At 51.7% G+C, this 57,671-nt stretch carries 55 protein-coding genes, 1 pseudogene and 1 other annotated feature (2 of these 57 cut by a window edge); of the genes and pseudogenes, 30 read left to right on the forward strand and 26 right to left on the reverse strand.

Annotation, left to right across the window (positions count from 1 at the left end):
- The 3 genes from SGBXF1_RS13320 to SGBXF1_RS13330 form a co-directional block, all read left to right on the forward strand.
- Positions 1–1,357: the 3' portion of an exoribonuclease II gene (locus SGBXF1_RS13320; protein ID WP_061806375.1), read on the forward strand. Its footprint begins 578 nt before the window's first position; 1,357 of the gene's 1,935 nt are visible here — the last part of the coding sequence; its start codon lies beyond the left edge, outside the window; the stop codon is at positions 1,355–1,357.
- A 162-nt stretch (positions 1,358–1,519) separates the two neighbouring features.
- Positions 1,520–2,191, forward strand: a complete 672-nt coding sequence (locus tag SGBXF1_RS13325) for a CPBP family intramembrane glutamic endopeptidase (RefSeq protein WP_186426978.1) — start codon at positions 1,520–1,522, stop codon at positions 2,189–2,191.
- A gap of 210 nt (positions 2,192–2,401) precedes the next feature.
- Positions 2,402–4,459 (forward strand): carbon starvation CstA family protein, encoded by a 2,058-nt coding sequence (locus SGBXF1_RS13330; RefSeq protein ID WP_037415765.1) that lies wholly within the window; start codon positions 2,402–2,404, stop codon positions 4,457–4,459.
- Positions 4,460–4,518: 59 nt separating this feature from the next.
- Here SGBXF1_RS13330 and fsa read toward each other — a convergent pair whose 3' ends face one another.
- Entirely contained in the window at positions 4,519–5,184 is a 666-nt protein-coding gene (fsa, locus tag SGBXF1_RS13335; RefSeq protein WP_037415767.1) for a fructose-6-phosphate aldolase, read from the reverse strand.
- A 146-nt stretch (positions 5,185–5,330) separates the two neighbouring features.
- On the opposite strand from fsa, the gene SGBXF1_RS13340 reads away from it, so the two are divergent.
- From SGBXF1_RS13340 to SGBXF1_RS13350, 3 genes are read left to right on the forward strand one after another with little or no spacing between them, the layout of a single operon-like run.
- Positions 5,331–6,230 (forward strand): glycyl-radical enzyme activating protein, encoded by a 900-nt coding sequence (locus tag SGBXF1_RS13340; RefSeq protein ID WP_186426979.1) that lies wholly within the window; start codon positions 5,331–5,333, stop codon positions 6,228–6,230.
- Between the two features lie 4 nt (positions 6,231–6,234).
- Positions 6,235–8,667 carry a formate C-acetyltransferase/glycerol dehydratase family glycyl radical enzyme gene (locus SGBXF1_RS13345; RefSeq protein WP_186426980.1) on the forward strand — a complete coding sequence of 811 codons (2,433 nt, stop codon included), beginning with the start codon at positions 6,235–6,237 and terminating at the stop codon, positions 8,665–8,667.
- 48 nt (positions 8,668–8,715) lie between these two features.
- Positions 8,716–9,462 (forward strand): DeoR/GlpR family DNA-binding transcription regulator, encoded by a 747-nt coding sequence (locus SGBXF1_RS13350; RefSeq protein ID WP_037416012.1) that lies wholly within the window; start codon positions 8,716–8,718, stop codon positions 9,460–9,462.
- 47 nt (positions 9,463–9,509) lie between these two features.
- Here SGBXF1_RS13350 and araD read toward each other — a convergent pair whose 3' ends face one another.
- Entirely contained in the window at positions 9,510–10,205 is a 696-nt protein-coding gene (gene araD / locus SGBXF1_RS13355) for an L-ribulose-5-phosphate 4-epimerase (RefSeq protein WP_186426981.1), read from the reverse strand.
- A gap of 364 nt (positions 10,206–10,569) precedes the next feature.
- On the opposite strand from araD, the gene osmB reads away from it, so the two are divergent.
- Positions 10,570–10,788, forward strand: coding sequence for an osmotically-inducible lipoprotein OsmB (gene osmB, locus SGBXF1_RS13360; protein ID WP_004945176.1), 219 nt, complete (start codon positions 10,570–10,572; stop codon positions 10,786–10,788).
- Between the two features lie 204 nt (positions 10,789–10,992).
- On the opposite strand, the gene yciH is transcribed toward osmB, so the two are convergent.
- Entirely contained in the window at positions 10,993–11,319 is a 327-nt protein-coding gene (gene yciH, locus SGBXF1_RS13365) for a stress response translation initiation inhibitor YciH (protein ID WP_130380941.1), read from the reverse strand.
- A gap of 10 nt (positions 11,320–11,329) precedes the next feature.
- Complete coding sequence (gene pyrF, locus SGBXF1_RS13370; protein WP_061806381.1) at positions 11,330–12,058, reverse strand: orotidine-5'-phosphate decarboxylase; 729 nt, start codon at positions 12,056–12,058, stop codon at positions 11,330–11,332.
- A gap of 327 nt (positions 12,059–12,385) precedes the next feature.
- On the opposite strand from pyrF, the gene bhsA reads away from it, so the two are divergent.
- Both bhsA and SGBXF1_RS13380 read left to right on the forward strand, forming a co-directional pair.
- Positions 12,386–12,646: a multiple stress resistance protein BhsA gene (gene bhsA / locus SGBXF1_RS13375; RefSeq protein ID WP_130380943.1), complete on the forward strand. Its 261-nt coding sequence runs from the start codon at positions 12,386–12,388 to the stop codon at positions 12,644–12,646.
- Between the two features lie 170 nt (positions 12,647–12,816).
- Positions 12,817–13,113 carry an Arc family DNA-binding protein gene (locus tag SGBXF1_RS13380; RefSeq protein WP_130380945.1) on the forward strand — a complete coding sequence of 99 codons (297 nt, stop codon included), beginning with the start codon at positions 12,817–12,819 and terminating at the stop codon, positions 13,111–13,113.
- A gap of 55 nt (positions 13,114–13,168) precedes the next feature.
- Here SGBXF1_RS13380 and lapB read toward each other — a convergent pair whose 3' ends face one another.
- The 3 genes from lapB to pgpB form a co-directional block, all read right to left on the reverse strand.
- Positions 13,169–14,338 (reverse strand): lipopolysaccharide assembly protein LapB, encoded by a 1,170-nt coding sequence (lapB, locus tag SGBXF1_RS13385; RefSeq protein WP_037415793.1) that lies wholly within the window; start codon positions 14,336–14,338, stop codon positions 13,169–13,171.
- Positions 14,339–14,344: 6 nt separating this feature from the next.
- On the reverse strand, positions 14,345–14,647 hold the full coding sequence (locus SGBXF1_RS13390; RefSeq protein WP_037415796.1) for a LapA family protein: 303 nt from the start codon (positions 14,645–14,647) through the stop codon (positions 14,345–14,347).
- Positions 14,648–15,118: 471 nt separating this feature from the next.
- Positions 15,119–15,883 (reverse strand): phosphatidylglycerophosphatase B, encoded by a 765-nt coding sequence (gene pgpB, locus SGBXF1_RS13395; protein WP_037415800.1) that lies wholly within the window; start codon positions 15,881–15,883, stop codon positions 15,119–15,121.
- Positions 15,884–16,161: 278 nt separating this feature from the next.
- Between pgpB and ribA the strand changes: the two genes are divergently transcribed.
- Complete coding sequence (gene ribA / locus SGBXF1_RS13400; RefSeq protein ID WP_037416015.1) at positions 16,162–16,755, forward strand: GTP cyclohydrolase II; 594 nt, start codon at positions 16,162–16,164, stop codon at positions 16,753–16,755.
- A gap of 45 nt (positions 16,756–16,800) precedes the next feature.
- Here the strand turns inward: ribA and acnA are convergent, their stop codons facing one another.
- Positions 16,801–19,473 carry an aconitate hydratase AcnA gene (gene acnA, locus SGBXF1_RS13405; protein ID WP_186426982.1) on the reverse strand — a complete coding sequence of 891 codons (2,673 nt, stop codon included), beginning with the start codon at positions 19,471–19,473 and terminating at the stop codon, positions 16,801–16,803.
- A 442-nt stretch (positions 19,474–19,915) separates the two neighbouring features.
- Between acnA and SGBXF1_RS13410 the strand changes: the two genes are divergently transcribed.
- The gene (locus SGBXF1_RS13410) at positions 19,916–20,521 is read left to right on the forward strand and encodes a hypothetical protein (RefSeq protein ID WP_186426983.1); all 606 of its coding nucleotides are present in this window, start codon (positions 19,916–19,918) and stop codon (positions 20,519–20,521) included.
- Positions 20,522–20,693: 172 nt separating this feature from the next.
- Here the strand turns inward: SGBXF1_RS13410 and cysB are convergent, their stop codons facing one another.
- Both cysB and topA read right to left on the reverse strand, forming a co-directional pair.
- A complete protein-coding gene (cysB, locus tag SGBXF1_RS13415; RefSeq protein WP_186426984.1) occupies positions 20,694–21,668 on the reverse strand; it encodes an HTH-type transcriptional regulator CysB in 975 nt (324 codons plus the stop codon).
- A 360-nt stretch (positions 21,669–22,028) separates the two neighbouring features.
- A complete protein-coding gene (gene topA / locus SGBXF1_RS13420; protein WP_186426985.1) occupies positions 22,029–24,632 on the reverse strand; it encodes a type I DNA topoisomerase in 2,604 nt (867 codons plus the stop codon).
- A 426-nt stretch (positions 24,633–25,058) separates the two neighbouring features.
- Here topA and SGBXF1_RS13425 point away from each other — a divergent pair, with 426 nt between their 5' ends.
- Positions 25,059–25,310: a YciN family protein gene (locus SGBXF1_RS13425; protein WP_037415813.1), complete on the forward strand. Its 252-nt coding sequence runs from the start codon at positions 25,059–25,061 to the stop codon at positions 25,308–25,310.
- Between the two features lie 48 nt (positions 25,311–25,358).
- Here the strand turns inward: SGBXF1_RS13425 and sohB are convergent, their stop codons facing one another.
- The gene (gene sohB / locus SGBXF1_RS13430; RefSeq protein WP_186426986.1) at positions 25,359–26,405 is read right to left on the reverse strand and encodes a protease SohB; all 1,047 of its coding nucleotides are present in this window, start codon (positions 26,403–26,405) and stop codon (positions 25,359–25,361) included.
- 360 nt (positions 26,406–26,765) lie between these two features.
- Between sohB and SGBXF1_RS13435 the strand changes: the two genes are divergently transcribed.
- Positions 26,766–27,527, forward strand: a complete 762-nt coding sequence (locus SGBXF1_RS13435; RefSeq protein WP_037415819.1) for a YciK family oxidoreductase — start codon at positions 26,766–26,768, stop codon at positions 27,525–27,527.
- 12 nt (positions 27,528–27,539) lie between these two features.
- Positions 27,540–28,130, forward strand: coding sequence for a cob(I)yrinic acid a,c-diamide adenosyltransferase (gene cobO, locus SGBXF1_RS13440; protein WP_037415822.1), 591 nt, complete (start codon positions 27,540–27,542; stop codon positions 28,128–28,130).
- Between the two features lie 39 nt (positions 28,131–28,169).
- Here cobO and rluB read toward each other — a convergent pair whose 3' ends face one another.
- The 4 genes from rluB to rnm all read right to left on the reverse strand — a co-directional run bounded on the left by rluB (position 28,170) and on the right by rnm (position 31,537).
- Positions 28,170–29,066 carry a 23S rRNA pseudouridine(2605) synthase RluB gene (gene rluB, locus SGBXF1_RS13445; protein WP_037415825.1) on the reverse strand — a complete coding sequence of 299 codons (897 nt, stop codon included), beginning with the start codon at positions 29,064–29,066 and terminating at the stop codon, positions 28,170–28,172.
- Between the two features lie 440 nt (positions 29,067–29,506).
- Positions 29,507–29,866: a Rap1a/Tai family immunity protein gene (locus SGBXF1_RS13450; protein ID WP_186426987.1), complete on the reverse strand. Its 360-nt coding sequence runs from the start codon at positions 29,864–29,866 to the stop codon at positions 29,507–29,509.
- A 115-nt stretch (positions 29,867–29,981) separates the two neighbouring features.
- Positions 29,982–30,602 carry an L-threonylcarbamoyladenylate synthase gene (locus SGBXF1_RS13455; RefSeq protein ID WP_061806390.1) on the reverse strand — a complete coding sequence of 207 codons (621 nt, stop codon included), beginning with the start codon at positions 30,600–30,602 and terminating at the stop codon, positions 29,982–29,984.
- A 47-nt stretch (positions 30,603–30,649) separates the two neighbouring features.
- On the reverse strand, positions 30,650–31,537 hold the full coding sequence (gene rnm, locus SGBXF1_RS13460) for an RNase RNM (RefSeq protein ID WP_186426988.1): 888 nt from the start codon (positions 31,535–31,537) through the stop codon (positions 30,650–30,652).
- Between the two features lie 243 nt (positions 31,538–31,780).
- Positions 31,781–31,884: a sequence feature (Trp leader region), on the forward strand.
- A gap of 25 nt (positions 31,885–31,909) precedes the next feature.
- On the opposite strand from rnm, the gene SGBXF1_RS13465 reads away from it, so the two are divergent.
- The 6 genes and pseudogenes from SGBXF1_RS13465 to SGBXF1_RS13495 all read left to right on the forward strand — a co-directional run bounded on the left by SGBXF1_RS13465 (position 31,910) and on the right by SGBXF1_RS13495 (position 38,993).
- Entirely contained in the window at positions 31,910–33,472 is a 1,563-nt protein-coding gene (locus SGBXF1_RS13465) for an anthranilate synthase component 1 (protein ID WP_186426989.1), read from the forward strand.
- A pseudogene (gene trpD / locus SGBXF1_RS23865) lies at positions 33,472–35,066 on the forward strand (bifunctional anthranilate synthase glutamate amidotransferase component TrpG/anthranilate phosphoribosyltransferase TrpD). Before SGBXF1_RS13465 ends, trpD begins: the two are co-directional and overlap by 1 nt.
- A 3-nt stretch (positions 35,067–35,069) precedes the next feature.
- Entirely contained in the window at positions 35,070–36,431 is a 1,362-nt protein-coding gene (trpCF, locus tag SGBXF1_RS13480; RefSeq protein ID WP_186428512.1) for a bifunctional indole-3-glycerol-phosphate synthase TrpC/phosphoribosylanthranilate isomerase TrpF, read from the forward strand.
- A 28-nt stretch (positions 36,432–36,459) separates the two neighbouring features.
- Positions 36,460–37,653: a tryptophan synthase subunit beta gene (trpB, locus tag SGBXF1_RS13485; protein WP_172479814.1), complete on the forward strand. Its 1,194-nt coding sequence runs from the start codon at positions 36,460–36,462 to the stop codon at positions 37,651–37,653.
- A complete protein-coding gene (gene trpA, locus SGBXF1_RS13490) occupies positions 37,653–38,459 on the forward strand; it encodes a tryptophan synthase subunit alpha (RefSeq protein ID WP_037415854.1) in 807 nt (268 codons plus the stop codon). The genes trpB and trpA overlap by 1 nt, the downstream gene beginning before the upstream one ends.
- Positions 38,460–38,678: 219 nt before the next feature.
- Positions 38,679–38,993 carry a BON domain-containing protein gene (locus SGBXF1_RS13495; RefSeq protein ID WP_037415857.1) on the forward strand — a complete coding sequence of 105 codons (315 nt, stop codon included), beginning with the start codon at positions 38,679–38,681 and terminating at the stop codon, positions 38,991–38,993.
- A gap of 47 nt (positions 38,994–39,040) precedes the next feature.
- Here the strand turns inward: SGBXF1_RS13495 and ompW are convergent, their stop codons facing one another.
- Positions 39,041–39,685 (reverse strand): outer membrane protein OmpW, encoded by a 645-nt coding sequence (gene ompW, locus SGBXF1_RS13500; protein WP_115185164.1) that lies wholly within the window; start codon positions 39,683–39,685, stop codon positions 39,041–39,043.
- A gap of 283 nt (positions 39,686–39,968) precedes the next feature.
- Here ompW and SGBXF1_RS13505 point away from each other — a divergent pair, with 283 nt between their 5' ends.
- Entirely contained in the window at positions 39,969–40,409 is a 441-nt protein-coding gene (locus SGBXF1_RS13505) for a YkgJ family cysteine cluster protein (RefSeq protein WP_037415865.1), read from the forward strand.
- A gap of 165 nt (positions 40,410–40,574) precedes the next feature.
- Positions 40,575–41,327, forward strand: coding sequence for a YciC family protein (locus tag SGBXF1_RS13510; protein ID WP_061806397.1), 753 nt, complete (start codon positions 40,575–40,577; stop codon positions 41,325–41,327).
- A gap of 47 nt (positions 41,328–41,374) precedes the next feature.
- Here SGBXF1_RS13510 and SGBXF1_RS13515 read toward each other — a convergent pair whose 3' ends face one another.
- A complete protein-coding gene (locus SGBXF1_RS13515; protein WP_186426991.1) occupies positions 41,375–43,078 on the reverse strand; it encodes a SulP family inorganic anion transporter in 1,704 nt (567 codons plus the stop codon).
- Positions 43,079–43,312: 234 nt separating this feature from the next.
- Between SGBXF1_RS13515 and SGBXF1_RS13520 the strand changes: the two genes are divergently transcribed.
- Positions 43,313–43,852 (forward strand): septation protein A, encoded by a 540-nt coding sequence (locus SGBXF1_RS13520; protein WP_037415874.1) that lies wholly within the window; start codon positions 43,313–43,315, stop codon positions 43,850–43,852.
- A gap of 75 nt (positions 43,853–43,927) precedes the next feature.
- A complete protein-coding gene (gene yciA, locus SGBXF1_RS13525; RefSeq protein WP_012145405.1) occupies positions 43,928–44,356 on the forward strand; it encodes an acyl-CoA thioester hydrolase YciA in 429 nt (142 codons plus the stop codon).
- A gap of 59 nt (positions 44,357–44,415) precedes the next feature.
- Here the strand turns inward: yciA and tonB are convergent, their stop codons facing one another.
- Together tonB and SGBXF1_RS13535 are read right to left on the reverse strand one after the other, a co-directional pair.
- Complete coding sequence (gene tonB, locus SGBXF1_RS13530; RefSeq protein WP_130380964.1) at positions 44,416–45,162, reverse strand: TonB system transport protein TonB; 747 nt, start codon at positions 45,160–45,162, stop codon at positions 44,416–44,418.
- A 237-nt stretch (positions 45,163–45,399) separates the two neighbouring features.
- Positions 45,400–46,053, reverse strand: a complete 654-nt coding sequence (locus SGBXF1_RS13535) for an epoxyqueuosine reductase QueH (protein WP_130380966.1) — start codon at positions 46,051–46,053, stop codon at positions 45,400–45,402.
- 181 nt (positions 46,054–46,234) lie between these two features.
- Between SGBXF1_RS13535 and SGBXF1_RS13540 the strand changes: the two genes are divergently transcribed.
- Both SGBXF1_RS13540 and SGBXF1_RS13545 read left to right on the forward strand, forming a co-directional pair.
- Positions 46,235–46,531, forward strand: a complete 297-nt coding sequence (locus SGBXF1_RS13540; RefSeq protein WP_037425743.1) for a YciI family protein — start codon at positions 46,235–46,237, stop codon at positions 46,529–46,531.
- A 279-nt stretch (positions 46,532–46,810) separates the two neighbouring features.
- Positions 46,811–47,074: a hypothetical protein gene (locus SGBXF1_RS13545; protein ID WP_061806401.1), complete on the forward strand. Its 264-nt coding sequence runs from the start codon at positions 46,811–46,813 to the stop codon at positions 47,072–47,074.
- A 72-nt stretch (positions 47,075–47,146) separates the two neighbouring features.
- Here the strand turns inward: SGBXF1_RS13545 and SGBXF1_RS13550 are convergent, their stop codons facing one another.
- The gene (locus SGBXF1_RS13550) at positions 47,147–47,695 is read right to left on the reverse strand and encodes a TetR/AcrR family transcriptional regulator (protein WP_130380968.1); all 549 of its coding nucleotides are present in this window, start codon (positions 47,693–47,695) and stop codon (positions 47,147–47,149) included.
- A gap of 124 nt (positions 47,696–47,819) precedes the next feature.
- Between SGBXF1_RS13550 and SGBXF1_RS13555 the strand changes: the two genes are divergently transcribed.
- Positions 47,820–49,292, forward strand: coding sequence for an MFS transporter (locus SGBXF1_RS13555; protein WP_186426992.1), 1,473 nt, complete (start codon positions 47,820–47,822; stop codon positions 49,290–49,292).
- Between the two features lie 196 nt (positions 49,293–49,488).
- Entirely contained in the window at positions 49,489–49,980 is a 492-nt protein-coding gene (locus tag SGBXF1_RS13560; RefSeq protein ID WP_037425733.1) for a Dps family protein, read from the forward strand.
- A gap of 47 nt (positions 49,981–50,027) precedes the next feature.
- On the opposite strand, the gene SGBXF1_RS13565 is transcribed toward SGBXF1_RS13560, so the two are convergent.
- On the reverse strand, positions 50,028–50,204 hold the full coding sequence (locus SGBXF1_RS13565; protein WP_071593055.1) for a YciY family protein: 177 nt from the start codon (positions 50,202–50,204) through the stop codon (positions 50,028–50,030).
- 252 nt (positions 50,205–50,456) lie between these two features.
- Here SGBXF1_RS13565 and cls point away from each other — a divergent pair, with 252 nt between their 5' ends.
- A complete protein-coding gene (gene cls / locus SGBXF1_RS13570) occupies positions 50,457–51,917 on the forward strand; it encodes a cardiolipin synthase (RefSeq protein ID WP_037425732.1) in 1,461 nt (486 codons plus the stop codon).
- Positions 51,918–52,064: 147 nt separating this feature from the next.
- Positions 52,065–52,388, forward strand: a complete 324-nt coding sequence (locus tag SGBXF1_RS13575; RefSeq protein ID WP_004945300.1) for an HI1450 family dsDNA-mimic protein — start codon at positions 52,065–52,067, stop codon at positions 52,386–52,388.
- 62 nt (positions 52,389–52,450) lie between these two features.
- On the opposite strand, the gene oppF is transcribed toward SGBXF1_RS13575, so the two are convergent.
- The 5 genes from oppF to oppA all read right to left on the reverse strand — a co-directional run.
- Positions 52,451–53,452: a murein tripeptide/oligopeptide ABC transporter ATP binding protein OppF gene (gene oppF / locus SGBXF1_RS13580; protein WP_037425729.1), complete on the reverse strand. Its 1,002-nt coding sequence runs from the start codon at positions 53,450–53,452 to the stop codon at positions 52,451–52,453.
- The gene (gene oppD, locus SGBXF1_RS13585; RefSeq protein WP_037425726.1) at positions 53,449–54,465 is read right to left on the reverse strand and encodes an ABC transporter ATP-binding protein; all 1,017 of its coding nucleotides are present in this window, start codon (positions 54,463–54,465) and stop codon (positions 53,449–53,451) included. The genes oppF and oppD overlap by 4 nt, the downstream gene beginning before the upstream one ends.
- An 11-nt stretch (positions 54,466–54,476) precedes the next feature.
- Positions 54,477–55,385 (reverse strand): oligopeptide ABC transporter permease OppC, encoded by a 909-nt coding sequence (gene oppC / locus SGBXF1_RS13590; protein ID WP_037425723.1) that lies wholly within the window; start codon positions 55,383–55,385, stop codon positions 54,477–54,479.
- 14 nt (positions 55,386–55,399) lie between these two features.
- Positions 55,400–56,320 carry an oligopeptide ABC transporter permease OppB gene (gene oppB / locus SGBXF1_RS13595; protein WP_037425720.1) on the reverse strand — a complete coding sequence of 307 codons (921 nt, stop codon included), beginning with the start codon at positions 56,318–56,320 and terminating at the stop codon, positions 55,400–55,402.
- A gap of 83 nt (positions 56,321–56,403) precedes the next feature.
- Positions 56,404–57,671: the 3' portion of an oligopeptide ABC transporter substrate-binding protein OppA gene (gene oppA, locus SGBXF1_RS13600; RefSeq protein ID WP_037425717.1), read on the reverse strand. It continues 370 nt past the right edge of the window; 1,268 of the gene's 1,638 nt are visible here — the last part of the coding sequence; its start codon lies off the right edge, out of view — the gene reads right to left on this strand; the stop codon is at positions 56,404–56,406.

Raw genomic sequence — 57,671 nt, forward strand, 5'->3', positions numbered from 1 at the left:
CGCGTTGAATTTTGTCACTATTGACAGCGCCAGCACCGAAGATATGGACGATGCGTTGTTTGTGCAGGACAACGGTGACGGTACACTGCAGTTGACCATCGCCATTGCCGATCCGACGGCGTACGTCGAACAAGGCAGCGAACTGGATGAAATCGCCCGCAAGCGCGCCTTCACCAACTATCTGCCGGGCTTCAACATCCCTATGTTGCCGCGCGACCTGTCAGACAACCTGTGTTCACTGCGCCCTAACCAGCGCCGCCACGTGCTGGCTTGCCGCGTTACCATCGGTACCGACGGCGCATTGGCGGCTGACATGCGCTTCTTTGCCGCTGAGATCGAATCTAAAGCCAAGCTGGTTTATGACGAAGTCTCTGACTGGCTGGAAGGCATTGCCGGTTGGCAGCCACCGAGTGACGATATTGCACAACAAATCACTCTACTCAAGCGTGTGTGCGATGCCCGTAACGCATGGCGCCACCAGCATGCGCTGGTGTTTAAAGATCGCCCAGACTACCGCTTTGTGTTGGGCGAGAAAGGCGAAGTGTTGGAGATCATCACTGAACAACGCCGTAGCGCCAACCGTATCGTTGAAGAGTGCATGATCGCTTCCAACGTCTGTGCCGCCATCGTGCTGCGCGACCATTTGGGCTTTGGCATTTACAACGTGCATACCGGTTTCGATCCGCTGCTGGTTGAGCAAGCGGTTACCGTACTGCAGGCCAACGGGGTCGAAGCCGAAGCCGAAAAACTGCTGACGCTGGACGGGTTCTGTGAACTGCGTCGTCACCTGGATGCACAGCCGACCCAATTCCTCGACAGCCGTATCCGCCGTTCTCAGACGTATGCCGAAATCAGCACGACGCCGGGGCCGCATTTCGGCCTGGGACTGGAAGCCTACGCGACCTGGACTTCTCCGATCCGTAAATACGGCGACATGGTCAACCACCGTCTGCTCAAAGCGGTTATCACCGGCCAGGCAGCCGAAAAACCGCAAGACGAAGTGACAGTCCAATTGGCAGAACGTCGTCGTCTGAACCGCATGGCGGAACGTGACGTGGGTGACTGGCTGTATGCGCGTTACCTGAAAGACAAAGCCGGCACCGATGAGCGCTTCAATGCAGAAATCATCGACGTGACTCGCGGCGGCCTGCGGGTGCGCTTGCTGGACAATGGCGCAGTGGCCTTCATCCCAGCACCCTTTATTCACGCGGTACGTGATGAAATGGTCTGCAGCCAGGAAACCGGCACGGTCCAAATCAAAGGTGAAGTCGTCTATCGACAAGGTGACAGCCTGCAAGTCACCATCGCCGAAGTGCGTATGGAAACCCGCAGCGTGATCGCCAGACCGGCGGTATAACCTCGTGAGATGACCCTCACACAAGACAAACACCGGCGGGTAAACCTCCGGTGTTTTTTTTCACCATTTGAATACAGGCATCGAAGAGATCCGCCAGCACGGACAGTGCCTGAGATCACCTGGACAACAGCAATGATTATTTAAAATATAAGGATTATAAAAATGACCGACTGGGATAAGGAAATCGCACGTCACAAGGAGACCAAAGGGTTCTTTTCCACGTTTTTGCTGATGGTGGCGCTGACATTCCTGCCACTGCTTTTCCCCAACAGGGAAAAATTAGAGGCAGAGGGATGGCTGGTCCCTATCTTATTGGTGATTGAATTTGTCGTTATCGTTCCGCTATACCTGAAATTTTATAAAAACCGCCCTTCTTTTGGTGCCGGTAATTTTAAACCCACGACATTCTTTGGTTTCTTGTTAATCATTTTAGCATTGCAATTTATCGCCCCACCTTTACTTGGTATAACCAAAACGGAAAGCTGGGTCATCGAGCAGGTTTCGCTTCAAGGAAACGTGTTTTTCCTGGTGCAACTTACCCTGATTATCCTCGCGCCCATTTATGAAGAAATCGTCTTTAGAGGCTGCCTTTACGGCGCATTTCAAACCTGGTTTGCCGGCGGTAAAATCGGGGCAGCGATAGTGACATCGATTCTTTTTGCCATACTGCATACACAATATGCGGATGCGCGCATGTTACTCATTCTGTTTTGCATATCATTGACGCTGATAGCCGCCAGAGCCAGGTCAAACGGCCTGTTAATGCCCATCAGTCTGCATATTGCCATGAATGGCATCGTGCTGGGTGTCAGTTATTGGGTAATTCAAGCATAGCTACCAGGCGATGCTACGGCGTCGCCTTTTTTATTTCAGAGCCAATGCACGCCACAACTTCATCACATTGTTTTTACGCCATTACTCAACCTGCTTCACATTTCTCATCCGACCTGCTTCTTTTCACGCGCAAAACTCCTACTTTTAATTTGTACGCATTTTCCATAAGAACACGTCTTTTTATTTCTGCGCACCAAGGAGTTGTTGAACATGAAAAACGTCAAGTCCGGGATCATCTGGCTGGCGGTGGCGTTGGTGGGTGCATTTGCCTTCGCCATGCTGGCGCTAAGCCGTGGGGAACATGTCAATGCGGTTTGGCTCGTGGTAGCGGCGGTTGCCTGTTACAGCATCGCTTACCGCTTCTACAGCCTGTTCATTGCCAAGAAAGTATTTGAGCTCGACGATCGCCGCATGACGCCGGCGGAACGTCGTAACGACGGGTTGGACTACGTGCCCACCAACAAGTGGGTGTTATTTGGTCACCATTTTGCTGCTATCGCCGGGGCCGGACCTTTGGTGGGGCCGATTTTGGCAGCGCAAATGGGTTTTCTGCCCGGCACCATCTGGATCCTGGTTGGGGTAATGTTGGCCGGTGCCGTGCAAGACTTCCTGGTTCTGTTTATCTCTACCCGTCGCGATGGCCGTTCGTTAGGAGAAATGGCCAAACAGGAATTGGGGGCTTTCGCGGGGGTGATCACCATGCTCGGTGCACTGGGGGTAATGATTATTATCCTGTCGGCGCTGGCGCTGGTGGTGGTAAAAGCGTTGGCCGACAGCCCATGGGGCCTGTTCACTATCGCCGCCACCATTCCTATCGCGCTGTTTATGGGCGTGTATATGCGTTTTATCCGGCCGGGTAAAATCGCCGAAATTTCGGTGGTGGGCTTTGCCCTGATGCTACTGGCGATTATTTACGGTGGCAATGTGGCACAAGATCCCTACTGGGGTCCGTTCTTCACGCTGCACGGCACTACACTGACCTGGGTTCTGGTGGTCTATGGCTTTGTCGCCTCGGTACTGCCGGTATGGTTGCTGTTGGCACCGCGTGATTACTTGTCCACCTTTATGAAAATTGGCGTCATTATCGGGCTGGCGATTGGCATCGTCTTTGCCATGCCGGAAATGAAAATGCCTGCAGTATCGCGCTTTATCGACGGTAGTGGCCCTGTGTTCGCCGGTTCACTGTTCCCATTCCTGTTTATCACCATCGCCTGCGGCTCTATCTCTGGGTTCCATGCGTTGGTGTCCAGCGGCACGACACCAAAACTGGTTGAGCGTGAAAGTCATATTCGCTTTATCGGCTACGGCGCAATGCTGATGGAATCGTTCGTGGCTATCATGGCACTGATCTGTGCCTCGGTAATCGACCCGGGCGTTTACTTCGCTATGAACTCCCCAGCGGCGCTGATCGGCACCACAGTGGAGAATGCCTCACAGGTAATTAATAGCTGGGGCTTTATGATTACCCCAGAAACACTGACGCTGATTGCCAAAGACGTCGGGGAGCATTCGATCCTGTCTCGCGCCGGGGGTGCACCGACTTTTGCCGTGGGGATGGCACACATCATTACGGAAGTGTTTAACAGCCGCGCAATGATGGCGTTCTGGTACCACTTCGCCATTCTGTTCGAAGCCCTGTTTATTCTGACCGCCGTCGATGCCGGTACCCGTGCCTGCCGTTTCATGGTGCAAGATCTGGTGGGTGTTGCGATCCCAAGGCTGGCCAACAACCGTTCGTGGTTCGGCAACCTTGCCGGCACCACGGTAGCCGTCGCTGGCTGGGGGTTCTTTGTGTATCAGGGTGTGGTCGATCCACTCGGTGGCATCAACACGCTGTGGCCTTTGTTCGGCATCGGCAACCAGATGCTGGCATCAATGGCCTTGATCCTCGGTACTGTGGTGCTGTTCAAAATGAAAAAACAGCGTTACGCCTGGGTGACTATCCTGCCCACCGTCTGGTTGTTTATCACCTCAATGACCGCCGGCTGGCAGAAGATCTTCCATGAAAAACCGAGTATCGGCTTCCTGGCGCAGGCGAAGAAATTCTCTAACGGCATTGAACAAGGGACACTGATTGCACCGGCCAAGACATTAAAGGATATGGAAACCATCGTTTTCAGCAACCAGATTAACGCCGCGCTCTGTGCTTTCTTTATGCTGGTGGCGGTAACCATGCTGGTCTCCGCCTTCTTTGTGATACGCCGTGCACTGAATGCAAATCAGCCTACAGCGCAGGAGTCACCGATAGTTCTTCGTGAGAATGGTTGAAAGTATATTGTGATAATCAGGGCGCTACGGCGCCCTTTTCTTTGCTTGTTTCACACAGCTCAGTTCAACAAGTTTGTTCCAAACGCACCCTGCCAGTCTTGTTCAAATTTCTCTACTGCTGCCTGTACCGCCGGTGCAGCAAGGAACTGCTCTGCCACGTCAACCGGTAACGTGATGGCCTGACAGCCCGCCAGCAAGCACTCCAGTGCCTGACGCGGCGTTTTAAAACTGGCTGCCAGCACCCGAGCATTTGGCGCATGCAGCGTTAACAACTGTTGTAACTCGTGAACCATCTCGATACCGTCGCCGCCCTGGGCATCCAGACGGTTAACATAAGGAGCCACATATTCGGCACCAGCCAGTGCCGCCAACAGCCCCTGACCTGCGCCATAAACCGCTGTCCCAAGCGTAGGGATCGACATCGACGTCAGTTTTTTAATCGCTGCCAGCCCTTCAGAGGTCGCGGGTACCTTCACCACCAGCCCTGGCACTCGCTGATGAAGTAACGCCGCTTCTGCCACCATAAGTTCGGCATCGTTGGCCATCACCTGAGCAAACAACTTACCGGTGCCCCCCAGTGCATCACGCAGCGCCGGCAACACTTCCCAAATGGGTTTCCCTTCTTTAGCGATAATGCTCGGATTGGTGGTGACCCCATGCAATGGCAAGATGCGCGCGAGGCGTTTTACTGCATTTACATCAGCGGTATCGAGATAAAGCTCCATTACGGACTCCTGAATCTTCTGTGGGCGAATTCAAACTCTCATCATAGTAGGACATACAATTCGTTTATGTTTGATCGAAGTCAAATTAACTTTCATTCGAAACAATTTTAATGAAATAAGAAAAGCAACCGAATGACAGGTGACTCGTGATATTCAATCTGCAACGCTATTCCACCCACGATGGCCCAGGCATTCGCAGCGTGGTGTTTTTGAAGGGCTGTTCGCTGAGTTGCCGCTGGTGCCAAAACCCGGAAAGCCGTGCACGACAGGCAGACCTATTGTTCGACCCACGCCTGTGCCTTAGCGGGTGCATGCTGTGCAGCGATGATAACCCACAGGTAATCCAGCGAGTAAACGATGATTTAGTGATTCAACGCGAGCTGCTCAGTCACAAAGATTATGCCGCATTGGCTGCCCGTTGCCCAACCGGCGCACTCAGCCTGTGTGGTAGCGCGATAAATATCGACGATATCATGACCGAAGTGTTGCGCGACCGACCATTTTACCTGCGGACCGGCGGTGGCCTTACGCTGTCCGGCGGGGAACCTTTTATGCAACCGACAGTAGCGGCTGAACTACTGCGCCGCGGACGCGAAGCCGGTATCCATACCGCCGTGGAGTCCTGTCTACACACACCCTGGTCGCACATCGCCCCTTCGCTCCCCTGGCTTGACCTGATGCTTGCGGATTTGAAACATGTTGATGAACGACGCTTTAAACAGTGGACTGGCGGATCCGCCAAACGGGTGATGGACAATTTCCGCCGACTCGCCACCAGCGGTACCCGAACAACGGTGCGTGTACCGTTAATCCCGGACTTTAACGCCGATTACCGCTCGATTCGCGAGATTGTCGATTTTGCCGCCGATGAAGCCGGCGTCAAAGAAATTCATTTTTTGCCGTACCACACACTGGGCATCAACAAATACCACCTGCTCGGCGAACCCTATCACGCTGCCCGTACCCCGCTGGATGCGCCCGAACTGCTGGCCTATGCCGAGCAGTACGCCGAAGCCAAAGGGTTGACCGCTATTTTGCGAGGATAACATCATGACCACGCTGGACTTGACCACCCTGACCGAACGCACCCTGGCCCATAAGAACGCGCTGATCCATATCGTAAAGCCGCCCGTTTGTACTGAACGTGCACAGCACTACACCGAAGCCTATCAACAGCACCTGGATAAACCCTTGCCGGTACGTCGGGCTCTGGCATTAGCTAATCATCTGGCCAAACGCACCTTGCGCATTGACAATGATGAGCTGATTGTCGGCAACCAGGCCAGCGAATTACGCGCTGCGCCGATCTTCCCGGAATATACCGTCAGTTGGATCGAAGACGAGATTGACCAGTTAGCCGATCGTCCAGGTGCCGGTTTTTCCGTTAGCGAAGAGAACAAAGCCATACTGCACCAAATTTGCCCATGGTGGCGCGGCCAGACGGTACAGGACCGCTGTTATGGTATGTTCACTGATGAACAAAAAGCCTTGCTGGCCACGGGGATCATCAAAGCCGAAGGAAATATGACCTCGGGAGATGCCCATCTGGCGGTGAATTTCCCACTGCTGTTAGAGAAAGGCCTCGACGGGCTACGCGACAAGGTGGACGAACGTCGCAGCCGCCTTCATCTCACCGACTGGCAAGAGTTACAGCAGCAACAATTCCTGAAGGCTATCGACCTGACCCTGGAGGCACTGAGCGCCCATATCCTGCGCTTTGCCAAACTGGCCCGCAGCATGGCACTGGCAGAAAACCGTCACTGGCGGAGGGAGGAGCTGCTGACCATCGCGGCAAATTGCGAGTTAATCGCCCACCGCCCACCGCAGACCTTCTGGCAAGCTTTGCAGTTGTGCTACTTCATTCAGTTAACACTACAAATTGAATCCAACGGCCATTCGGTGTCCTTTGGCCGTCTCGATCAGTATCTGTACCCTTGGTATCGCCGCGATGTCGAGTTGGAGCAAACTCTGCCACGCGAGCGTGCGATTGAAATGCTGCACAGCTGCTGGCTGAAACTGCTGGAGATCAACAAGATCCGTTCTGGCTCGCACTCCAAAGCCTCGGCAGGCAGCCCGCTGTATCAGAACGTCACCATCGGTGGGCAACAACTTATCGACGGTGAGCCGTGTGATGCTGTTAATCCTTTGTCCTATACCATCCTGGAATCCTGCGGTCGGCTGCGTTCTACTCAGCCTAACCTCAGTGTGCGTTACCACGCGGGAATGAGCAGTGATTTTCTCGATGCTTGTGTGCAAGTGATTCGTTGCGGTTTCGGTATGCCGGCTTTCAACAATGATGAAATTGTTATTCCTGAATTTATCAAGTTAGGTGTAGAACCACAGGATGCCTATGACTACGCGGCGATAGGTTGCATCGAAACCGCCGTTGGCGGCAAATGGGGTTACCGCTGTACTGGGATGAGTTTTATCAACTTCGCCCGTGTGTTGCTGGCAGCGTTAGAACAGGGACGTGACGCCACCTCCGGCAAGATCTTCCTGCCGCAGGAATTGGCGTTGTCACAGGGTAACTTCAGCCATTTCGACCAGGTGCTGGGAGCCTGGGACAGCCAGATCCGCTACTACACCCGTAAGTCGATTGAAATTGAATGTGTGGTCGATAGCGTACTGGAAGAAAACGCGCACGATATCCTCTGTTCGGCACTGGTGGATGACTGTATCGAACGTGGCAAAAGCATTAAGCAAGGCGGTGCAAAATACGACTGGGTTTCAGGTTTGCAAGTCGGTATCGCTAACCTGGGCAATAGTCTGGCCGCGGTGCGCAAATTGGTGTTCGAGCAGGGCGTGATAGGTCAACAGCAATTGGCTGCGGCGCTGGAGAATGACTTTGAGGGACTTGGTGGCGAACAGCTACGTCAGCGACTGCTTAACGCCGCGCCAAAATATGGCAATGACGTGGATGAGGTTGACCAACTGTTGGTTCGTGCCTACCAGACCTACATTGACGAATTGAAGCAGTACCACAACACCCGTTTTGGTCGTGGCCCGATTGGCGGTACCTACTACGCCGGGACCTCATCCATATCGGCCAATGTGCCTTTTGGCGCAGCGACCCTGGCAACACCGGACGGACGCAAAGCACATACGCCGCTGGCGGAAGGTGCCAGTCCGGCTTCGGGTACCGATCATCTGGGCCCTACCGCCGTGTTCAATTCGCTGTCCAAATTACCCACCGCATCTATCCTTGGCGGCGTACTGCTGAACCAGAAACTCAACCCTGCGACACTGGAAAATCCACGCGATCGTGAAAAGTTGATGTTGATGCTGCGCACCTTCTTTGAGGCGTACCAAGGTTGGCACGTTCAGTACAACATCGTGTCACGGGAAACCTTGCTTGAAGCGAAGCAACATCCTGACCAGTATCGTGATTTAGTGGTCCGCGTTGCTGGATATTCCGCTTTCTTTACCGCATTATCCCCTGACGCACAGGATGATATTATTGCGCGAACAGAACATACTATTTAAACAATAAATATTAGCGGCTGCACATTGGTGGCCGCACATCAGGTTGATATGAATTCAAGACAACAGACAATATTGCAATTGGTTAACGATCGCCGACGTATCAGCGTCAGCGATTTGGCCGCTGCCACCCAGGTATCAGAAGTGACGATTCGTCAGGATCTGAATCTGCTGGAAAAGCGCAGCTATTTGAAGCGGGTACACGGCTCCGCATTGGCATTGGAAAGTGACGACGTCGACGCACGTATGATGTCCAACTTTACGCTCAAACAAAAGTTGGCGCAGTATGCTGCTTCGCTGGTGAACGACGATGAAACCATCTTTATCGAAAGCGGCAGTACCAACGCGCTGCTGGCTCGCTATATCGCCGAGCGTAAACGCATCACGCTGATCACCGTCAGTCATTATATCGCCAATCTGCTGAAAGAAACCGACTGCGAAGTGATCGTGCTGGGTGGTTTGTATCAGAAAAAGAGCGAAACTGTGGTCGGCCCATTGACCCGCCAATGCATTCAACAAGTTCATTTCAGTAAAGCGTTTATCGGCATCGACGGTTACCACGCAGAGACCGGATTTACGGGCCGCGATATGATGCGTGCCGATGTGGTCAACGCGGTGTTGGCTAAAGGCGTTGAGAATATTGTCCTGACAGACTCCTCTAAGTTTGGTCAAATCCAACCCAACCCATTGGCACAGCAGGGTACGGTTCATCGAGTGATCACCGACTCGCGGTTGGCCCTGGAGTATCAGCATCAGTTGAAACGTCAGGGAATACGCTTGGAAATGGTGAACGATTAGCCGTTTAAACAGACAGTGAGGGCCACCGTTCGGTGCCCTCCTCAATATCACTGGCCGTAGTAGGCGTTTTTACCGTGCTTGCGCAGGTAATGCTTGTCCAGCAGCGTTTGCTGCATGTTCGTCAGGCCCGGCATCAGTTGGCGTGAAAAAATCCCCATATAGGCAATCTCTTCGAGTACCACCGCGTTATGCACCGCATTTTCCGCGTCTCTCCCCCAGGTAAAAGGGCCATGCGAATGAACCAATACCGCCGGGACATTGGCCGGATCCAACTGACGATCGCCAAAAGTTTCGACAATTACCCTACCAGTCTCCCATTCATAGCGACCGTTGATCTCTGTATCCCGCATTTGTCGGGTACAGGGAATGTCACCGTAAAAATAATCCGCATGTGTAGTGCCCCAAGCAGGAATATCCAAACCAGCCTGTGCCCAAATAGTGGCATGACGCGAATGGGTGTGCACAATCCCACCAGCTGATCCAAACTCAAGGTAAAGCACGCGGTGCGTGTCGCTATCCGATGACGGTTTTTTATCTCCCTCAACCACTTTCCCGCTTTCCAGTTCTACCACCACCATGTCGTCACGGGTCATCGCCGCATATTCCACGCCAGAGGGTTTGATCACCATCAGCCCCTCCCGACGATCAACAGCACTGACATTACCCCAGGTAAATGTCACCAGATGATGGCGTGGCAGTGCCTGGTTGGCTTCTAATACCTGCTGCTTGAGTTCGTTAAGCATTGGTCTTTCCCGGTTAAACCTGTTGGGAATATTGTCGGCAGGCTGGTCTTGAGAGGGTATGGCGTAAATTGCTAAAGACCACGCAGGCTTCTGCTGGAAATTGAGATCTGCGAGAGAAAGGGTGAGTTGCCGGTACATGGCGAGAGAATGTACTTTAAGACTATTTACCTGTTTATCGCTTACCAGAAGCTTATAGTGAATATGGGCAGAGGTTGCACAGTTGGCCTTTTAATTATTCTGCCTTTAACAAAAAATGCCATTTTTTATGTCGATACTCTATGGGAGCCAATAGCAGGCCGAATCCGGGGTTAATGCCTATACTTAAACGGCACTCCCATATAGCCAATGCTAAGGAGAAGTCATTATGATGATTATCAATAAACGTTTCGCCACCGCCGCGTTGGCGCTTACGCTAGCGTTTTCACTCAGCGCTTGTTCCAACATGTCCAAACGTGACCGTAACACCGCTATTGGTGCCGGTGCGGGGGCAGTAGGTGGTGCAGTGTTGACCGATGGTAGCGCACTGGGTACGCTCGGCGGGGCCGCCGTTGGGGGGATAATTGGTCATCAGGTAGGCAAATAAACTGACTGACCGTATACAAATACCTCTGCCGACAGGCTGGCAAAAGCATTTTTGCTTTGACGTATTAGCCATAATAAAGATTATTTCAGGTCTGTTTTACCTTCAGTCGATGGCATCTTACCATCAACGGGTTAGCGCCCGGCAGCAGTACCCTAAAGCCATGCCGCAGTGTGATATCGCGGCATGGCAGTTCGCCAGATGCGATTAACCGCCTGCCAGCTTGACCTTCATCCCTTTGGCTTCCAGCAACTGCTTTAGCAAATCGCGCTTATCGCCTTGGATTTCGATGACACCATCCTTGACTGCCCCACCGCAACCGCATTTCTTCTTCAGCTCTGCTGCCAATTTATCCAAGGCTGCATCGTCCAAATCCACACCCGAGATCAGGCAAACACCTTTGCCTTTGCGCCCGCTGGTCTGACGCTGAATACGCACGATACCGTCGCCCTTATCGCGCTGCGGTTTAACTTCTTCCTGTTTGATACGTCCACTGTCGGTGGAATAGACCAACCGGCTGTTACCATCACTCATTATCTGTTCCTCAAGCCAGTGAAGCGCGAATGGCGCTCAATGTGGCGGCAGGATCGGCTGATTGGGTGATCGGGCGCCCAATCACCATGTAGTCAACACCAGCCGCCTGTGCCTGTACCGGCGTCATGATGCGACGTTGATCGCCCGCAGCACTGCCCTCCGGGCGGATACCTGGCGTCACCAATTGGAACTGTTGGCCACAGGCCGCTTTCAGGCGCTCAGCCTCATGTGCTGAACACACTACGCCATCCAATCCACAATCACGGGTCAGGCGCGCCAGTCGTTCCGCCTGCTCGGCTGGTGAGAGATCGATACCGATAGCCTGCAGATCTTCCGCTTCCATACTGGTAAGCACGGTAACTGCAATCAACAACGGAGCCTGGGCACCATAAGGTAGCAACGCTTCTTTCGCAGCAGTCATCATACGTGCACCGCCGCTGGCATGGACATTTACCATCCATACCCCCAACTCGGCGGCTGCCGCTACCGCATGGGCAGTGGTATTGGGAATATCGTGGAATTTCAAATCCAGGAATACCTCAAATCCACGGTCGTGCAAGTCGCGTACGACTCTCGGCCCAAACAGAGTGAACATTTCTTTGCCAACTTTTAACCGGCAGTCTCGTGGATCAATACGGTCGGCAAATGCCAGCGCAGCATCAATATCTGCGTAGTCCAGTGCTACGATAATCGGAGATGATTTTAAGTCATTGTTATTAATGTTATTTTCAGACTTCATTTCTTCTACCTTCTGTAAAATGGACGTAAATAGGCAACAACCTACCAAACTGACGCCGCATTCTACATGTCAGTTGACATAAATCCCAGCCGCAGTGCGCTCTGCCGTTAAGTAATGTTAGTCGTTGCTTCGTCATCAAGCGTCAATATAACCCCGCCGTCTTTAACTGAGCTGGTGTAAACCGCCGTAAAGATGCGTAAATTGTTAATCATATATTTTGAACAAGATACTCAGCATTATCAGATTTTAAATCCGCACAGATGCTTTATTATTCAACACATCGGAAGCGAAAGCCTTCCAAACTAAATAAACAGACTGGAGTCTATTATGAAAAGCATCAAATATTTTGCAGCAGCCACAGCTATCGCTATGACCTCTTTCGCCACCCTGGCAGCAGAGCCGATTGATATGCAGCAGGCAACCAGCCTGACCGCTTCCGGTGTTGTCTCTGCTGGCCATGCTACGACGCTGAGCAGCCTGGAAGCCAAGCTAGCCGCTAAAGCCGACGCGCAGGGTGCAAGCAGCTACCGCATCATTTCTGCCGGCGGTAATAACATGCTGAGTGGCACCGCAGTTATCTATAAATAAGCACTTCAGTATGGGGCCCGGTCTACCGGGCTCTACCGCTTTTCCCCTTCAATATCGCGCGTTATTTCCTCGCTGTAATGTTACAGAAATATTAAATTTTTATTACACACTAGACTCTCACTCATGACTGGCTTAGCTTGAAGGCAATCTTCCCGCATAAAGGCTTCAAAATGAGCGAGATATCTACACTAACGATTAAAATCCCTCTGGAACTCAAAGAAAAAATTCGTGCCATTGCCGCCGATAACCAACTTTCTTTGAGCGCTGAGGTTTGTCAACGCCTTGAAAACAGCTTCGACTTACCGGCTAAAACAGAAAAAGCCGCGAAGAAATCGACGGAGTTGCATCATGGTGAAATCGATAATCAGGGGATTGAAGAGGAAATCGAACAGCCTCTGAACCAGAAAGAATTGAAAAAACTGCGTCAGTTACTGAAAGGTGGCGTGAAAGCCAGCAAGAAAAAATAAAGCTGTACCAGCACAATAAAAAACGGGGCTAAATAGCCCCGTTTTTTATTGTGCGTTATTGTCCATCCAGCCCACGAATGGGCTTAACCGATGACCAGGCTCGGCATGACGGGCAATGCCAATACAGAGAATGCGCAGTAAAGCCACACTTATGGCAGCGATAACGCGGCTTGGTCCGTATTTGTTCCCCCACCATATCACGCAACAACAACAGACTCTCTTTCGCGCGGCCGTCTTCGGCATCCGCCAGGTGATAATCCATCAAACGGTAAAATACCCGCATCGTCGGATGGCGCTGTAACTGGCGGTTAATATACACCTGCACCACATCACGCCCTTCATGCTGTTCAATAATCTCTGCCAGCATTAATTCAGCAGTGGCACCGGTATTTTCTTCAACACACCGTTTGAGGAAGTCAGCCCAGTCCTGTTGTTGTTCCAGGTGCTGGTAACACTCATGCAGCATCGGTAGCGTTTCGCTCACCAGCTCTTTATCTTGATTCAACACCCGCTGTAACGACTCTACCGCTTTGGCATATTCGCCCTGCGCCATATAAATGCGGCCAACCATAATCGATACGCGAGCACACTGTTTGTCAGCCGAGGCTGCCCGCTTCAGCAAGCCCATCGCTTTATCGAGATCGTCACTTCCCATCGCTTGCAACGCCAGTTCACAATAGAAATGTGCTATTTCGATACGCTGTTTGTCTTTCCCCAACTTGACCAGCTTTTCAGCCACGTCAATGGCTTTTAACCAGTCACTGGTTGCCTGATGGATCACCAACAGTTGCTGTAACGCCGAAAGCCGGAAATCTTCTTCGCCGATTAACTGGCCAAACATGTCCTCGGCACGGTCATACATCCCGGCAGCCATATAATCGCGGCCCAGTTGCTGTACCGCTAGCAGGCGTTGTTCGAAGGTCAGGGATGCGCTTTCCATCAACGCTTGATGGATGCGGATAGCACGGTCTACTTCACCGCGTGAACGGAACAGGTTACCCAGCGTCAGGTGTGCTTCAACGGTGTTACTGTCCTCTTTCAACATATCAAGGAACAGATCAACCGCTTTATCTTGCTGGTTGGAGAGCAAGAAGTTAACCCCGGCCACATACTCACGCGACAGACGGTTGGCTTCCTGTTGTTTATCCTGTTGAGCACTTCTGCGCCCCATGTACCAACCGTACGCGGCAGCCACGGGCAGCAACAGAAACAGCAGCTCTAACATAGAAGATTATTCCTTGCTGACAACGGACTGAGCTGCCGGCTCAGCGGGTTGTTCAAGCTGCAATTCCAGCCTTTTGATTTTGCGATCGGCCCGCCCCAGTGCAATACGGGTGCGTAGATAGAACAGGCCACAAATGACCCAGCCGAGAACAAAACCAGCGCCAAACAACGTCGCCAACAGGGTCGATACGCGATAGTCGCCCTGCGCAACCAGATAGTTAAAACTCACAACCTGATCGTTATGCGCGCCCAACGTGACAGAAATCACGAAAATCACCAGAACCAACAAAAAAATCAGCAAATATTTCACATTCTTTCCCGCGATGCCGAGTTAATCGGATGAACTCTACCCTATAGCTTTCAAGTTGGTCGCTCTAACGCGTCCTTGCGCTCGCGGCATTTGTACATTCCTGTACAGCATAGCCAGGCGACCAGCTCGCTCATCTCCAGGCACTTACTCAAGTAAGCAACGGGGGTGAGCGAGTGCAGATAACAACGCTGCGGCTTGAAAGATGACGGGTATATGCCAATGCGTGGCGTCCCTAACCATTAAGTTAGCATTTCCCATCGTGGCAGGGAAACCCTGCGGCACGATAAAACCACATATCTGCTGGCATATTCGACAGTAAACGACGCTCCCGAACAAATTAATGAGAAAGCTTCTCAAAATAATGGATTAATAAGGATATGGGGACATTTATACGAATTGCAATGAAGGTATGTGTAAGTGGTGAATGCGGCGTCATTACAACACCGCATTATGTGACATGGTCACTTATGATTATTTTGCCGCGGTTCTTTCCGCGATTTCATGTTGCTCTTGCGGTGGCGGGGTCAAAGGACCAAACCAGCGCTGCGCCAACCAACACGCTATCGTCACCAACAGCCAACTGATCAAGGTCGCTACCACCAAATCACGCGGCCAATGCATACCCAGCAGTAAACGGCTGCCCATGACGCCCGTTGCCCACAGCATTAATACCGCCACGGTCTTATAGTGCCGACGTGGCCACAACAGCCCTACGCCCAGCAGCGCCCAACTGGCGGCAAACATCGTATGCCCCGAAGGGAATGCAAAGCCTGTCTCAAATTGCCAATGCTCACGCAACCATACCGGCACCAGTGTTTGGTCCTGTAACTGCTCTTTCACCAACCCACTCCGCTCTTTGCGGTTGAGCGAGTAAAAATACTTCTCGTCAATATGATGAGTCGACTCCAACCACAATACAAAGGGTCGCGGCTCCTGAACCCGATCTTTGATAATGGACTTAACACCCTGTCCGATCAAAATAGACGCACTCAGCAAAACCAGCAGGCCAATGGCGGGCTTGATGCGAAAACGCAAACACCACAAGAACCAGGCACCGAGGATAATGCTGGTAAGAATGCCCCATGGCGACGTGACCGTTTCTGTCATCCAGTACAGGCCTTTCAATAGCCGTCCGTCACCGCCCGGCTGCCATTGCCAACCGGAAAACCATACTGCCAATGGCATCAGCAACAATATTATCGCCCCTGCTGCCGTACGTTTTGCTATCTCAAACATTCCAATCGCCCTTTGTTTAAGCCAATTGGCAGTGTAACAATCTTGCAATATCGATAACACTCGAAAAATTAAACAGATAAAAAACCTATTGCAATAATAGTTGGCTGAAAACGTTGGATGCTGATTTGCTGAGCACCTCAGGGCAAGAAGTTATGGCAAAATAGCCGATAATTAACGAAATGCCGATCGTCGTTTCGCATTTTAATACTGGTCAGTTCACTGTACCGGACGTAGGATGCGCAACCATGATTGAATCGGAAGTATTTGTGGAGAGCAACATGCAGCTTAAACGGGTGGCAGAGGCCAAATTGCCAACACCTTGGGGCGATTTCCTGATGGTAGGATTCGAAGAACTGGCTACCGGGCACGATCACCTGGCGCTCGTGTTCGGGGATATTTCTGGCACAACGCCGGTACTCTCACGCGTACATTCTGAGTGTCTGACCGGTGATGCATTATTCAGCTTGCGCTGTGACTGTGGTTTTCAACTGGAAGCCGCACTGGAACATATTGCGGAAGAAGGTCGCGGTATACTGCTCTACCACCGTCAGGAAGGTCGCAATATCGGGTTGCTGAATAAAATCCGGGCTTACGCTTTGCAAGATAAGGGCGCTGATACCGTAGAAGCCAACCACCAGTTGGGCTTTGCTGCGGATGAGCGTGATTTCACTCTTTGTGCAGACATGTTCAAACTGCTGGGTGTGGATGAGGTCCGTTTACTGACAAACAACCCGAAAAAGGTTGAGATCTTGACTGAAGCCGGTATCAACATCACCGAACGTGTTCCGTTGATCGTTGGCCGTAACCCGAAGAACGAACGTTACCTGGCCACCAAGGCTGAAAAAATGGGCCATTTACTGGACCAAAAGTAATTTCCTCTCGGAAAAATGAGGGCGCCATGAAAGGCGCCCTTTTTATTACAGCATTTTCCTGATCACATAGTGCAGGATACCGTCATTTTCATAGTAGGTTAGCTCATTACCGGTATCAATACGGCAACGAGTATTAACCACTTCCTTCCGTCCATCGGCATAAGTGATTAGCACCGGTACCGTCTGTCCTGGTTTCAGCGTTTGTAACCCACTAACACTAATCTGCTCATCCCCACTCAACCCCAACGTTTTACGTGTCACGCCTGCTGGGAACTCTAGCGGCAGAATACCCATGCCAATCAGATTGGACCGGTGAATACGTTCAAAGGACTCTGCAATCACAACCCGAACACCCAATAAACGAGGTCCTTTCGCTGCCCAGTCACGGCTGGAGCCAGACCCATATTCTTTACCGGCAATCACCGCCAGCGGGATATTTTCCTGCTGATACTGCATAGCCGCATCGTAGATAGACAGCTGATTTTGTGACGGAATATGTCGGGTGTATCCCCCTTCAACTCCCGGCACCATTTCATTACGGATACGGATATTGGCAAAGGTACCGCGCATCATCACTTCATGGTTACCACGACGTGAACCATAGGAGTTGAAATCCAATGCCGCAACGCCATGCTCACTTAAGTAACGCCCCGCTGGGCTGTCGCGTTTGATGTTCCCTGCCGGTGAGATATGGTCGGTGGTCACTGAGTCGGCCAGGATGGCCAGAATACGTGCGTCCTTGATGTCCTGCACCGGATCCGGCTGCACCTTCATGCTGCTAAAGAACGGCGGATGGCGAATGTAGGTAGAGTCCGCCTGCCATGGATAGGTGGCCGAACCGGCAACCTGAATCGACTGCCAGTTGGCGTCACCGTCAAATACCGCACCGTATTCCTTATGGAACATCTCGGTACGAACCTCTTCCACCGCTTGGGCAATTTCTTTACTGCTCGGCCAAATATCTTTCAGATAAACCGGCTTACCATCATGCCCTTCACCCAATGGATCCTTAGTGAGGTCAATCTTCATACTGCCAGCCAGTGCATAGGCGACCACCAACGGTGGAGAAGCCAGCCAGTTGGTTTTCACCAGCGGATGAATTCGGCCCTCAAAGTTGCGGTTACCTGACAGCACCGCGCCCACGGTCAGATCGCCCTCTTTAATCGCCTGCTCTATTGGCTCAGGCAATGGCCCTGAGTTACCGATACAGGTGGTACAACCGTAGCCGACCAGGTTAAAACCGAGCTCTTCCAGGTAGGAGGTCAGCTTGGCACTGTCGAAATAGTCAGTCACGACTTTGGAACCCGGTGCCAACGAGGTTTTCACCCAAGGCTTGGTTCGCAAACCCTTTTTCACCGCATTTTTCGCCAGCAGACCGGCTGCCATCATCACGCTTGGGTTCGAGGTGTTAGTGCAAGAGGTAATGGCCGCGATAACTACCGCGCCGTTATGCAGCTCATGCTCCTGCTGGTTCAGGGTGAAGGTTTTGAATTCGGACTTGCGTTGCTGATTGCCGATCTCGAGTTCGGTCGCGGCATTGAACGCCTTAGGCACTTCCGGCAGCGCCACGCGATCCTGTGGACGTTTCGGCCCCGCAAGGCTGGCGACGACTGTCGACATATCCAACGCCAGTGTGCTGGTAAAGACAGGTTCATCACCCGGGTGACGCCACATGCCTTGCACTTTAGCGTAGGCTTCCACCAGCGCAATTTGCTCATCACTGCGCCCACTGAGCTTCATATAACCCAGTGTCACCTCATCCACCGGGAAGAAGCCGCAGGTGGCACCAAACTCTGGCGACATATTGGCAATGGTAGCCCGGTCAGCCAGCGGCAGGTCGGCAAGGCCGTCACCGTAGAATTCAACGAACTTACCCACGACACCGTGCTTACGCAGCATCTGAGTTACGGTCAGCACCAGGTCAGTGGCGGTGATACCTTCGCTAAGCTTACCGGTAAGTTTAAAGCCCACGACGTCCGGGATCAGCATTGATACCGGCTGACCAAGCATTGCTGCTTCAGCTTCAATACCCCCTACTCCCCAGCCAAGAATACCCAGGCCGTTGATCATGGTGGTATGGGAGTCAGTACCGACCAAGGTATCCGGGTAGGCGATACGCTGACCGCTTTCGTCAGTGTGCCATACCGTTTGGCCGAGATATTCCAGGTTAACCTGGTGACAAATACCGGTGCCTGGTGGTACGACACGGAAACGGTTGAAGGCTTTCTGCCCCCAACGCAGGAAGGTATAACGTTCGTGGTTACGTTCCATCTCGATACGCACGTTTTCTTCAAACGCGTCGTCATCACCAAATTCATCCACGGTAACCGAGTGGTCAATCACCAGATCGACCGGTGAAAGCGGGTTAACCTGGTCAACATTGCCGCCCAGTCGTTGTACCGCTTCGCGCATTGCCGCTAAATCCACCACCGCAGGCACACCAGTAAAGTCCTGCATCAAAACGCGAGCCGGACGATAGGCAATCTCACGGTCAGCATGGCCGGTCTTCAACCAGCCAACGATAGCTTTCAGATCGTCAACCTGCACGGTATCACCATCCACATGGCGCAGCAGGTTTTCCAACAGCACTTTCATTGATTTTGGCAGCCGGTCGATATCACCCAGCTGTCTCGCTGCCAGTGGCAGACTGTAATAGCCATACTCGCTATTCAGCGCAACCAGCTTATCCATACTCGTTTCACGAAGATCGGACGACATAGCTCCTCCATTTCTTATTATGTCTAAAACAGGGTAATCACTGAGGTCTTATTTAAAGATAACACAAAGATGATGTAACGTTTTGATAACAACACGTTTTGATCATAACGATAGGCAGAAGCAATCAAGAATAAAGAAGTCGTTTTTTCCCAGAGAGTTAGGTATTAACTGGGGAAGGTACGAGAAAATCTGTGGCGCAATACGCCCGTATGAAGCGCATTCTGTTACGCTTCCTTTCCACTAACGCGAAAGAAAGACAAGCCCCCCACGCAGCGGCCTAACAAAACACGAGCTACAGTATTGGCAACCTGCTATGTTCTTCATTTATCGGATGAAACCATGTCGATCTATCGCCTTGCTTAGCGATAAATAACAGCAGGTCAATGCAGACATGGTCGACAGAGTAATGACTAGTTAGAACATAAAAACTAAGGAGTGGTAAGTGGCATTTTTGGGATTTGTCAGTGAACGGGAGTGCCAAAGATGGGAAGGAGCTTCGCCGTATCTTCCCGCTTTCAGCTTTTACGAAAAGCATCAATCAGAGCCTATCAATGCGTCCCCTGAAGCCATTATCCAGGCCGTGCTTTCTCTGGATATGACGGAAGATCCGATCATCCGGCGGTTGCTGATGCTCCGCCAATTACCAGGCAAACTGCGGCAGTTACTCAGCAAAACAAAAAACATAGAACCGTCAGCTGCGTTTGGTTTCGATACCTTTACCTTGCTGCAACATGACAGTCATGAGGTTTCACTGGGACTGACCGGCCGTTTTTGGCGTCCAATGTTAGATGTGGAAAAGCTGGAGACTGCGGAGGAATTTCACCGTTTTAGTAAACCTGATGCAGCCAAACTGGTTTTACGCTTTTGCGTCACTCAGGAGAGTTCAGGGTTGGCAACGCTGTGCACCGAAACCTTCGTGTGGTGCCCTACACCGCAGGTAAAAGTACGGTTTGCCTGCTATTGGGCAGCCATTCGCCCGGCCAGCGGTTGGATAAGGCGGCGTACCCTGCTTGCCGTGCAACAGAAACTGGCAACATGCGTTAGTTAATACATGACCGATGGATGATATAGAGAAGAAGCAATAACCGCTCAGCGCCATTCTCTGCACGATTGAGAAGCGCGCAGGAGAAAGGTGAACAACATGGATGAGATGAAAAGCAGAATGTAAAAAACAGAGAGGGGTCGGCCCCTCTCCGATTATCAGTGATTAACCCAACAGCTTACTTTTCCGGCAGCTTGATGTCCTTGAACATCGCTTCGATTTCTTCGTTCGAGCGTAGCGCAACTGCGTTATCGACTACGTCACGTGTCAGATGTGGCGCAAAGCGCTGGATGAAATCGTACATGTAGCTACGCAGGAAAGTGCTGCGGCGGAAGCCAATCTTGGTGGTGCTGAAGGTGAAGATATCACGCGCATCTACGGTCACCAGATCAGGATCTTGTATCGGGTCCACAGCCATACTGGCAATCACACCGACCCCAAGCCCAAGGCGTACATATGTTTTAATCACGTCGGCATCAGTCGCCGTGAATACGATGCGTGGTGTCAAGCCAGCGCGGTTAAACGCGGTATCCAGCTCAGAACGCCCCGTGAAACCGAAGGTGTAGGTAACAATCGGGTAAGCAGCCAACTCTTCGATGGTAATGTGGCTTTTACCGGCTAATGGATGATCGGGCTTCACCACTACCGCACGGTTCCAGTGGTAGCACGGCAGCATGATTAAGTCGTCGTAAAGATGCAGCGCTTCGGTGGCAATAGCAAAGTCTGCAGTGCCTTTGGAGACGGCTTCTGCGATTTGCGTCGGCGACCCTTGGTGCATATGCAGCGACACGCGCGGATAGCGTTCAATAAAGCCTTTGATCACGTTAGGCAATGCATAACGTGCTTGGGTATGCGTGGTAGCGACGTACAGTGAACCCTTATCCGGGTAAGTATGCTCACCGGCGACGGCTTTTATCGCATCTACCTTGGACAAAACTTCACGTGCAATACGGATAATTTCCAGACCCGCCGGCGTTACCTGAGTCAGGTGTTTCCCGCTACGAGCGAAAATCTGGATACCCAGTTCATCTTCCAGCATCCGTACCTGCTTGCTGATACCGGGTTGTGAGGTATAAAGCCCTTCTGCCGTCGAGGAGACATTCAGGTTGTGGTTAACCACTTCCACGATGTAACGAAGCTGCTGCAATTTCATATCTTATACCATCCTAGGTTAAACACTGCGCTGAGCCGCAGCCAGGTATATCGGTGTCGCCCCGGTATGCTGAAAAGAAACAAGCCATAAACACAGTGTTTCATCCAGATGCTGAATAAACCGCCGCTATTAATAAGCTTTAATCATAAAAAAACTTTTTATATAACCATTATATCATGCCACAGCTTCAAGTATAGATCCGCGTCACACTCTGGTAACGATTATTTTGCATTGCGATCAATATGAAATCCCCGGCCCAGGAAGGAAAAAACAGCAAAGGATAGATCCGTTCTCAGGCTTTAGCCAATAAAAAAACCAGCCACATTGGCTGGTTTTTTATGTTGCATTCAGGCTGCAAATTTACTTTTTACCTTCAACCCATTTGCCATCTATGTAGAAAGCAGACCAACCAGTGGCTTTTCCGTCTTTCTCAGAGGAGACATACTGTTGTTTGGTCTTGCGGCTGAAACGTACCATGGTCTTGTTGCCTTCGGCATCTGCAACCGGCGCATCAGCCAGATAACGCAGTTTTTCAGGCAGGCGATCCTTGAAACGGGCCAACTCTTCTACCAGCGGCGCACGGGTTTCGCGCGATTTAGGGAAAGTGTTAGCAGCCAAGAAGACACCGGCCGCCCCGTCACGTAGCACAAAGTAAGCATCCGATTTTTCGCATGGCAGTTCCGGTAATGGAACCGGATCTTCCTTCGGTGGTGCTACGTCGCCGTTACGCAGGATCTTGCGCGTATTTTTACATGTCTCATTGGTACAACCCATGTACTTACCAAAACGCCCCATTTTCAGGTGCATTTCAGAACCACATTTATCGCACTCAACGACGGGACCATCATATCCTTTCAGGCGGAACTCGCCCTCTTCGATCTCATAGCCATCACATGCAGGGTTGTTACCACATACGTGCAATTTGCGCTGGTTATCGATCAGGTAGCTGTCCATCGCAGTACCACATTTCTGGCAGCGGCGACGGGCACGCAACGCGTTGGTTTCCGCATCATCCCCTTCGAGGATGTTCAGCACTTCTGTTTCTGGCACCAGGTTAATGGTGGTTTTGCAGCGTTCTTTTGGCGGCAGCGCATAACCAGAACAACCCAGGAACACACCCGTACTCGCTGTGCGAATGCCCATCTGACGGCCGCAGGTTGGGCAGTCAATGCTGGTCATCACCATCTGATTCGGGCGCATGCCGCCCTCTTCAGGATCTTTTTCTGCCGTTTCCAGCTGTTCGCTGAATTCGGCAAAGAACTCATCCAGTACCGCTTTCCATTCTGCGTGGTTGTTGGCTACCTGATCCAGGCCGTCTTCCATACGGGCGGTGAAGTCATAATTCATCAGCTCGCGGAAGTTCTCTTCCAGACGGTCAGTAACGATCTCACCCATTTTTTCTGCGTAGAAACGGCGGTTTTCAACACGCACATAACCACGATCCTGAATGGTGGAAATGATTGACGCGTAGGTCGATGGACGGCCGATACCCCGTTTTTCCAGCTCTTTTACCAATGACGCTTCGCTGTAACGCGCTGGCGGCTTGGTGAAGTGCTGGCTTGGGATTAATTTTTGCAGGTCGAGTTCGCTGCCGACTTCAACAAACGGCAAGGTACGATCTTCATCACCCTTACGCAGAGCAGGCATCACTTTGGTCCAGCCATCGAAACGCAGCGTGCGGCCTTTGGCGCGCAACTGGAAATCACCGGCTTTTACCGACAGCGTAGTGGAATCGTACTGCGCAGGTGTCATCTGACAGGCCACAAACTGCCGCCAAATCAACTGATACAGCTTCTGCGCATCCGCTTCCATGTCTTTCAACTGTTCAGCCAGCACATTGACATCCGACGGACGGATGGCTTCATGCGCTTCCTGCGAGTTTTCTTTGCTGCTGAACTGGTTCGGTGCTTTCGGCAAGTATTTGTCGCCAAAGTTATCACCGATATAACCACGCACCATGTTGAGCGCATCCTGGCTCAAGTTGGTGGAGTCGGTACGCATATAGGTGATGTGACCCGCTTCATACAGGCGCTGAGCCATCATCATGGTTTTCTTCACGCCAAAGCTCAAACGGGTACTGGCCGCTTGCTGCAACGTGGACGTAATGTAAGGCGCACCTGGTTTGCTGCTGGTCGGTTTGTCTTCGCGATCCAGTACGGTGTAGCGGGCTTTTTCCAGCAGTTTAAGTGCTGCATGAGTCTGCTCACGATTAACCGGCTTGAACGGTTTGTCATGGGCATGAGTCACTTCCATCTGCAACGCGGTATCACCCTTCGCTAACAGATCAGCGTGCAATTCCCAGTACTCTTCCGGTACGAAGGCTTTGATGTCGCGTTCACGCTCCACCACCAGTCGTACAGCAACGGATTGCACTCGCCCGGCAGACAAGCCACGGGCAATTTTTTTCCACAGCAGTGGCGAAACCATGTAACCCACAACGCGGTCCATAAAGCGACGCGCTTGTTGTGCGTTAACACGATCAATGTTCAGCTCACCCGGCTGTTTAAACGCGTTTTGGATCGCGTTTTTAGTGATTTCGTTAAATACCACACGGCTAAAGCGTTTGTCGTCACCACCGATAACTTCCCGCAGGTGCCAGGCAATGGCTTCCCCTTCGCGGTCAAGGTCCGTTGCGAGATAAATGTGGTCGGCGTTTTCCGCTAACGACTTTAACTCGGCGACAACTTTTTCTTTACCCGGCAGGATTTCATATTGCGCTTCCCAACCATGGTAAGGATCGACGCCCATACGATTTACCAGCGCCGTCTTCTCATCTTTTTTAACTTTAACTTTCTTCTTGGCTTTGTCTTCGGTTGAGTCAGCGCTCTTTTTGCTGGCTGAGCCACTGGTCGGCAAATCACGGATATGACCGACGCTGGACTTCACCACGTAGTCATTACCTAAATATTTATTAATAGTTTTGGCTTTTGCCGGGGACTCAACTATTACGAGAGCTTTACCCATATTTACCTTTACCTAATTTTATTTCTTCTAAAAAGAAGTCTTTTATCTCGCCGTGCCGCAGCGGTTCATATCTCTTTTTTATATTGCGGCAGTCTGGCAAGAGATCAACATGTTTTTTTCTATTGGTTGCTTAACTGCTCAACCTGAACGCAAGTTGTTGATCCTGCCTGCTATTCACCCATGCCCCAGAAGTATGGCTGTGTGAGACTCATTCATGGCGTAAACAAAACCTTCCACCCGACGCCGCAAAATCCCACACTGTACCTGATAAAAAGCGTCACGCAACCTAATTAGCACGGAAAGGCAGATTTCGCCAATCGCCAGATACTGCTAGACATCCAGACGGCAAATAAACCTTAGTCTGTTTGCGGATAAATGCGAACTGGCGTTAGAATATGTCCAGAATTTATGATTGGAGTGTAATAAATGCGCACTAATACCTCACCCATTGATCGTGAAACCTTACTGCAAGAAGCAAATAACCTTATTCGTCACCATGATGATTATATGCATGGCATGATTGCGACTGAAGTTGAACAAAAAGGCAGCGTTTTAGTTTTCCGTGGTGAATTCTTTTTGGACCAAGATGGATTGCCAACGGCAAAAACTACTGCCGTATTTAATATGTTTAAACACTTGGCCCACGTGTTTTCTGATAAATATCATTTAGTCGATTAAGCATTAAAAAAGGGGGGCCAAAGCCCCCCTTCTGTTTAATCGTTACGCTTAAAACAGCGGCTTTTCACCCCGTTGCCACCAACGTAATAACAGACGATCGACACTTTCCGCCGCACTGCCGGTGAAACGGTCCATCATGCGTTTACGGCGTGCATAACGCACCCCGATCACCTCATGGTTTTCCATTTCAGCAATCAGCAAATCGTCGCTGGTGCCTATCGCGTCGATTAGCCCCTTCTCTTTTGCTTGAGAACCGAACCAATGCTCACCGGTCGCGACACTATCAATATCCAGTGATGGGCGCTGTTGATGAACAAACTCTTTGAACAGTTCATGAGTCTCGTTCAGATCTTCACGGAACTTTTCACGCCCCTGTTCTGTATTTTCACCAAACAGCGTCAACGTACGTTTGAACTCACCGGCTGTGTGCAATTCAACATCAATATCATTCTTTTTCAGCAAGCGATGGAAGTTAGGGATCTGTGCCACAACACCGATTGAACCGATGATAGCAAAGGGGGCTGCAACGATACGGTCCGCCACACAGGCCATCATATAGCCGCCACTGGCCGCTACCTTATCTACCGCTACCGTCAGGCGAATACCGCCAGTGCGCAAACGCGCCAGTTGCGACGACGCCAATCCGTATCCGTGCACAACGCCACCAGGGCTTTCCAGTCGTAGCAGAACTTCGTCCTTCGGTGTAGCCACCGCCAGTACTGCCGAAACCTCCTCGCGCAACGAGGTGACCTCATGGGCATCCATGCTACCTTTGAAATCCAATACATACAGGCAAGGTTTAGCGGCCTCAACTGCTCCTGCTTTAGCCCGCTGTTTTTTCAGTTTATCGTCGGCTTTGGTCTGCTTTTTGAACTGCTTGAGCCACGCCTTTTGCTCCGCTTCGCCCATGCGTGCCAGACGCATATCGCGCTGCATATCTCGATACTGTTCACCAAGGTCAGTAAGCTGTAGTTCCCCTTTCTGTCGGTTCTTACGTTGCCCCAGGCTGACCGCCAGCAAGGCCAGCGCAGCGATGGCAATCACTACCGTCGCGACTTTGGCCAGAAATAGGCCATAAACAGATATAAACTCCACAGATTCCGCCTTTATTAACAGGTTGTTAGTATGACTTCATTCATTCTAGCCAACCGACGTAGTGGCTGTCGCGGCTAAATAAAAATTCCTTGTGCTGCTTCTTTACTATGTGGGCGCATTTTGGCTTACCCAAGTCGACGCTGTTCCATTTTTGTTACAAAAGAATGCCGATTCTGCCGCCTAATCATTGAAAATACGATCCATTTGAGGCATATAACACGGATTCTTCATCAACATGATGAGCCAAATTCGCTGTGAGGCCATGCATGCAGTTGAGCCGTTGCTCCTGCCGTGGCCTCTCAATTCACACCGCTCCCCGATGTAAGTGGGAGACCAGCCACCAAGGCGCGAGGAATTATTGTGCACTACCAACCCAAGCAGGATTTACTGGAAAATCGTATCATTTTAGTCACAGGTGCCGGGGACGGTATTGGCCGCGAAGCAGCACTCACCTACGCCAAATTTGGCGCGCAATTGGTACTGCTGGGCCGTACCGAAAGTAAGCTGCAAGCGGTGCAGGCCGAGATTGCCAAATTCAGCAATGCGCCAACCTATATCATCACGCTGGACCTGCTGCATACCACCCAAGAACAGTGTAAACAAGTGGCGGACGAACTTGCGACGCATGTCCCGCGCCTGGATGGCGTGCTGCATAATGCAGGCCTGCTCGGCGATATCGCGCCAATGGCTGACCTGTCGATGGCAATGTGGAACGAAGTCATGCAGGTAAACGTCAATGCGACATTTATGCTCACTCAAGCCCTACTGCCGCTGCTGCTGAAATCCAATTCGGGTTCACTGGTATTTACCAGCTCCAGCGTCGGTCGTACGGGACGCGCCAACTGGGGTGCTTATGCCGTTTCAAAGTTCGCAACTGAAGGGATGATGCAAGTCTTAGCCGACGAGTACAAAAGTCGCAACTTGCGGGCAAACTGTATCAATCCTGGTGGAACGCGTACCCAAATGCGCGCATCTGCTTTCCCAAATGAAGACAAAAGCAAGCTGAAAACTCCGGCGGATATCATGCCGCTCTACCTCTATCTGATGGGGGATGACAGCCGTCGTAAAACCGGCATGAGCTTCGACGCCCAACCTAACCGTAAACCCGGCGCAGCCGAATAAAGGGGCTTTATCATGGCTGAAGATCGTCACCAGCAACGTCAACAACGTTTAAAAGAACAGGTCGACGCCCGCATCGCTGCAGCACAGGACGCTCGTGGTTTACTGCTGGTGTTCACCGGTAATGGTAAAGGCAAAACTACTGCAGCATTTGGCACCGTAACACGTGCCGTTGGCCACGGTATGAAAGCCGCTGTCATTCAATTCATTAAGGGTGAATGGCCAAACGGTGAAAAAAACCTGCTGCAACAGCATGGCGTTGAATTCCAGGTGATGGCGACCGGCTTTACCTGGGAAACGCAGAACAAAGCAGGAGATACCGCCGCTTGTCAGGCTGTATGGCAACAGGGTAAGCGTATGCTGGCCGACAACAGCCTGGATTTGGTGCTACTGGACGAACTGACCTATATGGTCAGCTATGGCTATCTTGAGCTGGATGAACTGCTGGAGGCGCTACGGCAACGTCCTGTGCACCAAACGGTAATTATCACCGGGCGTGGGTGCCATCGCGATTTGTTGGAATTAGCAGATACGGTTACGGAGATGCGACCAGTAAAACACGCGTTTGACGCGGGCATCAAAGCGCAACAGGGCATTGACTGGTAATAGTAAAACGCCGCAGTCCTGAGGGCTGCGGCGTGATGATTAACTACGCTTGCTTGGTTTGCCAGGTTTACTGCCCGGCGCACTACGGCGACCGCTACCGGCAACCTGGGTGTGACGCTTAACGGCACGACGGATTTGATTGGCTTTCACTCGGCGGCGTTCGCGCTCAACCGGCATCTTGCTGACGGTTTCCGGCTTCAACTCAACCAGTTCACGCAGATAGTTAATTGCCGGCAATTCCAGCTCGGTCCAACCGCCACGCGGCAGGCCCTTCGGCAAATCGATATCACCATAACGTACGCGGATCAGACGGCTAACCTGGACGCCAACGGCTTCCCAAAGGCGACGTACTTCACGGTTACGTCCTTCGGTCAGGGTAACGTTATACCACTGGTTAATACCTTCGCCACCTTGGAAAGTAATGGTACGGAAAGCGGCTGGGCCGTCTTCCAACTGAACACCTTTACTCAATTGCTTCACTTTCTCGTCGTCAATCTGGCCAAATACGCGTACTGCATATTCACGCTCGACTTCACGACTCGGGTGCATCAGGCGGTTTGCCAGTTCACCGTCAGTGGTGAACAACAGTAAGCCTGAGGTGTTAACGTCCAGACGCCCTACCGCTACCCAGCGTGAACCACGCAGCTTAGGGAGACGATCAAATACCGTTGGACGACCTTCAGGATCGCTACGGGTACAGAGTTCGCCTTCCGGCTTGTAATACGCCAGTACGCGGCAAACTTCTTCTTCAGATTCTTTAATCGAAACAACATGACCATCCAGACGGATTTTCATTGAAGGGGTTACTTCAACGCGGTCACCCAACTTGGCAATTTTACCGTCGACGCTAACGCGACCGGCTTCAATAATGGTTTCGATTTCACGACGCGAGCCATGACCGGCGCGCGCTAAAACTTTCTGTAACTTCTCGCTCATTGAGCAACCTCTAGTGTCGCCTTCACAGGCGTCGGGGGGATGACCACCGCGGCGTCTGGCACCACGACAGTAACAATACGTTTACTTGGATCGAACCGCGCATTATACAGGCTTTCAATAGGGTTGAAACCCACTTTATTATCCGACCGATTAACCAAAGTTATTGAGGGTAAGATAGCGCAGAAAAAACGGTTTTCGGCTCATATCAACCGAGCAGTAATCCCCGCGTCAGTGGGCCTGAGCAGAAATCATGATAATCGAGGGAAAGGGTATCGTAGGGAAACGCTGTCATTTTTTCTCCTGGACGTCCTATCCCCACATCGGTAAGGCGGCGTGTACGTTAGCGGTAAAATGACAGCGTTTATCGGCTTCATTAATTGAAAGTAGTGCTAAAAAGGGGTATCGCACCCAATGAGAAAATACGCACTAAACGAACAACTTTAATGCCGTGCACACGGGTAAGCGGCGGTTAACGCCAACATAATTACCGAAGGTGCAGAATAATGTAGCTGTTCAGGGTGCTCATTTAAATACTGCATAACTGCATCTGAAGCCGTGCCGACGCTCATTCCAGCTTCCGGGCAAATACTACGGTTACCCTGCATAGAAAAGGTATCAAACACACCCGCGACATACCCCATAAACATCCCGGCATCGAGAGCTTCAGCGACGGTAGCTGACCCATTCTTATTTTTCACATAGCCGCTGGTTTCAGACAGCAAAGCGCTGCCGGAATAAAAACCTGCACTGGCCGCAGAGGAAAATAATAAAGCCGCAAAAAAAGAAACCCGTTTAATCATCGCTACGCATCCTGCCTAATTATCAATTTTTGATAATGTAGAATAGCGGTTTTAACGATAAATGACGCTGTTTCAGTCACTTTTCAGAAAAATGAGCAAACATTATGGCCATACATCAGCGGAAGGGTGTTGGGTCACCCGCGCCCTCGCGCACCACTTCCGGTGCGGACTCCGTCAGGTCAATCACCGTGGTCGGCTGCTGCCCCAGGAAACCACCGTGGATCACCAGATCAACCTGTTTCCCTAAATGATCACTGATCTCCTCCGGATCAGACTCGGCGAAATCATTACCCGGCAGCATCAACGTGGTCGACATCATTGGTTCGTTAAGCACTTCCAGCAATGCCAGCGCAATCGGGTTCGACGGTACACGCAGACCGATGGTTTTACGCTTGTCGTTCATCAAGCGCCGCGGCACTTCCTTGGTCGCTTTCAGAATAAAGGTGTAGTTACCGGGCGTGTTGTTCTTGATCAGTCGGAACGCGGTATTGTCGACATAAGCGTAAGTCGACAGCTCAGACAGATCGCGACACATCAGTGTAAAGTTATGATTACCATCCAATTGACGGATACGGCAGATACGTTCCATTGCCGATTTTTCTTCCAGCTTGCAGCCCAGCGCGTAACCAGAATCGGTGGGATAGACGATCACGCCCCCTTTACGCAGTACATCCACCGCCTGATTGATAAGACGCGGTTGTGGATTGTCTGGATGAATATAAAAAAGCTGACTCATGACTTACTCCTAAAATGATGCACGCGGGCGGCAACGCCCACGTTAAATCAATCGACTTTAGCCAGTTGTGGTAACGGCCAATCACGCCACACAGGCTCAACTCCGCCAGGTAACCACAGTTTACGGCCCAGTTCGATCCACGAGCAGGGTTGATGAAAATCAGACCCCTGCGACGCCAATAATTGATATTCTTGCGCATATTTTGCCAGTTGCGAACGCTCATGCGGTGCCTGTTGGCATTGGGCAATTTCCATTGCGTCACCACCATGTTCTGCAAAATGCGCCAGCAGCCGCTTCAACCATTTAGCCGTCAGGTCGTAACGGCCCGGATGCGCGATCACTGCCTGACCACCGGATTGATGAATCACATCAATGGCTTGTTCTATTGTACACCACTGTGGCGGAACGTAACCGGTTTTGCCTTTAGCCAAGTATTTCTTGAATACCTGTGCCATATTGTCTGCCACACCGATTTGCACCAGGTAACGCGCAAAATGGCCACGGGTCACTGCCCCGCCATCTGCTAATTTTTGCGCCCCTTCAAATGCCCCCTCAATACGTGCTTTAGCCAATCGCACACCTATTTCCTGTGCACGGAGGTTACGGCGTTCTGTCTGTTCGGCCAGCAGTTGTACTATCGCCGGATGCGAGGTTTCAATACCCAGACCGACAATATGAATCTCGTGGTTTTCCCACAACGTGGAAATTTCCACCCCGTTAACCAATTGCAGCGGCAGTGACAGCTCAGCAATGGTTGCGGCGGCGGCGGCCAAGCCGTCTGTGGTGTCATGATCGGTAATCGCCAATACACCTACACGCATTTCAACCGCCCGCTGTACCAATTGCGCCGGCGTAAGGTAGCCGTCAGAAGCGGTGGTATGGCTGTGGAGGTCGTAGAGAGTAAATGCGGAAGGCTGGGGGCTGCTGTCTGTCAAAAGAAATATCCGGCAATGGCTTGGCTTTCTATCATACCCGCGAAAGCCCGTTGGACGGAAATCTATTATGGCGCAATGCCGTTTCCTCTTGATGAAAATAATTCACACTTAGCGATAAAACATTGTACAAAAAGAGGGTTGACTTTACTCTCGCGAACCAGTTAACTAGTACACAAGTTCAGGGCACTTCCCTGGTTGGATGATAAACAAGAGAGCACAGAAATGAACAAGCAAACTTCTCTTCTTCGTTGGTGGCGTACTTCCCTTTTTCGGGCGGAGTAATCACGCATACCTGTCATCTGACACTGCAGATTCCCTAAGCCCGCTGGTAACGCGGGCTTTTTTTTGGACAAATTTTGACTGGAACGACACATGATGAACATCAAACCACAACTCAAATTACTGAAGGCGGAGGCCAGTTACCGGGGCGACCCCACTACCATTTTCCATCAATTGTGCGGTTCGCGCCCGGCAACCCTGCTGTTAGAATCCGCAGAAATCAACAGTAAGCAAAACCTGCAAAGCTTGTTAGTGATTGACAGCGCTTTGCGCATCACTGCACTGGGTCGCACCGTCACGTTGCAAGCCCTGACAGCCAACGGCGCCGCGATGTTGCCACTGCTGGATGAAGCACTGCCGGCTGAAGTACAAATTCAGGTGCGCCCTAACGGCCGTGAACTGACCTTCCCATTGATCGATGCGATCCAGGACGAAGACGCCCGCCTGCGTTCACTGTCAGTGTTTGATGCATTGCGCACCTTACTGACACTGGTCGACTCTCCTGCAGACGAACGTGAAGCTGTGATGCTCGGTGGCCTGTTTGCCTATGACCTGGTTGCCGGTTTCGAAGACCTGCCTGCGCTGCGTCAGGATCAACGTTGCCCTGATTTTTGTTTCTATCTGGCGGAAACGTTGCTGGTGCTGGACCACCAGCGCGGCGTTGCTCGTCTACAGGCCAGTGTTTTCACTGCTGACACCGCAGAAGAACAGCGTCTGCAGCAACGTTTGGAACAGCTTCAGGCCCAATTAAAGCAGACACCGCAGCCAATTCCTCATCAAAAACTGGAAGGTATGCAACTGAGCTGCAACCAGACCGATGATGAATACGGCGCAGTGGTCAGTGAATTACAACAGGCCATCCGTCAGGGAGAAATCTTCCAGGTGGTGCCATCACGTCGTTTCTCACTACCGTGCCCAGCACCGCTGGCAGCCTACCAAACGCTAAAAGACAATAATCCAAGCCCGTACATGTTCTTTATGCAGGATGACGATTTCACCCTGTTTGGTGCTTCGCCGGAAAGCGCACTGAAATACGACGCCAACAACCGTCAGATTGAGATCTACCCGATTGCCGGCACCCGCCCGCGTGGTCGTCGTGCCGATGGTTCATTGGATCTGGATCTCGACAGCCGTATCGAACTGGAAATGCGCACTGACCACAAAGAGCTGGCCGAGCATTTGATGCTGGTCGATTTGGCACGCAACGATTTAGCGCGCATCTGCCAGGCTGGCAGCCGCTACGTGGCCGATCTGACAAAAGTGGATCGCTACTCTTTCGTCATGCACCTGGTTTCTCGGGTGATTGGCACCCTGCGTGCCGACCTTGACGTGCTGCATGCGTATCAGGCCTGTATGAACATGGGTACGTTAAGCGGTGCCCCAAAAGTGCGCGCCATGCAGTTAATCGCCGCCTCTGAAGGCACCCGACGCGGCAGCTACGGCGGAGCAGTGGGTTATTTCACCGCTACCGGCGATTTGGATACCTGTATTGTCATCCGCTCCGCGTATGTTGAAGACGGTATTGCCACTGTGCAAGCTGGCGCAGGCGTGGTGTTGGACTCTGTCCCTCAGGCGGAAGCCGATGAGACTCGTAATAAAGCACGTGCCGTGCTGCGTGCCATTGCCAGTGCGCACCAGGCCAAGGAGGTGTTCTGATGGCCGATATCTTACTGCTCGATAATGTTGATTCCTTTACCTACAACCTGGTCGATCAGCTGCGCGCCAGCGGCCACCATGTGGTGATTTACCGCAACCAGATTTCTGCCGATGTGATTATTGAACGCTTGCAGCAGTTAGATCAGCCGGTTCTGATGCTATCACCGGGCCCAGGTACACCGTCTGAAGCGGGGTGTATGCCTGAACTGTTGCAACGCCTGCGTGGCCAGTTGCCGATTATCGGTATTTGCCTGGGGCATCAGGCGATTGTCGAAGCCTACGGCGGCCACGTTGGCCAAGCCGGTGAAATCTTGCACGGCAAGGCCTCGGCAATCAGCCACGATGACGAAGGCATGTTTGCCGGTATGGTGAATCCCTTGCCGGTGGCACGCTACCATTCACTGGTAGGCAGCAATATCCCGGACGAGCTCACGGTTAACGCCCATTTTAACGAAATGGTGATGGCAGTACGTAATGACCAGCATCGCGTATGCGGTTTCCAGTTTCATCCAGAATCGATCCTGACCACCCATGGCGCGCGTTTGCTTGAGCAAACTCTGGCCTGGGCGCTGGCGAAATAACGAGGGAAACGACCATGCATACTATTCTTGAAAAATTGTACCGTTCCGAGTCGATGAACCAGCAGGAAAGCCAGCAATTATTCAGTGCCATCGTACGCGGTGAGTTAGAGCCAAGCCAACTGGCAGCCGCGCTGATCAGCATGAAAATTCGTGGTGAGCGTCCGGAAGAAATTGCCGGGGCAGCCAAAGCGCTGTTGGCCGATGCTCTGCCGTTCCCACGTCCGGATTACCCTTTTGCCGATATCGTCGGCACCGGGGGCGACGGCACTAACAGCATTAATATCTCCACCGCCAGTGCCTTTGTGGCGGCGGCGTGTGGCGCAAAAATAGCGAAACACGGCAATCGCAGCGTTTCCAGCCGATCAGGTTCATCAGATTTACTGGCAGCATTTGGTATTCGTCTTGATCTGCCGGCGGATCAGGCACGTAAAGCGTTGGACGAGTTGGGCGTATGTTTTCTGTTTGCGCCGCAGTATCACACCGGCTTCCGCCATGCGATGCCAGTACGCCAGCAGTTGAAAACCCGCACGGTATTCAATGTGCTTGGCCCGCTGATTAATCCAGCCCGTCCACCGCTGGCGCTGATCGGCGTTTACAGCCCAGAATTGGTGCTACCAATAGCGGAAACCCTACGCGTACTGGGTTACCAACGCGCGGCCGTGGTACACGGCGGCGGAATGGATGAAGTGGCGATTCATGCCACTACCCATGTGGCCGAATTGAACAACGGTGAAATTGAGAGCTACCAGTTAACCCCGCAATCCTTTGGGCTGCAAAGTTACCCGCTGGAAGCCCTGCTGGGCGGCTCACCGGAAGAAAATCGTGACATTCTGGCACGGTTGTTACAAGGTAAAGGTGACCCGGCGCACGCTGCTGCGGTAGCCGCTAATGTGGCGCTGCTGCTGAAGTTATTCGGGCATGAAGACCTGCGCCAAAATGCGCAGCAGGCGCTGGACATGATTCACAGCGGACAAGCTTACGAGCGCGTTACCGCACTGGCAGCAAGAGGATAAATGATGCAGGAAACCGTGCTCAACAAGATTGTTCGTGATAAAGCGCAATGGGTCGCAGCACGACAGCAACAACAGCCACTGGCCAGCTTTCAAAATGAAATCGTCCCAAGCGAGCGTGCTTTTTACCACGCACTACAGGGAACCAGAACGGCGTTTATTCTTGAATGTAAAAAGGCATCCCCTTCCAAGGGCCTGATTCGCGAAAATTTTGATCCTGTAGAGATTGCGTCGGTATACAAGGATTTCGCCTCGGCGATTTCAGTTCTGACCGATGAAAAATACTTCCAGGGCAGCTTCGATTTTCTGCCACTGGTCAGTAAGACGGTGACACAGCCAGTACTGTGCAAAGATTTTATTATCGATCCGTATCAGATCTACCTGGCTCGCTTCTATCAAGCCGACGCTATCTTGCTGATGCTTTCAGTGCTTAACGACGACCAATACCGTCAGCTAGCTGCTGTCGCACATAGCCTAGACATGGGCGTACTGACGGAAGTGATCAGTGAAGAAGAACTGCAACGGGCCATTGCTCTGGAAGCGCGCGTGGTCGGTATCAATAACCGCGATCTGCGTGACCTGAGTATCGATCTGGATCGTACCCGCCAGCTTGCACCACGCGTCCCGCATGGTGTGACGGTGATTAGCGAGTCCGGCATCAACAATTACGGTCAGATCCGCGAGCTAAGCCACTTTGCCAACGGTTTCCTGATCGGCAGTGCCTTGATGTCTGAAACCGATCTGCGCGCCGCCGTGCGCCGGGTGATTTTGGGTGACAATAAAGTCTGCGGGTTGACCCGGGCGCAGGATGCTGCTGCGGCTTATCAGGCTGGAGCCGTCTACGGTGGGCTAATTTTTGTTGGGCGTTCGCCACGCTATGTCGATATCAACCGTGCACGTGAAGTTATTTCCGGGGCGCCTCTGAAGTACGTCGGCGTGTTCTGCGATGCGCAGGTAGATACTGTAGTGAAAACCGTTGAACGTCTGGGCTTGAGAGCCGTACAACTGCATGGTGCGGAAGATCAAAATTATATCACCGCCCTGCGTGCCGAACTGCCGATCGACTGTCAAATTTGGAAGGCGCTGAGCGTGAAAGACCATTTACCGACGCGCGATTTGCAGCACGTCGATCGTTATCTGCTGGATAACGGCGCGGGCGGTACAGGACAACGTTTCGACTGGTCAGTGCTGCACGGTGAAAACCTGGATAACGTCATGTTGGCAGGCGGTCTGGGTGCAGACAATTGTGTTGATGCAGCCAAACTCGGCTGTGCCGGTCTGGACTTTAATTCCGGCGTTGAGAGCCAACCCGGTATTAAAGACCCTGCTCGTCTGGCGGCGGTTTTCCAGACGCTGCGCGCTTACTGAACATTATTAACGGATAAAAACGGGAACTATAATGACGCTGCTTAACCCCTACTTCGGCGAATTTGGTGGACAATATGTGCCGCAGATTCTGATGCCGGCCTTAAAACAACTGGAAGAAGCCTTTGTCAGCGCACAGCGCGACCCGGAGTTTCAGGCTGAATTTATCGACTTGCTGAAAAACTACGCAGGTCGCCCTACGGCATTAACACTTTGCAAGAATCTCACCGCAGGCACTAAAACCAAGCTGTACCTGAAGCGTGAGGATCTGCTGCACGGTGGCGCTCATAAAACCAACCAGGTCTTGGGTCAGGCATTGCTGGCGAAGCGCATGGGCAAAACCGAAATCATTGCCGAAACCGGCGCAGGTCAGCATGGTGTAGCCTCAGCATTGGCTTGTGCTCTGCTCGGCCTGAAATGCCGTATCTACATGGGCGCCAAAGATATTGAACGTCAGTCACCTAACGTATTCCGCATGCGTTTGATGGGCGCTGAAGTGATCCCGGTGCACAGTGGGTCTTCCACGTTGAAAGACGCCTGTAATGAAGCGTTGCGCGACTGGTCCGGCAGTTACGAGACCGCCCACTATATGTTAGGCACCGCGGCAGGCCCACATCCGTACCCAACCATCGTACGTGAATTCCAGCGTATGATCGGCGAGGAAACCAAAGCACAGATGCTGGAACGTGAAGGACGTCTGCCGGATGCCGTCCTGGCATGTGTTGGCGGTGGTTCCAACGCTATCGGTATGTTTGCCGACTTTATCGATGATACCAGCGTTGGTCTTATTGGCGTAGAACCTGCCGGTCTGGGGATTGAAACCGGTCAGCACGGTGCGCCATTGAAACACGGCCACGTCGGTATCTATTTCGGCATGAAAGCCCCGATGATGCAGACCTCAGAAGGCCAGATCGAGGAGTCCTACTCCATTTCTGCCGGACTGGACTTCCCTTCCGTCGGGCCACAACACGCCTACCTGAACAGTATCGGTCGCGCCGAGTATGTGTCGATTACCGATGACGAAGCGCTGGACGCATTCAAAGCACTATCGCGTAGCGAGGGGATTATCCCTGCGCTGGAGTCTTCCCATGCACTGGCACATGCGTTGAAAATGATCCGTGAAACGCCGCAAAAGGAACAAATCCTGGTGGTTAACCTGTCCGGACGTGGCGACAAAGACATATTTACCGTTCACGACATTCTGAAAGCACGGGGAGAAATCTGATGGAACGTTACCAGCAACTGTTCGACCGCCTGGCAAGCAACAAGGAAGGCGCCTTCGTCCCGTTCGTTACTCTCGGCGATCCAAACCCGGCGCTGTCATTGCAAATCATCGATACTCTCGTTGAGGCCGGTGCAGACGCCTTAGAGTTGGGTATCCCGTTTTCCGACCCACTGGCCGACGGCCCAACCATTCAAAGTGCAGCACTGCGCGCTTTTGCCTCTGGCGTGACACCGACCCAATGTTTCGAAATGTTGGCCGCTATCCGTCAGAAACACCCTACGATCCCGATTGGTCTGCTGATGTACGCCAACCTGGTATTCCATAAAGGTATTGATGCGTTTTATCAGCGTTGTGCCGAAGTCGGCGTTGATTCGGTGCTGATTGCCGACGTGCCATATGAAGAGTCTGCCCCGTTCCGCGCTGCAGCGACTCGCCATGGCATTGCGCCTATCTTTATCTGTCCGCCAAACGCAGACGATGATTTACTGCGTGAAATCGCCTCCCACGGTAGAGGTTACACCTATCTGCTGTCGCGTGCCGGTGTCACCGGAACCGAAAGCCGTGCCCAGTTGCCACTGCATCACCTGGTAAACAAGCTACGCGAGTACCATGCCGCACCGCCGTTGCAGGGGTTTGGTATTTCCGAACCTGCGCAGGTTCGCGATGCGCTGCAAGCGGGGGCTGCCGGCGCAATATCCGGCTCGGCAATCGTTAAGATTATCGAACAGAACCAAAATCAACCGGCAGAAATGCTGAAGCGACTGGCGACTTTCGTCAGCGACATGAAAGCAGCGACACGGGCTTAATCCCATCAACAACAGGCGCAGTGGATCGCGCCTGTTGTTAACATCTTGTTTCCCCTCAAAGTTGTGCTTTTTTTTTACACCTAAAATTTGTACAAACCCAATTCTTGTCTCACACTTAGCCTTGCGCGTCGGGCATTTCTATATTTTGAGGAGTGCACTACGTATTCAGGTGAAAACCCGAATGTAGTTTCAACAATAACATTGCATGGAGAGTAATTTATGAAGCTATTTAAAACCCTTTCGGTCTTATGCATGGCAGCCGTTGTGGCATTCGCAGTGAGTGCCTGCGCGCCGACAGCGAAATCTGAAGGGACTGGCGGTTATATTGACGATACGGTAGTGACAACCAAGGTGAAGTCAGCGCTGCTGGCGGATAAAACCATCAAATCTACCGAAATCAGCGTTGAGACCTTTAAAGGCCGCGTGCAACTGAGTGGTTTTGTCAGCTCAAGCGCCGATGCCAACCGCGCAGTGCAGGTAACACGTGGTGTAGCGGGTGTGAAATCCGTTGATAACGTTATGCAAATCAAGTAGCGATAAAAAAACGGAGGCGCAGCATGCGCCTCCCTGTTTCACACCTGTCAGAAGCGATAACCTGCCCCGAACATAAACACCCACGGATCCAAACGCGTATCAATGCTGTGGTGATTACCGTCCGCATCATCAAAGCGGGTCTTGGTCTCAATGTTCATCCACCACACTGACATGTTCAGCATCCAGTGCTCATCCAGGTTGTAATCCAGGCCCGCTTGCGCAGCTACGCCCCAAGAATCTTTTAGACTCAGGTTGCTCAGCCCAGCGCCTTTACCATTGTCATTGAATTTTTCATCAAAGAAAGTGGTGTAGTTAACACCCAGACCCAGATAGGGACGCAGTTTGTCCTGCTTGTCGCCAAAATAGTATTGTGCCATCAAGCTCGGTGGCAGATCGCGTACTGTCGCGATGTCACCGTTCACTGCCGAACCATTCAGCCCAACCTTGTGACGAAACGGCGTTGCTGCCAACAATTCAACACCAATATTGTCTGTAACCATATAGCCGAAGGTCAGGCCAAGTTGGGTGTTATTATCGGCGCTGAATGATCCCTGCCCCAGCACGTCGTCAGATCCGGCATTTGGCCGTACCGTTGCAGCGCCAGCGCGGAAAAGAAAATCACCTGCCTGATGCGCACTTGCCAACATAGGCGCCATCATCGCCGCCAATACCACCAGAGTTGTCTTTTTCATTATCCATTCCATTTGTGTGGTTATCATCCAAGGGGAATATACCTACTTACGGGTATTTATGATCCCATCGAGATCACATCTTATGTGTAAAAGTTTTAATTCCTACTAAAAACAAGGTTACCTAAGGGACTAATAAATCAAGGATTGATCTGAATCAAAAAACGCCTTTTGTTGCAAATTATCCACATGTTTAAATTTCAGTTGCTAAAAAAAACGCCGCTGCGTAATTTCATCTTCCGTGTTGGTTTTGGTTGGTGCCGTAAGGAGTCGGTGAGCAATCAAGATGAGCGAAATTCTAAATCCCTGTGTCAGTTGCGGCGCGTGCTGCGGCTATTTTCGAGTGTCATTCTATTGGGCCGAAGCGGAAGATGGCGGCGGCGTGGTTCCTATATCCCTTACTGAGCCGTTAACCCCCTTCCTGCGCTGTATGCAGGGGACCAACAGCAAGTCCCCACGCTGTACCGCACTCGACGGTGAAATCGGCAAAGCTGTTTCTTGCTCTATTTACCTCAATCGTCCCAGCCCATGTCGCGAGTTCGACCAGTCCGGAGAAAACGGTCTGCGCAATGAAGCCTGCGATCGTGCCCGCGAACGTTATGGTTTGCCGCCTTTGCCCGTTCCCTTGGCTTTATCCTTGCCAATAACGGTGATTGCCGAAGAAATCGCCGCAGTGCAACTCGCGGGGTGCCACAGCAGCGCGGAACAGGGTACAATCGCCCACTGATTTTTGATTTATACCCAAAATAATTCGAGTTGCTTCACGGCGGCAACAAAGCTCATCCCCTGGCGCATACGGTAGTATGTGACCAGGGGATGCGCAGGAAGCCAACAAAAATGCAACTTGAAGTATGAAAGGTATCTCTCTGTTTCTCGATACCAAGGAGTCTGCATGCCTATCACGGCCAACACGTTGTACCGTGACAGTTTCAATTTTTTCCGTAACCAACTGACCAGTATCCTAATGCTGGCGCTGTTGACCGCGTTCATTTCTGTGTTGCTCAATCAGGCTTTTAGCCCTGACGTTGAGCAGTTGAAAATTCTGAGCGCAACGGAAGGTGACTTTGCTGCATCCGCCGGTATGGGGATCCAGGAAATTATTCAACAAATGACTCCAGAGCAACAAATGGTGTTATTGAAGGTCTCTGCCGCTGCCACGTTTTCTGCATTAGTGGGTAACGTGTTGCTGGTGGGTGGGATGTTGACGCTGATTCGCCTGGTTTCCCAGGGGCAGCGTATCAGCGCACTGCGCGCTATCGGTGCTTCTGCACCGGAGCTGCCGCGTCTGCTGCTGCTGCTGTTTATCTGCACGTTGTTGACCCAACTGGGCCTGACGCTCTTTGTCGTGCCTGGCGTGATCATGGCAATCGCTTTCTCGTTGGCGCCGGTCATTACCGTTACCGAGAAAAAAGGCGTCTTTGCCTCGATTAAGCTGAGTTGCAAGTTGGCATTTGCCAATGCACGCGTGATTGTTCCAGCCATGATGCTCTGGCTGGCCGCAAAACTGCTGGTGCTGTTTTTGGTGAGCCACCTTTCAGTGCTGACGCCAAACGTCGCTAGTGTAGTGCTGACTGCGCTGAGCAACCTGGTTTCCGCACTGCTGCTGATTTACCTGTTCCGTCTTTATATGCTGCTGCGCAGTTAATCTTGCGGCAGGAACCTAAAAGGCACGCTTCGGCGTGCCTTTTTTGCTTACTGGGCTGCAGGCGGCTCTGCCTGCTCTTTGCTCTGAATCAACTTCAGGGCCAGGTATAAATCCGGTACCAGGATTAATTCCCGGTCGCGCCCTAGCCGATTGATACGGAACCAGCGTGTCAATTCGGTTCGCCGCCCAGCCAGCACCAACTTAACGTTACGCTGTAACAAATCTCGCTTTAATTCGTCGATCGCGGCCAGCACACTGATATCCGCATGGGTAAAACTGGCGACTGCATCCACAACCACCCAGCGCGGTTGAAACGGTGTACTGTCCACCAGATTAAGTATCCGTCGTTTGAAATAGGCCACATTGAAATAAGTCAGCGGCGAGTTGAAGCGATACATCATCACCCCTGGCACCACCTTTATGCCGTTATTGTTGCCCATTGAGTGGATCATACCTTCATCATTGACACCCAAGAGCTGTTCAGTCGGACGAAACACCGTGCGCAGAAACTGCATCAAACCTAACAACACCGCCAACCCAATGCCACTGATCACCCCCACCAGCAGTACACAAAGGAAGGTAAACATCGCCAACCTGAATGCCTGAGCATTGCGACGCCGCATCACCCAGATACCGCGGATATCCAGCAGAGACCAAGCAGCATACATCAGCACCACACCCAAGCCCGCCACCGGAATGAATTGCAACGGTGCCATCAGGAATAGCAAGACGAAAGCGATCACTGCCGCTGCAATGATCGATACCAACTGACTTTTACCACCATTAGCATCATTGACTGCGGTACGCGAATCTGCCCCGCTGATGGCGAACCCCTGCGACAGCGCCGAGACGATGTTCACTAACCCGAGTGCACGGAATTCAGCATCCGCATTCACCTCATAGCCGTTTTTCGCCGCAAAGCTGCGAGCAGTCAGCATCATACTGACAAAGCTCACCACCGCGAGGTTAAGTGCCGGGATTACCATGTCACGCAGCAAACCTGGCTGGAAATCTGGCCACTGTACGACAGGCAACACATCACTGAATCCCCCCACCGTCACCACACCATGTTGTTGCAACCCGCCAACCCAGGTGACAAAAGTAACCAGAACGATAGCGAATAACGGCGCGGGCCAGTTAGGGCGCCATTTTTTGAACCCGATCAGCGTAACCAGGGTCAATAACGATACCGCCATCGTTAGCCAGTCGCTGTGCATCAGATTGCCCGGCAATGCATAGATACGTTCAATCAATTGCGCCGGGTGCACGCCAAATCCGAACACCTTGCCAATCTGATCGACAATGATGGTAATCGCCACGCCGTTCAGCAAACCGCTGAGTATTGGCCGTGAGAGCAAGTCGGCCAGTGCGCCCAGCTTGAAGCGGCTGGCCAACAGACACCAGGCCCCCATCATCGCCGTCATCATAATGGTCAACTGCCAGTGGCGCTCCATATTACCCGCAGCTAACGGAGTCACGACGGCAGCAATGACGGCACAAGTCGCTGCGTCTGGCCCCACAATAAGCTGGCGCGAGGATCCGAAAAACGCGTAGGCAACCATCGGTAAGATACATGAATAGAGCCCGACTACTGGGCTGACTCCGGCCAATTCGGCGTAGGCAATCGCCACCGGCAATGCCACGGCAGCAACGGAAAGTCCGGCGCGTATGTCCGGTTTGAGCCAACTGCGTTGATACCCTAATAAATGCGTCAAACCGGGCGTAAGCGCCTGGAGAGATTTCCACTGCATAAACTGTTTTCCGTTATAAATTATCCGGCTATTATTGCGCGTATCATGCGATGCCAGTGCCGTGCTGGCAATCTACCCGCCGCGAACTCGCGACCTCAATCGTAAGTTTATGCAAATTCCTGCTTTCATGGCGGAAATCCGGTGGCTAAACGCCGATAATCAGCACTTGTCAGCGGTACACAGAGACCGCCAAATCCGGTATAGTCGGCCGATGAACAGATGATGGATTGATTTATGAAGCAGTTTCTTGATTTCCTCCCGTTAATTGTCTTTTTTGCATTCTATAAGCTCTACGATATCTACGTTGCTTCTGGTGCGCTGATTGTCGCTACGGCTCTGGCGTTAGTGTTCACCTGGTTCAAATACCGCAAAATCGAAAAGATGACGTTGATCACCTTCCTGATGGTATTGGTGTTCGGTACTCTGACGTTGGTGTTCCATAACGATTTGTTTATCAAATGGAAAGTGACAATCATCTACAGCCTGTTCGCGCTGGCGTTACTGATCAGTCAACTGGTGCTCAAAAAGCCGCTGGTTCAACGTATGCTGGGTAAAGAGATAACGCTTCCCGATAGAGTCTGGAACAACCTCAACCTGGCTTGGGCCGTGTTTTTCCTGGCTTGCGGCCTGGCAAATATTTACGTGGCTTTCTGGCTACCTCAGAGTGTGTGGGTTAACTTTAAAGTGTTCGGGCTAACCGCGCTGACGCTGATATTTACCCTCCTCAGCGGCGTTTATATTTATCGGCACATGCCGGAAGAACAGAAAAAATAGTTACAAAATTGTTAATGCCCGTGGCCTTTGCTACGGGCAGTATAGTGAAATCCCTTCCTTGATAAGCAGACAGCTATGACTCAACAACGACCTTTACCCAGTGGCGAAATGGTGCTGCGAACGCTGGCGATGCCGGCAGATACCAACGCCAATGGTGACATTTTTGGCGGCTGGCTGATGTCGCAGATGGACATCGGCGGCGCTATTCAGGCGAAAGAAATTGCCGAAGGCCGCGTCGTCACCGTGCGTGTCGATGGGATGACCTTTCTGAAGCCGGTCGCGGTGGGTGACGTGGTGTGTTGCTACGCGCACTGCATTCGCACCGGACGCAGCTCCATCACCATCAATATCGAAGTGTGGGTCAAGAAAGTGTCCTCTGCCCCAATCGGTCAGCGCTACCGTGCAACTGAAGCGGTGTTTACCTATGTAGCCGTGGATGACGAAGGTAACTCACGTGCCCTGCCAGATGGCAAGATGAACTTCCGCGTCGGCTTCGAAGAATAAGCTGAGATGCAGGCAGTAAAAAGGGTCGCCATGGCGACCCTTTTTTATAGGTATCAATATCAGTTCAATTCCGTGGTGCCGTTAATTTTAAAGCGAATGTTTACGGTACGATCTTTCGCTTCTTTGGCTTCATAACGCCACTTACGTAATGCCTGTTTCACTTCACGCTCAAACATATTGCGTGGTTCTGCTGACAGGATACGTACGTTACTCACGCGACCATCACTGTCGATATCAAACTGTACCCGCACATTGCCTTCAATTTGTAAGGCTCGGGCGCGTGGTGGATAAATCGGGTCAGCGCGGCTGATCGGTCTCGGCCCCACATCACGCGAATTTCCCTGGACCGGTGCTGAAGGTGCCTGTTTCACCGGCGCTTTATCGATAGGCTTAGCCGGTTCGTTGTTTTCAAACGGTGACGGCTCACGCGGTTCCGTTTTCTGCGGCTCGCGTTTAACTGTTTTTTCGACCTTCGGTTTAGGTTTTGGCTTCGGCTTAGGTTTTACCGGCTCAGGCTTCAGGATCGCCTTCGGTGGCGGCTCAGGAATGGGTTCCGGTTCCGGCTCGGGTTCAGGCTCAACCTGCGGCTCTGGCTCAGGTTCGGCTGGCGCAGGCGGTGGCGGCTCCGCCATCGCGGCGGTATTGACCATCATGACGCTGATCGGCGCATCTTCTGGTTTCGGTAACTCCATCACTTCCTTGACGGAAGCATAAAGTAAACCCACCACCAAGGCGCTATGTAAGCCAACTGACAGGACAATCGGCACGGACAAACGACGATTAAGGAACATCTTTTTTAGCGGCATAATGATTCTGTTTCCTCTGGTTCGCCAAGTTTAAATGCAAATAGCAATCATATTCAATAACGAATGGCAAACTATCGCTCTAATCGTCATTAATCATCGCTAAAACCTGCAAACTCATGGGGATATTAACCTTTCATTTGCCTTTTAACTGAGGCTTTTACACGCTTTATTAACCTGATTTACCGTGATTAAAATAAAAAAACCCGCCTTAGCGGGTTATCTTTCACCAATGTAGCGCTATTCTTCATCACCGTAATACAGCACACCCAACTTGATCAGCGGTCTGCCCTGCGCTTTACGGTGCAAGTTGGTATCGCGCAATGAATAGACACAGCCGCAGTACTCCTGCTGATAAAAGCGCTCACGCTTGCTGATATCAATCATCCGCGACGCACCGCCTTTTTTGCGCCAGTTATAATCCCAATACGCCAGGTCTGGATACTTTTCCGCCGCGCGTATGCCGCAGTCTGTAATTTGCTGCATATTCTTCCAGCGAGATATGCCCAGCGAACTGGAAATGGTGTCGTACCCGTTTTCGTGCGCATAAAGTGCCGTGCGTTCAAAACGCATGTCGAAACACATGGTGCAACGGATCCCACGTTCTGGTTCGTTCTCCATGCCTTTAGCACGGGCAAACCAGTTATCAGTGTCGTAGTCGGCATCGATGATAGGCACACCATGTTGCTCAGCAAAACGGATGTTCTCGTCCTTACGCAATAGGTATTCTTTTTGAGGATGAATGTTCGGGTTATAAAAGAAAATGGCGTATTCGATTCCAGAGGCCTGGATGGCTTCCATCACCTCACCGGAACAAGGCGCACAGCATGAGTGCAGCAGCAGTTTGCTTTTGCCCGCAGGTAAGTCGAGTTTTTCTCTAACCAGTTCCGTCATTTCCTCACCTCTCAACCCTTGTCCTATTAAATCGCGCGGCCGCACTATACGAATAAAAACGAGTCGCTTCAAGGTATAAGCGCCAACCATAGGCAAATTCCAGCGGGCAGGCATTCCCTTGTATCCCCTTTTGCGCTACTTTAAATTTACCGTTCTATAGCAATGATTTTAAAGGTGAAATATGCTTTATCTGATCTACGCGCAAGACGTGCCCAACTCATTGGAAAATCGCTTATCAGTGCGCCCGGCACATCTGGCTCGCCTGCAGGCATTGCGTGATGAGGGCCGCCTGGTAATTGCAGGTCCAAATCCCGCCATCGACAGCAACGATCCTGGCAGTGCCGGTTTTAGCGGTTCTACTGTGATTGCTGAATTCGCTTCATTGGCAGATGCTCAAGCTTGGGCCAAGCAGGATCCTTACGTCGCCGCAGGCGTATATGCTGACGTGACGGTAAAACCTTTTAAGCAAGTATTGTAGTTTAGGTTCTGCTTAAGCGGGTTAGGCATGGCACCTTTCCCGCTCTATATCGCAGACAAAAAAAGCCAGCACGGAGTGGCTGGCTAAAGGGTTCTTCGAGGGAATATCTTGTTCGGTAAAGTTACTCCCTTCACCTCTCGGTTCGCCATCTATTGATGTAATAGGTAAACCCACTTCTTTTTTGGTCGCTGAATGGAATATTCCCCATGTTGTCCTACACTTGAGCCGTAGTCAGAGCACAAATTTATCAATTCTTTCTACCTTCCAAAAGGAACAGTGATGAAAGCAACTAAATATCTCTTGGCAGCACTGGCATTTGCCTCTTTCTCTTCCATGGCAGCCATCGAAATTACCAAAGAAGAAGCGGCGAAACACACCGAAATTGGGCCGGTTACCATCTCACAAGACGGTGATGACACCGTTGGTATCGACCATACAAGATTGTCTAAAGCGGTCGATGAAAAAGGCGGTAAGTACTACGTCATTATTGGCCGAGAAGGGAAAACCACCTTCGAAACCATCAATGCCGTAGCCTACAAATAATACCGGCATACCTAGTGAAATATTAACGCGGCGGGCAGGCGATGCCGCGTTAATCGTGAACATCTCCAGCTATTATTTTTCCTGTTGCAATACCACTGACTGAACATCCGCGAACATGCTGTCCCACTCTGACTGGTCAATGTCCATCAAACCAAAGAATCTCAACATAAATGCCCCCTCAGTCGCCAGGAAAGCCACCCGCGCACGCTTGCCCTCTTCGGTCGTTAAATCCAGACCGGTAATCCGGCTGCGGTACCAATCTCGTGTGCTGTCCAAATGCTCAGGGGTTTGGATCAAGGTTGCCATCAGACCTGCCGCCTTAGCGCTGGAGGCTTGATCAGAGCTCCGGGTTGCCTGCATATGTGCTTGTACTGTGGTCGTGGCAGAGGGATTTTCCCCGGCAATGGCATCAAACACCTTGTCATACGCCTTGCCCCAACGTTCAAACATTGCGTCAATTAACGCATCTTTGCTACCAAAGCAGTACTGCACCCCGCCCTTGGAAATTCCCATTGCCTTGGCAACGGAATCAATGGTCAGCCCGGCGGCACCTTGGGTAGCAACAATCTCTTCAGCCACATCCAAAACCTTGTCACGATCGATGCTGCGTTGACGTCCCATTGATAAACCCTCTTTTCAATACATACGTATGGATATATATTACAACCAGTATACCACCCGAAACCTTTGGGTGGTTACCTAATGGCAACGCATCCGCGTAGCCCGCTTTTTTTGGAATAATATTATGCACGTAAACAACCGTTGGTTGATCCTGGCAATGATCTCCAGCGCGCTATTTTTGATCATCATCGACATGACGGTGTTATACACCGCCTTGCCACGACTCACGCAGGCGCTGGATGCCAGCGCGTCACAGAAATTATGGATCGTAAATGCATACCCGCTCGTGGTCGCTGGTTTATTGCCCGGCGCAGGTATGTTGAGCGATCGTATTGGTCATAAACGGCTGTTTATTGCTGGGTTGCCTGTTTTTGCCGTCGCCTCTCTGTGTGCAGCCTTTTCTCCGTCGGCCGAATGGCTTATTGCCGCCCGAGTGTTCCTTGCAGTTGGCGCAGCAATGATGATGCCGGCGACCCTGTCCATCGTCCGACATGTATTCACCGACGAGCGTGAACGCGCCTTGGCGATTGGTATCTGGGCCGCCGTCGCTTCCGGTGGTGCTGCCCTCGGCCCTGTGGTTGGCGGCGTGTTGATGGAGTATTTCTGGTGGGGATCGGTGTTTTTGATCAACGTCCCTGTCGTCCTGCTGGTACTGCCACTGGCGTGGCGGTTGATACCTCACTGCGGAGGAGAAACTCAACGTCCCTACGATATTCTTGGGTCGGTACAGATCATGGCAGGTTTGGTGGGCTGTATCTATGCACTGAAAGAGCTGAGTAAAGCGTCACCCTCCTTTACTGCATTAGCGTTTGCCGCCACGATCGGTATTTTGGCGCTTTGGTTGTTTGTCCGCCGCCAACGACAGCTGCCTTTCCCGATGATCGACTTCTCTTTGTTCAAGAACCGGTTGTTTGCTGGTGGTGTAGGGGTTGCGTTGGTGTCAATGGTGGCACTGGTGGGCGTGGAGTTGGTGCTAACCCAACGCTTACAGTTAGTGCTTGATTTGAGCCCATTACAGGCCGCGCTGTTTATTCTGCCGATCCCACTGGCATCAGCCTTGGCTGGCCCACTAGCCGGTTTATTACTACCGCGCTACGGTGAGCGCAACATGATACTTGGCGGCTTACTCCTGACAGGGCTTGGTATCGCCGGTCTGGCCCTGCTTTATCAAAGCAGCCTGATGTTGCAGTTGGTTTGCCTGTTTATCGCTGGCTTTGGTATTGGCGGCGCCATCACTGCCGCATCCACCGCCATCATGCTGAATGCCCCGGAAGAGAAGTCCGGTATGGCGGCGTCGATCGAGGACGTCTCCTATGAACTTGGTGGGGTTCTGGGTATTACACTACTCGGCGGATTGATGACGGCTGTTTATAGCCACAGCCTGGTGCTACCGGATAATTTATCGGTGAGCAGCATTGCCTACGACAGTATCGATGAAGCCCTAAGATTGGCCGCCAATCTGGCTGTCGAACAAGCAGAACAGCTTAAACGACTTGCGCGCCTGGCTTTCGATCGTGCATTTATCGTCGTTTTGTTTACTGCGGCGTTACTGATGGCGGTGGGTGCTGGCGTGGCAAAAATGGCCTTGCGCAAGTAATGATACAAAGCCGCTTTTGTTGTTAACGCATTCTGCTTAAACTGATTTGGCAATTTGCTTTACGGATTTACCGGCATTGGTTTTAGCGATGGCAGTGATGCCTTTGAACGACTTTAACCACAAGGTAAATCCGGTTACTGTGTTTGTTATGGATATTGTGTGACTCATCGAAACAAATAATCAGGAGAAGATTATTATGGCAACGACGAAGAAAGCAGCGAAAAACCATATCGGCCTGGACAGTAAACAATCGGCAAAGCTATCAGAAGCGTTAAATGCGCTACTGGCGAATTATCAGGTGCTGTATATGAACGTGCGCGGTTATCACTGGAACATTTCAGGCCCGCACTTTTTTGAACTGCACGTCAAATTTGAAGAGACCTATAACGATCTGCTGACCAAAGTTGATGAACTGGCAGAACGTATTCTTACTCTGGGTTCACAACCGCGTCATGCTTTCAGCGATTATCTGAAAACTTCCGACATCAAGGAAGATACTAACGTCACTGATGATAAAGGCACGCTAACAGGGTTGCTGCACGGTTATTCAGTGCTGTTGCAACAGCAACGCGAACTGCTGGCACTGGCCGCTGACGCAGGCGATGAAGGTACTGCCTCACTGATGAGCGACTACATCAAAGAGCAAGAAAAGCAGGTTTGGATGCTTAACGCTTATTTGGGTAAATAACCCTTACTGCACTAAACAAAACAGTCCCCTTAGGGACTGTTTTCGTTTTACCACTCGTACGCCACCACAAACAGCAATGAACGCCGGTGCTGGTCATCCAAGCGTCGCCGCACCCGAATAATATGCCGATTACTGCACGACTGGCGCTCCAACCAGCGATGCCTACGGCGCTGACTCTGCCGCAGCATCCGCCAGCGGCCCACCTCGTTTCTACTGCGTCTCATCGTTTCGTTACTCGTCCGTCAAATGCCAACGGCGGGCATTATAGCCCTTTCACCGCACGATCCAAGCCACAGTTCGCTGCTTTTCACCTTCTCTGAGCGGCATGATAACCGGGACAAAATGTTTTTTTATTTACAGCAAGTCCCTTAAGCCAATCATATTTTTGCAACATAAGCGCCGAGAAAAGGTTTCACCTTTACCATTCTGTGCGTACACTCATCATTGGTGGTTTGCGAACGGGATTTTTCGCCTTTATGACAACATTTTATACCGTAATCAGTTGGCTCATGGTATTTGGTTACTGGCTACTTATCGCCGGGGTGACGCTGCGTATCTTGATGAAACGCCGGGCAGTACCATCCGCGATGGCTTGGCTGCTGGTTATCTATATTCTGCCGCTGTTTGGTATCGTGGCTTATTTATCTTTTGGTGAGTTGCATCTGGGTAAACGCCGCGCTGAACGCGCCAAGGCGATGTGGCCCTCGACCGCACGCTGGCTCAGCGAATTAAAAGAGAGCCAACGTATCTTCGCCACCGACTACAGTGAGGTCGCCAGACCTCTGTTCCAACTGTGCGATCGCCGCCAAGGTATTGACGGCGTGAAAGGCAACCAACTCCAATTACTCACCACCACTGACTCAACGCTAAAAGCGTTAATCCGTGATATTGAACTTGCACGCCATAATATTGAGATGGTGTTTTATATCTGGCAGCCCGGCGGCTTGGTTGACCAGGTGGCCGAATCACTGATGGCTGCTGCACGCCGTGGTGTGCACTGCCGCCTGATGTTGGACTCTGCCGGTAGCCTGCAATTCTTCCGCAGCCCCTATCCTGGCATGATGCGCAATGCCGGTATCGAAGTGGTTGAAGCGCTCAAAGTTAACTTGTTTCGTGTCTTCCTCCGTCGAATGGACTTACGTCAACACCGTAAAGTGGTGCTGATCGACAACTATATTGCCTACACCGGCAGTATGAATATGGTTGACCCACGTTACTTCAAACAGGATGCAGGTGTCGGCCAGTGGATCGATCTGATGGCGCGCATGGAAGGCCCGGTTGCCAGCACCATGGGCATCGTTTACGCCTGTGACTGGGAAATCGAAACCGGTAAGCGCATCCTGCCACCACCGCCGGACGTCAATATTATGCCGTTCGAACAGGAAAGCGGTCACACCATTCAGGTTATCGCCTCCGGCCCCGGCTTCCCGGAAGAAATGATCCACCAAGCCCTGCTAACCGCGGTTTACTCAGCGCGTGAGCAGTTAATCATGACCACCCCCTATTTCGTACCAAGCGACGATCTGTTACATGCCATTTGCACAGCCGCACTGCGTGGTGTTGAAGTCAGTATTATTGTCCCACGCGACAACGACTCAACCATGGTGCGCTGGGCAAGTCGCTCTTTCTTCTCAGAGCTTCTGGAAGCAGGCGTGCGTATTTATCAGTTTGAAGGCGGCCTGCTGCATACCAAAAGCGTACTGGTCGACGGCCAACTCAGCCTGGTCGGCACGGTGAATCTGGACATGCGCAGCCTATGGTTAAACTTTGAAATCACATTGGTGATCGACGACGACGGTTTCGGCAGCGATTTAGCCTGTGTGCAAGATGACTATATTGCCCGCTCGCAGTTGTTGAACGCCAAAGAGTGGCAGAAACGGCCGTTCTGGCATCGTATTGTTGAGCGCCTGTTCTACTTTTTCAGCCCGCTGCTGTAAATGCCGTAGCGGCCATGCTTTATACCCTTACCGTAGGGGGCAGCATACAGCGCCTCTACCTCTCTGAGGATGAATGAGCTGGTCGCCTAGCTACAACTTGAAATTCATAGGGTATAATGAGGAATCATTTGTTATCAGGATTTAATTATGGATTTGAATAACCGCCTTACTGAAGACGAAACGCTGGAACAGGCTTACGACATCTTTTTGGAGTTGGCTGGCGACAATCTGGATCCGGCGGATATTCTGCTGTTCAACTTACAGTTTGAGGAGCGCGGTGGCGCAGAGCTGTATGATCCGGCAGAAGACTGGTCAGAACATGTAGATTTTGATCTGAATCCGGACTTCTTTGCCGAAGTCGTGATTGGCCTGGCGGATAGCGACGGTGAACCGATCAACGACGTCTTTGCCCGCGTCTTGCTCTGCCGTGAGAAAGACCACAAGCTCTGCCACATTCTGTGGAAAGAGTGAGTTGCCATCCGGCATAAAAAAACCCGCCCATTTGGCGGGTTTTTTATTGGCAAAGGTACCGCTTACAGTGGATCAACCTTGAGACATGACACCGCATGGCGGAAGCTGCCTTCCAGCAGCGGGCGCGTCTTGGCGCATTCCGGTCCGGCAATCGGACAACGAGTGCGGAACACACAGCCGGATGGCGGGTTAATGGGTGAAGGCAGTTCCCCTTCCAACAACTGGATCTGTTTCTCCTTCTCCTTGTCCGGATCCGGGATCGGCACCGCCGACATCAACGCTTTGGTATAAGGGTGCTGCGGGTTATGGTACACCTCGTCATAAGTGCCCAGCTCCACGGCATGGCCCAGATACATTACCAACACGCGGTCAGAGATGTGTTTTACAACCGCCAGATCATGAGCGATAAAGATCAGCGATAGGCCCATTTCACGCTGCAGTTGCTGCAACAAGTTGACCACCTGCGCCTGAATCGACACGTCCAGCGCCGAAACCGGTTCATCGCAGATCACCAACTTAGGTTCGAGGATCAAGGCTCGTGCAATACCGATACGCTGACACTGTCCACCAGAGAACTCATGCGGGTAGCGGTTGATCAGGTTAGGCAGCAGGCCCACCTTCAGCATCATCGCTTTAACCTTGTCCTTCACTTCCTGGCGCGGCATTTTCGGATAATAAGTACGCAGAGGTTCAGCGATAATTTCACCGATCGTCATGCGCGGGTTCAGCGAAGCCAGAGGATCCTGGAAGATCATCTGAATATCGCTACGGGTTTTCCGCCAGTCCATATCACTCATGCCGAGCAGATCTTTACCTAACCAAGCAACACGCCCGCTAGTGGCTTTTACCAGGCCGATAATGGCGCGGGCAAAGGTTGACTTGCCACAACCCGATTCACCCACCACGCCCAGAGTTTCCCCTTCGAACAGACGCAGTGTTACGCCATCAACCGCCTTTAGCGTTTTCGGCGGCTGCCAGAACCACTGTTTGTCATCATGAATGTCGAAATGCACTTTCAAATCGGCCACTTCGAGCAACACTTTTTTGTCGGTTACCGTACTCATACCAACGCCTCCACCGGTTTAAAGCAGGCACGCAAGCGCCCTTCACCAAACTGCTCCAATGGTGGAGCACTCGAACATTGCGGCATCGCGTACGCACAACGTGGCTGGAACGGGCAGCCTTTCGGCAGACGCAGCAGGTTCGGCGGGTTACCTGGAATGGTCATCAGTGCCTCGCCTTCGGCGTCCAGACGCGGTACTGCATTCAGCAAGCCGATAGAGTACGGATGGCTCGGATGATAGAACACATCACGTGCACTGCCGTATTCCATGGTCCGCCCGGCGTACATCACCAGCACTTTATTACAAATGCCGGCCACAACGCCCAGGTCGTGGGTAATCATAATGATGGCAGTGTTGAACTCGCGCTTAAGCTCGTTCAGCAGCGTCATGATTTGCGCTTGTACAGTCACATCCAGCGCGGTAGTCGGTTCATCGGCGATGAGCAATTTCGGCCGGCACAGCAACGCCATAGCGATCATGACACGCTGACGCATGCCGCCGGAAAACTCATGCGGGTACATACGCATACGCTTACGTGCTTCCGGCATTTTAACCGCGTCCAGCATGCGGACAGACTCTTCAAATGCTTCGCTTTTGCCCATTTTCTTGTGCTGCATTAGCACTTCCATCAACTGCTCACCCACACGCATATAAGGGTTGAGAGAAGTCATTGGGTCCTGGAAGATCATCGAAATCTCTTCCGCACGCAGCTTATTGAGCTGTTTTTCCTCCAGATTGAGGATTTCCCGGCCATTAAATTTGGCCGAACCACCGATGCGCCCGTTGCTGGCCAGAAGCCCCATCAGCGCGAAGGCCGTCTGGGATTTACCTGAGCCAGACTCCCCCACGATACCGAGTGTTTCGCCGGCACGCAGATCAAAATTCAGATCGTTTACGGCTGTCACATCACCGTCCGGGGTACCGAAGGTCACGCGCAGATCTTTTACATCCAACAACAACGACGACTTAACGGCGGTGTTGGTTTGCAATTGTGGATTTTCAATGGTGCTCATGATTGCACTCCTTAACGATCTTTCGGGTCGAGGGCGTCACGCAAGCCATCGCCGATAAAGTTGAAACAGAACAGAGTGACAACCAGGAAACCCGCCGGGAACAGCAGCAACCACGGTGAAACTTCCATCGAGTTAGCGCCATCGCTGAGCAATGCCCCCCAACTGCTTAAAGGTTCCTGAGTACCCAGCCCCAGGAAGCTAAGGAAGGATTCAAACAAGATCATGCTAGGCACCAGCAAGGATGCGTAGACCACCACGACACCAAGTACGTTCGGCACGATATGGCGCAACACGATATTGCGGCTCGAAACCCCACACACCAACGCCGCTTCGATAAATTCTTTACGTTTCAGACTCAGCGTCTGTCCACGCACGATACGCGCCATATCCAGCCACGACACCATGCCAATCGCCACAAAGATCAGCAGGATGTTTTGACCAAAGAAGGTCACCAACAGGATCACGAAGAACATGAATGGGAAGGAGTTGAGGATCTCCAGCAAACGCATCATGACCGAGTCAATTTTACCGCCCAGATAACCGGACATTGCGCCGTACAGTGTCCCAACAATCACCGCCACCAGCGCAGCCGATACACCAACCATTAATGAGATACGCCCACCGATCGCCACGCGCACCAACAAATCACGACCGGATGAGTCTGTACCAAAGTAGTGCCCCGATTCAAAGCTTGGTGCGGCCGACATCATCGCCCAGTCAGTATCGTCATAGGCAAACTGTGATAACCACGGAGCCACTATGACAAACAGGGTGATCAGCGCCAACACAAACAGGCTGCTCACCGCTGCGCGGTTATGCACAAAGCGGCGGCGGGCATCCTGCCACAGGCTGCGCCCTTCCACTTCGAGCTTTTCGCTGAAGTTCTCCAGAGCCTCGCTGTTCTTTTTCGTCAACATCATTTGCGTGCTCCAGCTTAATAACGAATTTTTGGATCGATAACGGCATACAGCACATCAACGATCGCGTTAAACAGAATGGTCAGGCCACCCACCAGAATGGTCAGGCTCAATACCAGAGAGTAGTCACGGTTCAACGCGCCGTTAACAAACAACTGGCCGATACCAGGCAGACCGTAGATAGTTTCGATCACCATCGAACCGGTGATAATGCCGACAAATGCCGGGCCCATATAAGAAAGCACCGGTAATAACGCGGGTTTCAACGCATGGCGCAAAATAATGCGGCGCATCGGTAACCCTTTGGCGCGAGCAGTACGGATGAAGTTTGAATGCAGCACTTCTATCATCGAACCACGCGTGATACGGGCGATACTGGCAATATAGGCCAGTGACAACGCCACCATTGGCAAGATGATAAATTTCGGCGCACCGCCGTTCCAACCGCCACCTGGCAGCCATTTCAGCGTGATGGCGAAAATCAGTACCAATAACGGCGCCACCACGAAACTGGGTATCACCACCCCGGTCATGGCAAAGCCCATCACCGTATAGTCCCATTTAGTATTTTGATTCAACGCGGCAATGACGCCGGCACTTACCCCCAGGACCACCGCCAGCAAAAATGCGGCAAGACCCAATTTGGCAGATACCGGGAAAGAAGCAGCCACGAGGTCATTTACCGAATAATCCTTGTATTTGAATGATGGCCCGAAGTCCCCCTTCGACAGCTGAACCAAATAATGGCCATACTGCTTCCAGATCGGATCGTTCAAATGATATTTGGCCTCGATATTGGCCATCACTTCTGGCGGCAACGCGCGTTCGCCGGTAAATGGACTACCGGGTGCCAGACGCATCATAAAGAATGAAATGGTAATAAGGATAAATAGTGTCGGGATCGCTTCTAACAAGCGACGAAATATAAATTTAAGCATTGCCCTAACCCTGTGCTGCAGCCTGATAACGGCTTATTATTCTCAACATATACCGGCGGCTTTCACCGCCGGTACTTACCGTATCAATGCTTGATGATGTACAGGTTTTTGTCGTACACGTTATCAAGTGGGTCTTTACCGGTATAACCCCCAACATAAGGTTTCACCAGACGGGCATTCACATAGTAATACACCGGCACAATCGCTGAGTCTTTATCCAACTGAACTTCAGCTTTTTGGTACAGTTCTGCACGTTCTTCTTTAGTTTTCGCTGTCAGCACGTTCGCCATCAGCTTGTCGAACTCCGCGCTCTTATAGTGCGGGGTGTTACTGCTGCTGTCAGACAACATCATGTTCAGGAACGAACTTGGTTCGTTGTAGTCAGCACACCAGCCAGCACGCGCGACATCATAGGTACCCTGATGGCGAGTATCCAGGAAGGTTTTCCACTCCTGATTCACCAGTTTCACATCTACACCCAGATTTTTCTTCCAGATAGATGCAGCTGCAATCGCCAACTTTTTGTGCAGATCAGAGGTGTTATACAGCAGAGAGAACGTCAGTGGTTTGTCTGGGCCGTAACCCGCTTCAGCCAACAGCTTTTTCGCAACTTCGTTACGTTTTTCCTGCGTCCAACCGAACCACTCCGGTGGCGTCAATTTAGCGCCATCAGTGTAAGGTGGTGTGAAGCTGTAAGCTGGCAGGTCACCCTGGTTTTTCACTTTATTGGTGATAATGTCGCGATCCAGACCCAACTTCAGTGCTTCACGTACACGTTGATCGGTAAACGGCGCTTTCTGGTTGTTAATTTCATAATAATAAGTACACAGGTACGGATCGACGTGAACTTCTTTCGGGATCTCTTTCTTCAATTTCTGGAACAGTTCAATCGGCATGTTGTTATAGGTCATGTCGATTTCGCCAGTGCGGTAGCGGTTCACATCGGTAACTTCCGATGAAATAGGCAGGAACGTGACTTTATTAATGATGGTTTTCGCGTTATCCCAATATTCCGGGTTACGTTCCAGGACGATACGTTCGTTAACAATCCAATCTTTTAATTTATAAGCGCCATTGCTGACGTAGTTTTGTGGCAGGGTCCACTTCTCACCAAACTTCTCGACTGCCTCTTTAAACACTGGCTTCATCGCATAGTGTGGGGTCATTTCAACCAAGTAAGGCACCGGCTCGGTCAGGGTGACCTGGAAGGTGTGATCGTCGATGGCTTTTACGCCCAGCGTTGATTTATCTTTCTTGCCGGCGATGATGTCATCCACGTTTTCTACGTGAGCATATTGCAGATAGCTGGCATAAGGGGAAGCCGTTTTCGGATCAACAACGCGCTGCCAGC

Source organism: Serratia grimesii, assembly GCF_900186025.1.
Classification (GTDB): Bacteria; Pseudomonadota; Gammaproteobacteria; order Enterobacterales; family Enterobacteriaceae; genus Serratia; species Serratia grimesii.

Bases quoted from the DNA above. Each gene is read 5' to 3' on its own strand.
- rluB (WP_037415825.1), bottom strand. From the start codon at position 29,066: ATGAGCGAGAAGTTACAGAAAGTTTTAGCGCGCGCCGGTCATGGCTCG.
- cobO (WP_037415822.1), top strand. From the start codon at position 27,540: ATGGCTGAAGATCGTCACCAGCAACGTCAACAACGTTTAAAAGAACAG.
- acnA (WP_186426982.1), bottom strand. From the start codon at position 19,473: ATGTCGTCCGATCTTCGTGAAACGAGTATGGATAAGCTGGTTGCGCTG.
- fsa (WP_037415767.1), bottom strand. From the start codon at position 5,184: ATGGAGCTTTATCTCGATACCGCTGATGTAAATGCAGTAAAACGCCTC.
- trpCF (WP_186428512.1), top strand. From the start codon at position 35,070: ATGCAGGAAACCGTGCTCAACAAGATTGTTCGTGATAAAGCGCAATGG.
- SGBXF1_RS13520 (WP_037415874.1), top strand. From the start codon at position 43,313: ATGAAGCAGTTTCTTGATTTCCTCCCGTTAATTGTCTTTTTTGCATTC.
- topA (WP_186426985.1), bottom strand. From the start codon at position 24,632: ATGGGTAAAGCTCTCGTAATAGTTGAGTCCCCGGCAAAAGCCAAAACT.
- SGBXF1_RS13560 (WP_037425733.1), top strand. From the start codon at position 49,489: ATGGCAACGACGAAGAAAGCAGCGAAAAACCATATCGGCCTGGACAGT.
- oppD (WP_037425726.1), bottom strand. From the start codon at position 54,465: ATGAGCACCATTGAAAATCCACAATTGCAAACCAACACCGCCGTTAAG.
- ompW (WP_115185164.1), bottom strand. From the start codon at position 39,685: ATGAAAAAGACAACTCTGGTGGTATTGGCGGCGATGATGGCGCCTATG.
- SGBXF1_RS13550 (WP_130380968.1), bottom strand. From the start codon at position 47,695: ATGGGACGTCAACGCAGCATCGATCGTGACAAGGTTTTGGATGTGGCT.
- SGBXF1_RS13330 (WP_037415765.1), top strand. From the start codon at position 2,402: ATGAAAAACGTCAAGTCCGGGATCATCTGGCTGGCGGTGGCGTTGGTG.
- SGBXF1_RS13575 (WP_004945300.1), top strand. From the start codon at position 52,065: ATGGATTTGAATAACCGCCTTACTGAAGACGAAACGCTGGAACAGGCT.
- pgpB (WP_037415800.1), bottom strand. From the start codon at position 15,883: ATGTTTGAGATAGCAAAACGTACGGCAGCAGGGGCGATAATATTGTTG.
- SGBXF1_RS13455 (WP_061806390.1), bottom strand. From the start codon at position 30,602: ATGAGTCAGCTTTTTTATATTCATCCAGACAATCCACAACCGCGTCTT.
- pyrF (WP_061806381.1), bottom strand. From the start codon at position 12,058: ATGAAGTCTGAAAATAACATTAATAACAATGACTTAAAATCATCTCCG.
- yciA (WP_012145405.1), top strand. From the start codon at position 43,928: ATGACTCAACAACGACCTTTACCCAGTGGCGAAATGGTGCTGCGAACG.
- tonB (WP_130380964.1), bottom strand. From the start codon at position 45,162: ATGCCGCTAAAAAAGATGTTCCTTAATCGTCGTTTGTCCGTGCCGATT.
- SGBXF1_RS13510 (WP_061806397.1), top strand. From the start codon at position 40,575: ATGCCTATCACGGCCAACACGTTGTACCGTGACAGTTTCAATTTTTTC.
- SGBXF1_RS13515 (WP_186426991.1), bottom strand. From the start codon at position 43,078: ATGCAGTGGAAATCTCTCCAGGCGCTTACGCCCGGTTTGACGCATTTA.
- trpA (WP_037415854.1), top strand. From the start codon at position 37,653: ATGGAACGTTACCAGCAACTGTTCGACCGCCTGGCAAGCAACAAGGAA.
- SGBXF1_RS13555 (WP_186426992.1), top strand. From the start codon at position 47,820: ATGCACGTAAACAACCGTTGGTTGATCCTGGCAATGATCTCCAGCGCG.
- oppB (WP_037425720.1), bottom strand. From the start codon at position 56,320: ATGCTTAAATTTATATTTCGTCGCTTGTTAGAAGCGATCCCGACACTA.
- cysB (WP_186426984.1), bottom strand. From the start codon at position 21,668: ATGAAATTGCAGCAGCTTCGTTACATCGTGGAAGTGGTTAACCACAAC.
- SGBXF1_RS13345 (WP_186426980.1), top strand. From the start codon at position 6,235: ATGACCACGCTGGACTTGACCACCCTGACCGAACGCACCCTGGCCCAT.
- SGBXF1_RS13380 (WP_130380945.1), top strand. From the start codon at position 12,817: ATGAGCGAGATATCTACACTAACGATTAAAATCCCTCTGGAACTCAAA.
- SGBXF1_RS13325 (WP_186426978.1), top strand. From the start codon at position 1,520: ATGACCGACTGGGATAAGGAAATCGCACGTCACAAGGAGACCAAAGGG.
- SGBXF1_RS13465 (WP_186426989.1), top strand. From the start codon at position 31,910: ATGATGAACATCAAACCACAACTCAAATTACTGAAGGCGGAGGCCAGT.
- oppF (WP_037425729.1), bottom strand. From the start codon at position 53,452: ATGAGTACGGTAACCGACAAAAAAGTGTTGCTCGAAGTGGCCGATTTG.
- lapB (WP_037415793.1), bottom strand. From the start codon at position 14,338: ATGTTAGAGCTGCTGTTTCTGTTGCTGCCCGTGGCTGCCGCGTACGGT.
- SGBXF1_RS13450 (WP_186426987.1), bottom strand. From the start codon at position 29,866: ATGATTAAACGGGTTTCTTTTTTTGCGGCTTTATTATTTTCCTCTGCG.
- SGBXF1_RS13505 (WP_037415865.1), top strand. From the start codon at position 39,969: ATGAGCGAAATTCTAAATCCCTGTGTCAGTTGCGGCGCGTGCTGCGGC.
- SGBXF1_RS13350 (WP_037416012.1), top strand. From the start codon at position 8,716: ATGAATTCAAGACAACAGACAATATTGCAATTGGTTAACGATCGCCGA.
- bhsA (WP_130380943.1), top strand. From the start codon at position 12,386: ATGAAAAGCATCAAATATTTTGCAGCAGCCACAGCTATCGCTATGACC.
- SGBXF1_RS13545 (WP_061806401.1), top strand. From the start codon at position 46,811: ATGAAAGCAACTAAATATCTCTTGGCAGCACTGGCATTTGCCTCTTTC.
- cls (WP_037425732.1), top strand. From the start codon at position 50,457: ATGACAACATTTTATACCGTAATCAGTTGGCTCATGGTATTTGGTTAC.
- ribA (WP_037416015.1), top strand. From the start codon at position 16,162: ATGCAGCTTAAACGGGTGGCAGAGGCCAAATTGCCAACACCTTGGGGC.
- oppC (WP_037425723.1), bottom strand. From the start codon at position 55,385: ATGATGTTGACGAAAAAGAACAGCGAGGCTCTGGAGAACTTCAGCGAA.
- yciH (WP_130380941.1), bottom strand. From the start codon at position 11,319: ATGAGTGATGGTAACAGCCGGTTGGTCTATTCCACCGACAGTGGACGT.
- SGBXF1_RS13425 (WP_037415813.1), top strand. From the start codon at position 25,059: ATGCGCACTAATACCTCACCCATTGATCGTGAAACCTTACTGCAAGAA.
- SGBXF1_RS13495 (WP_037415857.1), top strand. From the start codon at position 38,679: ATGAAGCTATTTAAAACCCTTTCGGTCTTATGCATGGCAGCCGTTGTG.
- SGBXF1_RS13565 (WP_071593055.1), bottom strand. From the start codon at position 50,204: ATGAGACGCAGTAGAAACGAGGTGGGCCGCTGGCGGATGCTGCGGCAG.
- araD (WP_186426981.1), bottom strand. From the start codon at position 10,205: ATGCTTAACGAACTCAAGCAGCAGGTATTAGAAGCCAACCAGGCACTG.
- SGBXF1_RS13535 (WP_130380966.1), bottom strand. From the start codon at position 46,053: ATGACGGAACTGGTTAGAGAAAAACTCGACTTACCTGCGGGCAAAAGC.
- osmB (WP_004945176.1), top strand. From the start codon at position 10,570: ATGATGATTATCAATAAACGTTTCGCCACCGCCGCGTTGGCGCTTACG.
- SGBXF1_RS13540 (WP_037425743.1), top strand. From the start codon at position 46,235: ATGCTTTATCTGATCTACGCGCAAGACGTGCCCAACTCATTGGAAAAT.